47 protein-coding genes, 1 tRNA gene and 1 pseudogene are annotated in these 46,852 nt (G+C 69.9%); 26 read left to right on the top strand and 23 right to left on the bottom strand.

Annotated features, from left to right (window positions below):
• Positions 1 to 199 precede the first annotated feature (199 nt).
• Entirely contained in the window at positions 200 to 2,212 is a 2,013-nt protein-coding gene (locus ACFFJD_RS17345) for a hypothetical protein (RefSeq protein ID WP_382366461.1), read from the top strand.
• Between the two features lie 18 nt (positions 2,213 to 2,230).
• Here ACFFJD_RS17345 and ACFFJD_RS17350 read toward each other — a convergent pair whose 3' ends face one another.
• The 3 genes from ACFFJD_RS17350 to ramB are packed head-to-tail and all read right to left on the bottom strand — an operon-like array spanning position 2,231 to position 4,899.
• Complete coding sequence (locus tag ACFFJD_RS17350) at positions 2,231 to 2,878, bottom strand: class I SAM-dependent methyltransferase (protein WP_382366463.1); 648 nt, start codon at positions 2,876 to 2,878, stop codon at positions 2,231 to 2,233.
• Positions 2,879 to 2,889: 11 nt separating this feature from the next.
• Positions 2,890 to 3,423, bottom strand: coding sequence for a carboxymuconolactone decarboxylase family protein (locus ACFFJD_RS17355; RefSeq protein ID WP_382366465.1), 534 nt, complete (start codon positions 3,421 to 3,423; stop codon positions 2,890 to 2,892).
• A gap of 33 nt (positions 3,424 to 3,456) precedes the next feature.
• A complete protein-coding gene (gene ramB / locus ACFFJD_RS17360) occupies positions 3,457 to 4,899 on the bottom strand; it encodes an acetate metabolism transcriptional regulator RamB (protein WP_382366467.1) in 1,443 nt (480 codons plus the stop codon).
• A gap of 67 nt (positions 4,900 to 4,966) precedes the next feature.
• On the opposite strand from ramB, the gene ACFFJD_RS17365 reads away from it, so the two are divergent.
• The 3 genes from ACFFJD_RS17365 (at position 4,967) to ACFFJD_RS17375 (ending at position 8,342) form a co-directional block, all read left to right on the top strand.
• Positions 4,967 to 5,707, top strand: a complete 741-nt coding sequence (locus ACFFJD_RS17365) for a hypothetical protein (RefSeq protein ID WP_382366469.1) — start codon at positions 4,967 to 4,969, stop codon at positions 5,705 to 5,707.
• Between the two features lie 353 nt (positions 5,708 to 6,060).
• A complete protein-coding gene (aceA, locus tag ACFFJD_RS17370) occupies positions 6,061 to 7,356 on the top strand; it encodes an isocitrate lyase (protein ID WP_382366471.1) in 1,296 nt (431 codons plus the stop codon).
• A 104-nt stretch (positions 7,357 to 7,460) separates the two neighbouring features.
• Positions 7,461 to 8,342, top strand: a complete 882-nt coding sequence (locus tag ACFFJD_RS17375; RefSeq protein WP_382366473.1) for a 3-hydroxybutyryl-CoA dehydrogenase — start codon at positions 7,461 to 7,463, stop codon at positions 8,340 to 8,342.
• Between the two features lie 142 nt (positions 8,343 to 8,484).
• Here ACFFJD_RS17375 and ACFFJD_RS17380 read toward each other — a convergent pair whose 3' ends face one another.
• Positions 8,485 to 9,900 (bottom strand): HNH endonuclease signature motif containing protein, encoded by a 1,416-nt coding sequence (locus ACFFJD_RS17380; protein WP_382366475.1) that lies wholly within the window; start codon positions 9,898 to 9,900, stop codon positions 8,485 to 8,487.
• 589 nt (positions 9,901 to 10,489) lie between these two features.
• Here ACFFJD_RS17380 and ACFFJD_RS17385 point away from each other — a divergent pair.
• On the top strand, positions 10,490 to 11,212 hold the full coding sequence (locus tag ACFFJD_RS17385) for a heparin-binding hemagglutinin (RefSeq protein ID WP_382366477.1): 723 nt from the start codon (positions 10,490 to 10,492) through the stop codon (positions 11,210 to 11,212).
• A 92-nt stretch (positions 11,213 to 11,304) separates the two neighbouring features.
• Here ACFFJD_RS17385 and ACFFJD_RS17390 read toward each other — a convergent pair whose 3' ends face one another.
• Positions 11,305 to 12,096 (bottom strand): SDR family NAD(P)-dependent oxidoreductase, encoded by a 792-nt coding sequence (locus tag ACFFJD_RS17390; protein WP_382366479.1) that lies wholly within the window; start codon positions 12,094 to 12,096, stop codon positions 11,305 to 11,307.
• 2 nt (positions 12,097 to 12,098) lie between these two features.
• A complete protein-coding gene (locus ACFFJD_RS17395; RefSeq protein ID WP_382366481.1) occupies positions 12,099 to 12,875 on the bottom strand; it encodes a TetR/AcrR family transcriptional regulator in 777 nt (258 codons plus the stop codon).
• A gap of 22 nt (positions 12,876 to 12,897) precedes the next feature.
• On the opposite strand from ACFFJD_RS17395, the gene ACFFJD_RS17400 reads away from it, so the two are divergent.
• From ACFFJD_RS17400 to ACFFJD_RS17420, 5 genes are all read left to right on the top strand, one after another.
• Positions 12,898 to 14,226 carry a DUF445 domain-containing protein gene (locus ACFFJD_RS17400; protein ID WP_382366483.1) on the top strand — a complete coding sequence of 443 codons (1,329 nt, stop codon included), beginning with the start codon at positions 12,898 to 12,900 and terminating at the stop codon, positions 14,224 to 14,226.
• 92 nt (positions 14,227 to 14,318) lie between these two features.
• On the top strand, positions 14,319 to 14,735 hold the full coding sequence (locus tag ACFFJD_RS17405) for a helix-turn-helix domain-containing protein (RefSeq protein ID WP_382366485.1): 417 nt from the start codon (positions 14,319 to 14,321) through the stop codon (positions 14,733 to 14,735).
• 16 nt (positions 14,736 to 14,751) lie between these two features.
• Positions 14,752 to 15,114, top strand: coding sequence for a DUF2516 family protein (locus ACFFJD_RS17410; protein ID WP_382366487.1), 363 nt, complete (start codon positions 14,752 to 14,754; stop codon positions 15,112 to 15,114).
• 16 nt (positions 15,115 to 15,130) lie between these two features.
• A complete protein-coding gene (locus tag ACFFJD_RS17415; protein ID WP_382366489.1) occupies positions 15,131 to 15,871 on the top strand; it encodes a MerR family transcriptional regulator in 741 nt (246 codons plus the stop codon).
• Positions 15,858 to 16,922: an alpha/beta fold hydrolase gene (locus ACFFJD_RS17420; protein WP_382366491.1), complete on the top strand. Its 1,065-nt coding sequence runs from the start codon at positions 15,858 to 15,860 to the stop codon at positions 16,920 to 16,922. The genes ACFFJD_RS17415 and ACFFJD_RS17420 overlap by 14 nt, the downstream gene beginning before the upstream one ends.
• 12 nt (positions 16,923 to 16,934) lie before the next feature.
• Here the strand turns inward: ACFFJD_RS17420 and murB are convergent.
• Positions 16,935 to 17,189, bottom strand: a pseudogene (gene murB, locus ACFFJD_RS17425) (UDP-N-acetylmuramate dehydrogenase); the annotation flags it as partial.
• Between murB and ACFFJD_RS17430 the strand changes: the two are divergent.
• From ACFFJD_RS17430 to ACFFJD_RS17450, 5 genes are all read left to right on the top strand, one after another.
• Positions 17,169 to 17,666, top strand: coding sequence for a DUF2505 domain-containing protein (locus ACFFJD_RS17430; RefSeq protein WP_382366493.1), 498 nt, complete (start codon positions 17,169 to 17,171; stop codon positions 17,664 to 17,666). The pseudogene murB and the gene ACFFJD_RS17430 sit on opposite strands and share 21 nt — an antisense overlap.
• Before the next feature lie 15 nt (positions 17,667 to 17,681).
• A complete protein-coding gene (locus ACFFJD_RS17435) occupies positions 17,682 to 18,194 on the top strand; it encodes a DUF2505 domain-containing protein (RefSeq protein WP_382366495.1) in 513 nt (170 codons plus the stop codon).
• Positions 18,195 to 18,262: 68 nt separating this feature from the next.
• The gene (locus tag ACFFJD_RS17440; RefSeq protein ID WP_382366497.1) at positions 18,263 to 18,964 is read left to right on the top strand and encodes a class I SAM-dependent methyltransferase; all 702 of its coding nucleotides are present in this window, start codon (positions 18,263 to 18,265) and stop codon (positions 18,962 to 18,964) included.
• A 52-nt stretch (positions 18,965 to 19,016) separates the two neighbouring features.
• Positions 19,017 to 19,832 (top strand): carbon-nitrogen hydrolase family protein, encoded by an 816-nt coding sequence (locus ACFFJD_RS17445; RefSeq protein ID WP_382366499.1) that lies wholly within the window; start codon positions 19,017 to 19,019, stop codon positions 19,830 to 19,832.
• 6 nt (positions 19,833 to 19,838) lie between these two features.
• A complete protein-coding gene (locus ACFFJD_RS17450; RefSeq protein WP_382366500.1) occupies positions 19,839 to 20,969 on the top strand; it encodes an LmeA family phospholipid-binding protein in 1,131 nt (376 codons plus the stop codon).
• Positions 20,970 to 21,035: 66 nt separating this feature from the next.
• On the opposite strand, the gene purU is transcribed toward ACFFJD_RS17450, so the two are convergent.
• Positions 21,036 to 21,917: a formyltetrahydrofolate deformylase gene (gene purU / locus ACFFJD_RS17455; protein ID WP_382366544.1), complete on the bottom strand. Its 882-nt coding sequence runs from the start codon at positions 21,915 to 21,917 to the stop codon at positions 21,036 to 21,038.
• A gap of 51 nt (positions 21,918 to 21,968) precedes the next feature.
• On the opposite strand from purU, the gene deoC reads away from it, so the two are divergent.
• Positions 21,969 to 22,643, top strand: coding sequence for a deoxyribose-phosphate aldolase (gene deoC / locus ACFFJD_RS17460; protein ID WP_382366502.1), 675 nt, complete (start codon positions 21,969 to 21,971; stop codon positions 22,641 to 22,643).
• Positions 22,644 to 22,648: 5 nt separating this feature from the next.
• Here the strand turns inward: deoC and sigM are convergent, their stop codons facing one another.
• Together sigM and ACFFJD_RS17470 are read right to left on the bottom strand one after the other, a co-directional pair.
• Positions 22,649 to 23,215, bottom strand: coding sequence for an RNA polymerase sigma factor SigM (gene sigM / locus ACFFJD_RS17465; protein ID WP_382366504.1), 567 nt, complete (start codon positions 23,213 to 23,215; stop codon positions 22,649 to 22,651).
• Between the two features lie 140 nt (positions 23,216 to 23,355).
• Positions 23,356 to 24,126 (bottom strand): SDR family oxidoreductase, encoded by a 771-nt coding sequence (locus ACFFJD_RS17470; RefSeq protein ID WP_382366506.1) that lies wholly within the window; start codon positions 24,124 to 24,126, stop codon positions 23,356 to 23,358.
• A 55-nt stretch (positions 24,127 to 24,181) separates the two neighbouring features.
• On the opposite strand from ACFFJD_RS17470, the gene ACFFJD_RS17475 reads away from it, so the two are divergent.
• The gene (locus ACFFJD_RS17475) at positions 24,182 to 25,321 is read left to right on the top strand and encodes an ROK family transcriptional regulator (protein ID WP_382366508.1); all 1,140 of its coding nucleotides are present in this window, start codon (positions 24,182 to 24,184) and stop codon (positions 25,319 to 25,321) included.
• Positions 25,322 to 25,334: 13 nt separating this feature from the next.
• Here ACFFJD_RS17475 and otsB read toward each other — a convergent pair whose 3' ends face one another.
• The 5 genes from otsB to ACFFJD_RS17500 are packed head-to-tail and all read right to left on the bottom strand — an operon-like array spanning position 25,335 to position 30,026.
• The gene (gene otsB, locus ACFFJD_RS17480; protein ID WP_382366510.1) at positions 25,335 to 26,114 is read right to left on the bottom strand and encodes a trehalose-phosphatase; all 780 of its coding nucleotides are present in this window, start codon (positions 26,112 to 26,114) and stop codon (positions 25,335 to 25,337) included.
• A gap of 7 nt (positions 26,115 to 26,121) precedes the next feature.
• Positions 26,122 to 27,549, bottom strand: a complete 1,428-nt coding sequence (locus tag ACFFJD_RS17485) for an alpha,alpha-trehalose-phosphate synthase (UDP-forming) (protein WP_382366513.1) — start codon at positions 27,547 to 27,549, stop codon at positions 26,122 to 26,124.
• A 4-nt stretch (positions 27,550 to 27,553) separates the two neighbouring features.
• Positions 27,554 to 27,718, bottom strand: a complete 165-nt coding sequence (locus ACFFJD_RS17490; protein WP_382366515.1) for a hypothetical protein — start codon at positions 27,716 to 27,718, stop codon at positions 27,554 to 27,556.
• Between the two features lie 4 nt (positions 27,719 to 27,722).
• Positions 27,723 to 28,520 (bottom strand): MerR family transcriptional regulator, encoded by a 798-nt coding sequence (locus tag ACFFJD_RS17495; RefSeq protein ID WP_382366517.1) that lies wholly within the window; start codon positions 28,518 to 28,520, stop codon positions 27,723 to 27,725.
• Positions 28,521 to 28,553: 33 nt separating this feature from the next.
• Positions 28,554 to 30,026, bottom strand: coding sequence for a threonine/serine exporter family protein (locus tag ACFFJD_RS17500; RefSeq protein WP_246992435.1), 1,473 nt, complete (start codon positions 30,024 to 30,026; stop codon positions 28,554 to 28,556).
• A 6-nt stretch (positions 30,027 to 30,032) separates the two neighbouring features.
• On the opposite strand from ACFFJD_RS17500, the gene ACFFJD_RS17505 reads away from it, so the two are divergent.
• Positions 30,033 to 30,107, top strand: a tRNA-Thr gene (locus ACFFJD_RS17505).
• A gap of 131 nt (positions 30,108 to 30,238) precedes the next feature.
• Here the strand turns inward: ACFFJD_RS17505 and ACFFJD_RS17510 are convergent.
• The 5 genes from ACFFJD_RS17510 to ACFFJD_RS17530 all read right to left on the bottom strand — a co-directional run bounded on the left by ACFFJD_RS17510 (position 30,239) and on the right by ACFFJD_RS17530 (position 34,054).
• Complete coding sequence (locus tag ACFFJD_RS17510; protein WP_246992433.1) at positions 30,239 to 30,505, bottom strand: type II toxin-antitoxin system RelE family toxin; 267 nt, start codon at positions 30,503 to 30,505, stop codon at positions 30,239 to 30,241.
• 3 nt (positions 30,506 to 30,508) lie between these two features.
• Positions 30,509 to 30,754: a type II toxin-antitoxin system prevent-host-death family antitoxin gene (locus ACFFJD_RS17515; protein WP_246992431.1), complete on the bottom strand. Its 246-nt coding sequence runs from the start codon at positions 30,752 to 30,754 to the stop codon at positions 30,509 to 30,511.
• Between the two features lie 133 nt (positions 30,755 to 30,887).
• A complete protein-coding gene (locus tag ACFFJD_RS17520; protein ID WP_382366520.1) occupies positions 30,888 to 31,349 on the bottom strand; it encodes a GyrI-like domain-containing protein in 462 nt (153 codons plus the stop codon).
• Positions 31,350 to 31,436: 87 nt separating this feature from the next.
• The gene (locus ACFFJD_RS17525) at positions 31,437 to 32,780 is read right to left on the bottom strand and encodes a lipase family protein (protein WP_382366522.1); all 1,344 of its coding nucleotides are present in this window, start codon (positions 32,778 to 32,780) and stop codon (positions 31,437 to 31,439) included.
• Complete coding sequence (locus ACFFJD_RS17530) at positions 32,777 to 34,054, bottom strand: hypothetical protein (protein WP_382366524.1); 1,278 nt, start codon at positions 34,052 to 34,054, stop codon at positions 32,777 to 32,779. The genes ACFFJD_RS17525 and ACFFJD_RS17530 overlap by 4 nt, the downstream gene beginning before the upstream one ends.
• 289 nt (positions 34,055 to 34,343) lie before the next feature.
• On the opposite strand from ACFFJD_RS17530, the gene ACFFJD_RS17535 reads away from it, so the two are divergent.
• The 6 genes from ACFFJD_RS17535 to ACFFJD_RS17560 are packed head-to-tail and all read left to right on the top strand — an operon-like array spanning position 34,344 to position 40,108.
• Complete coding sequence (locus ACFFJD_RS17535) at positions 34,344 to 35,912, top strand: carboxylesterase/lipase family protein (RefSeq protein ID WP_382366526.1); 1,569 nt, start codon at positions 34,344 to 34,346, stop codon at positions 35,910 to 35,912.
• Positions 35,909 to 36,310, top strand: a complete 402-nt coding sequence (locus ACFFJD_RS17540) for a RidA family protein (protein WP_382366528.1) — start codon at positions 35,909 to 35,911, stop codon at positions 36,308 to 36,310. The genes ACFFJD_RS17535 and ACFFJD_RS17540 overlap by 4 nt, the downstream gene beginning before the upstream one ends.
• The gene (locus tag ACFFJD_RS17545) at positions 36,291 to 37,472 is read left to right on the top strand and encodes a winged helix DNA-binding domain-containing protein (RefSeq protein ID WP_345312833.1); all 1,182 of its coding nucleotides are present in this window, start codon (positions 36,291 to 36,293) and stop codon (positions 37,470 to 37,472) included. Before ACFFJD_RS17540 ends, ACFFJD_RS17545 begins: the two co-directional genes overlap by 20 nt.
• 52 nt (positions 37,473 to 37,524) lie before the next feature.
• Entirely contained in the window at positions 37,525 to 38,238 is a 714-nt protein-coding gene (locus tag ACFFJD_RS17550; RefSeq protein ID WP_382366531.1) for a response regulator transcription factor, read from the top strand.
• Positions 38,239 to 38,263: 25 nt separating this feature from the next.
• The gene (locus tag ACFFJD_RS17555) at positions 38,264 to 39,661 is read left to right on the top strand and encodes a sensor histidine kinase (RefSeq protein WP_382366533.1); all 1,398 of its coding nucleotides are present in this window, start codon (positions 38,264 to 38,266) and stop codon (positions 39,659 to 39,661) included.
• Between the two features lie 9 nt (positions 39,662 to 39,670).
• Positions 39,671 to 40,108, top strand: coding sequence for an HIT family protein (locus ACFFJD_RS17560; RefSeq protein ID WP_246992415.1), 438 nt, complete (start codon positions 39,671 to 39,673; stop codon positions 40,106 to 40,108).
• A gap of 39 nt (positions 40,109 to 40,147) precedes the next feature.
• Here ACFFJD_RS17560 and ACFFJD_RS17565 read toward each other — a convergent pair whose 3' ends face one another.
• A complete protein-coding gene (locus ACFFJD_RS17565; protein ID WP_382366535.1) occupies positions 40,148 to 40,768 on the bottom strand; it encodes a TM7S3/TM198-like domain-containing protein in 621 nt (206 codons plus the stop codon).
• A 59-nt stretch (positions 40,769 to 40,827) separates the two neighbouring features.
• Complete coding sequence (locus ACFFJD_RS17570) at positions 40,828 to 42,924, bottom strand: RecQ family ATP-dependent DNA helicase (protein ID WP_246992411.1); 2,097 nt, start codon at positions 42,922 to 42,924, stop codon at positions 40,828 to 40,830.
• A gap of 52 nt (positions 42,925 to 42,976) precedes the next feature.
• On the opposite strand from ACFFJD_RS17570, the gene ACFFJD_RS17575 reads away from it, so the two are divergent.
• Together ACFFJD_RS17575 and purD are read left to right on the top strand one after the other, a co-directional pair.
• Positions 42,977 to 44,188: a low temperature requirement protein A gene (locus tag ACFFJD_RS17575; RefSeq protein ID WP_382366538.1), complete on the top strand. Its 1,212-nt coding sequence runs from the start codon at positions 42,977 to 42,979 to the stop codon at positions 44,186 to 44,188.
• A gap of 10 nt (positions 44,189 to 44,198) precedes the next feature.
• Positions 44,199 to 45,452: a phosphoribosylamine--glycine ligase gene (gene purD, locus ACFFJD_RS17580; RefSeq protein ID WP_382366540.1), complete on the top strand. Its 1,254-nt coding sequence runs from the start codon at positions 44,199 to 44,201 to the stop codon at positions 45,450 to 45,452.
• Between the two features lie 163 nt (positions 45,453 to 45,615).
• Here purD and ACFFJD_RS17585 read toward each other — a convergent pair whose 3' ends face one another.
• Positions 45,616 to 46,593, bottom strand: coding sequence for a hypothetical protein (locus ACFFJD_RS17585; protein ID WP_382366542.1), 978 nt, complete (start codon positions 46,591 to 46,593; stop codon positions 45,616 to 45,618).
• Between the last annotated feature and the right edge of the window lie 259 nt (positions 46,594 to 46,852).

The raw sequence follows: 46,852 nt of genomic DNA on the forward strand, positions 1-46,852 counted from the left end.
TGGACGCGCAAGCCCAAATCGCATAGCGTTCACAACGACTCGTTGATCAGAACGCGTGACTCTACGCCCGATCCGAAGTCCACCACCCCAAGGGGCACTATCCGTTCGACGGCTTCGACCGGTAACGGCTGTCACAACCATCCCCGATACTCCGGCCAAGCGGATAGGGAATCCGCGGGAGGAAATGAGGGGACGACCCATGAATGGATCGAAGAACACACCGACGCGCCGATCGCTGCGACGGGCGGAGCAGCGCCGCGTCGCGCGCACGGGGTTCAACAAGCGAAAGATGGCCACCGCGGCCGGTGCCGCGTTCATCTCGGCGTCGATCGCGATGGGGCCCGCGGTGGCCCAGGCCGAGCAGATCAACGCGACGGCCAACGCGCAGAACAGCTACGACACGTGGAACAACCTGATCATCGTGTCCGACGCGCTCGGCAAGACCCAGCGCGCGCTCCTGGCGCCGCTCGGTTCGATCGCCCCCGAGGGCATGCTGCCGACCGTCAGCAACGACAAGACCAGCACGTCCAAGAACCTGAACTTCCTCGAGGGTCTCGGGGATCTCGCGGGTGCGGCCGTGAAGACCCCGGACACCTCGCACGTGCCGGGCGCGGCCGGCGTCTTCGGCCTCGGCGGCCTCGCCGCCGGACTGCCCCAGTACGCGATGGCGCTGCCCACCGCGCTCGCCGCCGTCGACACGGTCTCCCAGGTGACGCCGAAGGCTGCCGCCACCGTCGGGGCCCTGCTGGGCGTGGATGCGACAACGTTCGGGGAGAACATCGAAGCCCGCGGGTTGGCACTCCTCCCGTACACCCCGCGGGTGATCCAGGACGGCGGCTACGTCGTGGACAAGCTCGACCTCGGCGACCCGCTGGGCCTGCTCGGGCTGCCGGATGTGCAGTACGATCGCTCCGCCTGGAATCACGCCTACAACTGGCCGCTGCTGCAGATCGACGGCAAGACCTGGCTGGTGCAGGAACGCTACGCCGTCGATCCGGTCACTTCGGAGTCGCTGAAGCAGAACTTCCGCGACCAGATCGGCACCCTGGACACCCTGGACGTCCGGAAGTGCGTGGAGTTCAAGAAGGTCCCGGTTCTCGGCAACGTCGGCTGCAAGGCGTGGTCGTCGACCATCGACACCACGTACAACCCCAACCCCGGCGTGGAGAACGCGCTCAACCAGCTCAACGGCATCGACGTGCCCGGCTTCTCGCTGACCAAGCGGGAGGCGGGCGGGCAGTACAACGTCTTCGGCGACGGCTCGCTGGGCTGGCTGATGTCCACCACCCAGGTGATCATCGGCGACCAGGTGACCACCGTCCCGGTGCTGGCCAGCGGCATCGCGCTGCCGTTCGGGCTGCTGACCGTCGGCGGCCAGTACAGCCCGGGTCTGGTGAGCCAGAACGGCCAGACCGTCAGCGGGGTGCTGGGCACCCGTTCGCAGGGCTGGGCCGTGCCGCTGCTGGGGCTGGGCGTGGACTCCACGTCGGTGCTCGAATCGTTCCAGATCGGGCCGGACGGCATCGCCTACAACTCGGGCTGGACCATCGCCGCCATCAACGCGGGCCTGGGCATTCCGCTCCCGATGGTCTACTCGATGGGCTCGTTCAACGTCGGGCCCAAGGGCATCGGCTACACCAGCCCGTCGTTCTTCGGCGTCGGCCTTCCGTCGTTCCAGCTCGGTGAGGCGCCCGCCGGTGCCGCGATCGACGACGGTGTCCTCGGCGCGCTGACCGGGGCGCTCGGTTCGAGCCTCCCGACCAACATCATCACGCTGGACCCGAAGTACCTGTTCGGGCTGGCCGGTATCACCGACCCGACCGGGCTCGGCCTGCTGGACCCGTTCGGGACCGCGCAGCGCCTGCTCGACCCGGTGTTCCGCACGCTGATCACCCCGCCGGCCACCCTGGCCTTCCAGGGCATGGCCGACGTGGGCACCGCCCTGGGCAACCGGGCCTCGGCCAACAGCGTGACCCTCACCGACACCCTCGCGGAGCTGTCGCAGAAGACCGCGAAGGTGGCCGAGGACGCGCCGAAGACGCTGGACCTGGAGGTCACGGATACCGGACAGAACGAGACGGTGACGCCGCCGGCGCCGGTCATCGTCGAGACGCCGACCGAGGACCTGGTCCAGGAGAACCCGATGGTGATCACCGAGACGCCGGAGCAGGACGCCCCGACGGGCGTCGTCTCGCTGGAGCCGGCCGCGTGATCGACGGCTAGGACGACCTCACCGGCGTCGGGCCTTGCGTGCGTGCACGTACTGCCCGACGCCGGTGATCGTTTGCTCCACCTGCACCAGCTCGTGCGCGGCCAGTCGGTCGAGGATCTCGGTGCGGGAGAACAGTCGCAGGCCCACCAGGCCGGCGGCGGCCGCGGCGCCGGGCAGCCCGGCGATCGAGGCGCGCACCGAGGTGAAGACGATCAGCTCGCCGCCGGGTGCGGTCACCCGGACCATCTCGTCGAGCACCGCCAGCGGATCGTCGATCAGATACAGCGCCGCGAGGCAGGTGACGGTGTCGAACGATTCAGAGGCGAACGGCAGGCGGTGGGCGTCCCCGCGGAGGAAGGTGACGCGCTCGCTCACGTTGTCGCGGGCGGCCTGCGCCAGCATGGCGCGGGAGAAGTCCAGACCCACGTAGGCGCCGTCGCCGGTCAGGCCGCGGCTGGCGTCCTGCGCGTAATTGCCTGGGCCGCAAGCGATGTCGAGAACTCGCCGGTCGCCGGGGCGCGCGAGGTAGGCGCGCAGCGCGCGGTCGTAGTCGAGGGTCGAGGAGCCGCCGAGGCTGAAGCCGCGGGTGAACAGCGGCCGCCACAGATGCTCGTAGATCTGCGAGAAGGCGCGGTTGTGCATCAGTCGCGCGGCCGGCGAGCTCACAGCGGCCGGGCCTAGAACTCGTCGCGCTGCACGCGCAGGACGCCGATGGTGGTGGCGAGCATGTCGTACTGGCCCACCAGCAGCACGAAGGCGATGGCCTTGCGCTCGGTCAGGTGGCGGCGCAGCGCCGCCCAGGTGTCGTCGGAGACGTCCCGGCCGGTGACCAGTTCGTCGGTCGCGCGCAGCAGGGTGGCCTCGCGGTCGCCCCACCCGGCGTCGGGGCCCTCGACGATCCGGGTGTACAGCGCCGGAGTGATCCCGGCCTGCGCGCCCAGCCGACGATGATGGTCCAGTTCGTAGTCGCATTCCCGCAGGTGGGCGACGCGGATGATGATCATCTCGCTCTCCCGGCGGGACAGCTCACCCAGCGGCATCATGCGGCTGGAGAAGTGCAGCCACCCGCGGAACAGCCCCTTGCTGCGGCCCAGGGTGGCGAAGATGTGGGCGTTGTCGGTGCCGGTCGCCAGCGACATCGCGCGCACGATCGCCCAGTTGACGGGGCCCAGTTCGCGTAGCCCGCCGGGTGTGACACGTGGAGTGCTCATGCGTCTCAACGTAGTCGACGTCTGTGCGCCAGATCACCCGCGCCCGGCGTCGGGGGCGGGGACGATCATGTACGGCGAGACGGTGCTGCGGTGCTCGTCGATCGCCAGGCTGGTGCCCAGCGGCGGGAAGGCGCGTTGGGCGCAGCCGCGGCGATCGCAGACGCGGCAGCCGGCGCCGATCGGCGTGGTGCGGGCCTGGGGGCCCAGTTCGAGGCCGTCGGAGTACACCACTCGGTCGGCTTGGCGCAGCTCGCAGCCCATCCCGATGGCGAAGGTCTTGGGCGACTGGCCGTAGCGCGCCGCCCGACGTTCCACGGTCCGGGAGATCCAGAAGTACTCGCGCCCGTCGGGCATCTCGGTGATCTGGGTGAGTATCTTGCCGGGGGAGCCGAAGGTCTCGTACACGTTCCACAGCGGACAGGTGCCGCCGCTGGCGGAGAAGTGGAAGCTGGTGGCCGACTGGCGCTTGGACATGTTGCCCGCGCGGTCGATGCGCACAAAGGTCCACGGCACCCCGCGGAGGTTGGGGCGCTGCAGGGTGGACAGCCGGTGGCAGACGGTCTCGTAGGAGACGGTGTAGAACGCCGAGAGGCGTTCGATGTCGTAGCGGAAGTCTTCGGCCGCGCCGTGGAACTGGGCGTACGGCAGCACCGCGGCGCCGGCGAAGTAGTTCGCCAGCCCGTGTCGGGCCAGGGTCGCGGCGTCCTCGGTGGTGAAGGCGCCGTCGTCGACGAGCGCGTCGATCAGGTCGCCGTGTTCGAGGTAGCCGAGTTCGGCGGCGATGCGGAAGCTGCGCTGACCGATCGACAGGGAGGCGGCGAAGTCGAGGCGACGGTTCTTGGCATCGAAGCGGTGCAGCACGTTGTCGCCCAGGTCCACGCGCCGATCGATGTGGACCCCGTGTACCTGGGACATCCGGTCGGCCAGGCCGGTGCGGATGTCCACCGAGTTCATCCGCATGCGCGAGGTGAGTTCTTCGGCGGCCACGTCCAGGTCGTGAAAGTAGTTGCGGTGGTTGGAGAAGAAGTGCCGCACCTCCTCGTGGGGTGCGCTGGTGGTGCCGCGCAGGCCCGGGTCGCCGCGGCCCGCGGTCACCGCCGCCAACTGCTCGGACACCAGTCGGTAGCGCCGGTGCAGGTGGGCCATCGCCTCGGCCATCGTGCGGTGCCCCGCGACCATCGCGCTGATCTCGGCGGGATCGCTGGCCGACGGGTGGGCGTCGAGGTCCTCGTCGAGCAGGGCCTCGCGCAGCTCGGCGATCAGCCGGACGTCGTCCTGCGGATCGAAGAATCCGATGTCGATGCCGAAGACCTCGCTGATGCGGCCGAGGACGGAGGCGGTCAGCGGCCGGGAGTCGTGCTCCATCTGGTTCAGGTACGACGCCGAGATGCCGAGCGTCCGCGCCATCGTCTGCTGGGACAGGCCGCGCTCACCGCGAAGCTGACGCAGCCGCGAGCCCACGTAGGTCTTGCTCATCGCGCCGTCTTGCCCATCTCGCCCATAGTGTTCCGTCCTCCCGGTGTCCGCTCGGTACGGTGACCGCGTGTCTATTCTTGCGCGCCGCCGCCGGTTCCTGTCGATCACGGCGGTGGCCGTCGGGGCGGCGACCCTGCTGACCGCGTGTGGATCGGCGGACTCCGAGCTGCCGCTGACCGGCCTGGTGCTGTCCTCGGACAGCCTGCCCGCCGGCTACTCGGTGGTGCCCGCCGACGTCGAAGACCTGGTGGCCGGCAACCGTCGGACCCTGGAGCAGGCCGCGTCGGTGGCGTTCACGCCGGAGGGCTGCACGCCCACCGCCGACGCCGCGTTCACGCCGGAGCTGGACGCCGACAACACGGTGCTGCTGGTGGCCCAGTCCGACACCGGGACGCTGTCGGAACTGGTCACCACGGTGCGCCGAAACCTGGACGCGGACCGGCGGGCCACCACCGGGGTCTGCGCGGTGGTCACCGCCGTGCCGAGCCAGGGCACCCTGGCCGGGTCGCGCATCGTCACCACCAGCACCGAACTGCCCGCGCCGAGCGGCGCCGCCGTGGAGCAGGCGCTGGTGTTGCGCTCGGACAGCGTCACGGCGCTGACCGGCGGCCGGGTGCTGGTGCGCAGCACCCTGCTGTCCAATGTGCTGGTGCGTCGACCGAGCGGCGAGGTGGTCACCGTGCAGGTGAATGTGGGCTCGCCCGACAGCGGCGTGCTGCCCGTCGCGCCGGAGCAGATCACCCCGCCGTTGCCCCAGGAGGAGTACCTCGCACTGGTGCAGGCCGCCGTCGATCGCGCCGCCCGCTGACCGTCGCGAGATGTGAGATCACGCACGTTCGACGGCGAGTGCCGCGACCGCGGCGACGGCGACGGCGACCGAACCCGTCCGCCGCTGGTTACTCGCCGGTTCGGAGTTTTCCCAGTACGCGCGTACTTTTTGGCGATCTTGCGAATCCGATCCCCACCCTCGGGTTTGCATGATTTGCAAAACCGGACGAAAAGCTAGCCGGGGTTTGCAGTAGTCAAGGTCTGGACCTGGGAGTTTGTCCTATGGCACCCTGTTTGCAGGCAACGCCTCGAGATGTCGTTCGATTCGCAAGAGGAATGACCTCGGAACCCCCAAGCACTGCCGCTGGGCAGTGGAGCAGAAAGCGAAGGCTTATGACCAACGTCGGACAGGCCCGTACCGCAGCGGAAATCCAGAAGGATTGGGACACCAACCCGCGCTGGAAGGGCATCACTCGCGACTACACCGCCGAGCAGGTCGCCGCACTCCAGGGCACCGTGGTCGAGGAGCAGACTCTGGCTCGTCGCGGCGCTGAGATCCTGTGGGAAGGCGTCAGCAAGGGCGACGACAGCTACATCAACGCTCTCGGCGCCCTCACCGGCAACATGGCCGTGCAGCAGGTGCGCGCCGGCCTCAAGGCCATCTACCTCTCCGGCTGGCAGGTCGCCGGTGACGCGAACCTCTCGGGCCACACCTACCCGGACCAGTCCCTGTACCCGGCCAACTCGGTCCCGCAGGTCGTCCGTCGCATCAACAACGCCATGCTGCGCGCCGATGAGATCGCTCGCGTCGAGAACGACACCTCGGTGGACAACTGGGTCGTGCCGATCGTGGCCGACGGCGAAGCCGGCTTCGGTGGCGCGCTGAACGTCTACGAGCTCCAGAAGGCCATGATCGCCGCAGGCGTCGCCGGCTCGCACTGGGAGGACCAGCTCGCTTCGGAGAAGAAGTGCGGCCACCTCGGTGGCAAGGTGCTGATCCCGACCCAGCAGCACATCCGCACCCTGACCTCGGCTCGCCTGGCTGCTGACGTCGCCAACGTGCCGACCGTCGTCATCGCCCGCACCGACGCTGAGGCAGCCACGCTGATCACCTCGGACGTCGACGAGCGCGACCGCCCGTTCCTGGACGGCACCCGCACCTCCGAGGGCTTCTACGGTGTGAAGAACGGCATCGAGCCGTCGATCGCCCGCGCCAAGGCCTACGCTCCGTACTCCGACCTCATCTGGATGGAGACCGGTGTGCCGGACCTGGAGGTCGCCAAGAAGTTCGCCGAGGCTGTCAAGGCCGACTTCCCGGACCAGCTGCTGGCCTACAACTGCAGCCCGTCCTTCAACTGGAAGGCTCACCTGGACGACGCGACCATCGCGAAGTTCCAGAAGGAGCTCGGCGCGATGGGCTTCAAGTTCCAGTTCATCACCCTGGCCGGCTTCCACTCGCTCAACTACGGCATGTTCGACCTGGCCTACGGCTACGCTCGCGAGGGCATGACCGCCTTCGTCGACCTGCAGGAGCGCGAGTTCAAGGCTGCCGAGGAGCGCGGCTTCACCGCCATCAAGCACCAGCGTGAGGTCGGTGCCGGGTACTTCGACCAGGTGGCCACCACCGTCGACCCGAACACCTCCACCGCTGCCCTGAAGGGCTCGACCGAAGAGGGCCAGTTCCACTAGGAACAGCTCCTCTCACTGAGGTACATGATGATCCCGGGGCTGGCAGGGAGCGATCCACGTCGGCCCCGGGATCATTGCATTCAAGGGCCGATTCAGGAATGGGCATGTCAACGGAAATGATCTCGCGCGTCGGCATCGTCGGCGCGGGGCAGATGGGTGCGGGCATCGCCGAGGTTTGTGCGCGCGCCGGCGTGGACGTGCTCGTGTGTGAACCGACCCGCGAACTGGCCAATGCCGGGCGGACCCGGATTCTGCGGTCCCTCGATCGCGGGGTGTCCTCCGGCAAGCTCACCGAGCGCGAGCGCGAGCAGGCCGCCTGGAAGCTGCGCTTCACCGACGACCTCGCCGACTTCGCCGACCGCCAGCTGGTGGTCGAGGCCGTGGTGGAGGAGGTCGACGTCAAGACCGCCGTCTTCGCCCGGCTCGACGAGGTGGTCACCGAACCGGAAGCGGTCCTGGCCTCCAACACCTCGTCGATCCCGATCATGACGCTCGCCGCGGCCACCGCGAAGCCGGAGCGCGTGATCGGCCTGCACTTCTTCAATCCGGTGCCGGTGCTGCCGCTGGTCGAGCTGGTCACCACGTCGGTGACCGCCGAGTCGGCCTCGGCCCGCGCCGAGTCGTTCGCCAACGACGTCCTGGGCAAACAGGTGGTCCGCTCGGGCGATCGCTCCGGTTTCGTGGTGAACGCGCTGCTCGTGCCCTACCTCCTGTCCGGGATCCGGATGGTGGAGAGCGGTTTCGCCACCGCCGCCGACATCGACAAGGCGATGGTGCTGGGCTGCGCGCACCCGATGGGGCCGCTCAAGCTGGCCGATCTGGTGGGCCTGGACACCGTGAAGGCCATCGCCGAGACCATGTTCGACGAGTTCGCCGAACCCCTCTATTCACCGCCGCCGCTGCTGGTGCAGATGGTCGACGCCGGACGCGTCGGCAAGAAGGCCGGTCAGGGCTTCTACCGGTACGACGAAGCGTCGGCCTCCTAGCCGCGCTCCTTTTCGGCGACTGATGGCCCGGGGCCCGGGCGACCCCCTTGGCCGCCCGGGCCCGCCTCATGGCAGGCACAGTATGAAATTTTCAAACAACACATCGCGTCGGGAACCGTTCCCGGCACTGGTTTCACGCGCCTCACGCGGCGCTGGCTGACAAGGTCAATGTTCGTCGCGCATTCGATCGGATCGGTTCGCGTCGATGTTTCGGATGGTCGGGATCGGCCGGCGGGATGAACCACGGCTGCCGATCGTGACCGATGAACACTTCCCATCCACCGTGGTGGATGAGGGTGTGGTGTCGGCGGCAGAGCAGGACACCGTTGTCTAGGCTCGTCTCTCCGCCGTGCTCCCAATGCTCCACGTGGTGGCCGTCGCACCAGGACGGAGGCGCCCCGCAACCGGGGAAGGCGCAACCGCGGTCCCGAAGCACCAGCGCCTTACGGATGCCCGGCGTGAAGAGCCGCTTCTCGCGACCGACGTTCAGCGGCACTCCGTTGTCGTCGAGCAGCGCCAGGGCGACGGACGCTTCGCACATGATCAGCTCCGCGGTCCGCGCTGAGATGGGTCCGCCGAACCCGAGCCACGGCACGGCGGTCTCGTCCTCTGCGGTCTCGTCCTCAGACATCGGGATTGAGATCGTCTGCCGCGCACCAAGTCCCGCGCCTGAATCGAGTACTTGCCCGTTGATGACGACCGCTGCGGGCACCGACAACGTCACGTGCGGCAGCACTCCGCCGGATTCGGGTCGTTCGGAATGCGACAGATACGTGCGGATCACCTGGGCCATCGCATCCGCTCGCCGCCGCTTGGCCGACCGCCGATCCTGCGAACCGTCCGGCTCGGGCACCGGCCGCGTGAGCGGATCCAGCGCCGCGCTGAGTTCCTCGGCTGCCACGATGTCGAAGTCGATCGTCACCGCCACCCGACCGTCGTCCGTGCGGTTCAGGGTCATCTCGTTCAGGTCGTCACGCTCGGCGACCGGAACCTCCCCGTCCGCCGGAACCTCCGGTGCCAGCTTGATCGCCCACGCCCGAGCCTTCTCCTTCACCCGCGCGGGCGAGGTCTGCACCATCAACGAATGCACCACCCGCGCACGATCCGCCTCGGTCAGTTCCACCCGACCGGCCACGTGCCCGAGACCGGACGCCACGGCATCGCCGTGCTCCGCCGACACCGCACCATCACGCAATCCGCGAATGGCCGACACAAGGTGCTCGTCGGCGATCGCCTGTCCGAGCCGCGCGGCTCGGTAGGCCACCGCCGGTGCCGCCCCGAGTTCGGCGAGGATCGCCGCGGCGGACCGCACATGCTTCCGGGCGGGTAGTCCGACGCGTTCGATCGCCGCGCACGTCGCGGCGACCGAGTAGTCGGCCACATTGCGTAACCGCAGAACCGCCGCGGCTACGGCCAGCAGTTCACGGTCGTCGTCAACCGCCCGCGCCCGAGCCAGGAACTGCCCGAGATTCGCCGGCGTATCGATGTCGGTACCGACGGGGATAGTGAGGTCATCGCTCAGCAGATCGGTGAAGGCGGTGAGAGTTGTTGCGTCCATGACGCTCACTCCTCAAGGTCATGAGAAGCCGATAGCGAAGGAACCGGTCGAGCCGCGTGACGATCGGTCACCCGGCCACTCATGTTCCGAGAGTCTGCTCCGCGAGTCCGGGACGGTTCATCCCTCTCGCTTATTCTTATGATACACCCCACTATCACACCGCACAATAGTGCGAGCATGTTCTTGAGGCGGCGACGAGAGTGTCGGGACCGGGGCGCGGCGACGCCGACGGGCACTGGGGTGCGACGACGGCGCGGGGTAGAACAACGGCACCGGGTAGAACAACGGCAGTGGGGCGCGCCACGATGGGTATATGACGCCGTAGATCGCTGAGCTGCCGTCGTCGAACCGGCAATGAGGCGAGCCGGCGATGTGCCGACCCAGCGGGCGCAAAAGCGGTGAACAGTTAGCAGCCTGGATGCGTCTTCCTGCATCTATCCGGTGAAATGGGCCACAACTGCTAGCACGTCGCTAGCTTTTGCTAGCACTCCGGTGCATACTTAGGGAGTCCAATTCACGGGATCCGGAACTTGGAAGACATCCGAGAGGTGTCTGCAGGAGAGAAGCGGATCGAATCGAAGGAGTTGCCATGAGCACCACCGAACGCACCCTCCCCACGCCCCTCTACGCCGTTGTCGGCGCCGGTGACGTCGTGGTCCAGGAGGCCAAGGAGGTCTACGACCGTCTGCGCACCCGCGCCGAGGCCGCACAGACCCGCCTGACCGAGACCCGCACCCGTCTCGCCGACCTGCCGTCCGACGTCAACGTCGACGACATCAAGGCCAAGCTCAAGCGCGACGAACTCCGCGAGGAGCTGCGCAAGGTCACCGCTCCCTACGTGGAGACCGCGACCGACTTCTACAAGGACCTCGCCGAGCGCGGCGAAGGTGCTGTGGAGCGTCTGCGCACCCAGCCCACCGTCCAGGAGAACCTGGAGCGCGTCGGCAAGGTGTACAACGAGGCCGTCGACCTGACCGAGGACGCCCTGGGCGTCGTGTCGTCGCAGACCCGCGCCGTCGGTGAGCGCGCTGCCGCTCTCGCCGGTCGCGCCGCCGACAAGGTCGAGGATGCCGCCGCTGACATCGAAGAGGCCGGCGCCAAGGTCGTCGACAAGGTCGCGGACGCTGCTGCTGACATCGAAGAGGCCGGCGTCAAGGTTGCGGCCGAGGCCAAGACCGCCGCCGCGAAGATCGACGAAGCCGCCGACACCGCCAAGGCCCGCGCTGCCAAGGCTGCTCCGGCCAAGAAGGCTCCGGCTCGCAAGGCTCCGGCCAAGCCCGCTGCCAAGGCTGCGCCGAACACCGCTAAGTGATCGTTCCGGTCTGACCGGTCACGCAGAACTGCCCCCGCACCCGATGGTGCGGGGGCAGTTTTCTGTTTGTGGACCTGGTCGGGCAGGCCGAGTCAGGCGGGCGGGAACAGGCCGCCGCCACCGAACGGGCCGCGGTGCGACGACGGCGCGGTGCCGTCGTCGTTGGTGATCCCGTACTCGGCACCGAGTTCGGCGGTGATCAGCGTGTGGCCGCTGACCTCGGCGAGATCCGGCGACGTGGCGAGCCGCTCGATCACCCGGCCGATGAACGTCGGGTCCTCGGCCTCGGAGATCGGGAACCCGGCGAACTCGGTGATCCCGACCGAGAGCAGCAGCTCGGTACGGACCAGGCCGGGCCACAGCGAGACGGTGCTGACGCCGGTGCCGCGCAGCTCGTGGGCCATGTCGAAGGTCATCTTGTCCAGGGCAGTCTTGCTCATGCCGTACAGCACCGAATGCAGTTGTCCGCGCGAGCCGAACGACGAGATGGACGCGATCAGGCCGGAACCGCGTGCGGTCATCATCTTGGCCGCGTGCACCGATGCCACGTAGTGGGCGCGCAGCCCCACGGTGATCAGGGTGTCCCAGTCGCTGAGCGGCCGCTCGTAGAACTTCTCGGTGAAGCCGGCGAAGCCGGGCGGGGAGGCCCACACGTTGTTCACCAGCAGGTCCAGTCGTCCGGCGCTGGACTCGATGCGTTCAAAGACGGAGGCGACGGCCTCGTCGTCGGTGTGATCGCAGGTCAGGTTGGTCACGCCGTCGGGGCCGCGGCCGCGACGGGAGGTGCCGAAAACGGTCCAGCCGGCATCGCGCAGGGCGGTGGCGACGCCCTTGCCGACCCCGCGACTGGTCCCGGTGACCAGGGCGACGGGCTTGGTACTCATGGTTACTCCTCGTTCAGGATGGGGGAGATGCGCGGCGGCGCGGCGACGAAATCGGAGGCGGAGCCGCCGGCCTGGATCACTCCGGCCACACCGCCCCACAGCAGCATGGTGAGTTCGTCGGTCAGCTGGTCGGCGTCCACCCACGGCGCATCCAGCCAGCGTCCGACGGTCAGCTCCACGCCGCCGATCATCACCAACGCCCAGGTCGCGGCTCCGCTGGTTTCGGCCTCGCGGTCGGTGAGGCGGCTGTGCAGCGTCGACTCGATGGCGCCGGCGAAGACGCGGACCGCGGCCGCCAGCATGCCCGGATCGGAATGCTCGGTGGTCACGCTGTAGCGATACAGGTTGGGGTTCTGCGCCACGGTGCGTACGTACACGCCGATCACGGCGCGGACCAGCTCGAAGTCGTCGAGCTCCTCGGTGAGTGCCTCGGTGAGCCCGGGCAGCAGCGTCGTCTGGATGAACGCCTCACTGACCGCGGCGGCGAGGTCGTTCTTATCGGTGAAGTATCGGTAGAGCACCGTTTTGGACACGCCTACGTGCGCGGCGATCTCGTCCATGCCCGCCTCGGGCCCCAGCGCGCGCACCGCCTCCATGGTGCCGAGAATCAACTCGGTGCGGCGTGCCTGCTTGTGTCGGGCCCAGCGCTGTTTGCGCCCGTCAGAGGCGACGGCATCGACGGCGGGCGCGAGCAGGCGCTGTTCGATCTCACGCGTCAGAATCGCGGCAGCATTCACCGCGGCGCGCGCGGCACCGGCCGGTCGGGGTGGGGTAGCCATCACCTGGCCACCCTAATCGTTCATGGGTGACACTGGTCTGATGTCGACCACGTTGCCCGCACCGCCCGCCGCCCGGACCGCGCCCAGCGGTCTCGCCGAGCCGGACGCGGAACGTATCCGCAGTCTGCGCAAGATGAAACTGCTCGCCGTCTCGTTCCTGATCTTCGCCGCCATGGTGTACCTGGCCATGCGTTGGCTCGAGCATCGGGACGGCGCCGACGTGGCCGGATGGGTGGGCTACGTGCGCGCGGCCTCGGAGGCCGGCATGGTCGGCGCGCTCGCCGACTGGTTCGCGGTGACCGCCCTGTTCAAACATCCGCTGCGCCTGCCGATCCCGCACACCGCGCTGATTCCGCGGAAGAAGGACGAGATCGGCGAGCAGCTCGGCGGCTTCATCGAAGAGAACTTCATGATTCCGGACGTGATCGCCGAGCGGGCGCGCACGCTGGACCTGCCCGGCCGGGTGTCGGGCTGGGTGGCCGACCCGGCCAACGCGAGCCGGGTCAACGACGAGGTCTCGCGCGCGTTCGGACTGCTGTCTGAGATGCTGCGCGACGAGGACGTCGAGAAGTTCATCCAGGCCGTCCTCAAGTGGGCGGCCGAGCCGGTGTGGGCGCCCCCGGTGGGTCGGGTGCTGCAGCAGCTCGTCGACGAGGATCGGCTGGAGCCGGTGATCCAGCTCCTGTGCGATCGCGCGCACGACTGGGCGCTGGGCAGCCAGGATCTCGTCGACCGGGTGATCGACCGGGACGGCCCGGCGTGGACGCCCCGCTTCGTCAACAATCTGGTCGGCGACAAGATCTACCGCGAGCTCACCGAGTTCACCTACAAGGTGCGGGCCGACCCCGACCACGACCTGCGGCTGGCGATGGCCGAGTTCGTCCGCAACTTCGCCGACGATCTGCAGCACGACGACGCCATGATCGCCAAGTTCGAGGGCATCAAGGAGGAACTGCTCGGACGCGACGAGGTGACCGGTGCCGCCTCGACCGCGTGGCAGGCCGGCAAGGCCGTCATCGAGCAGATGCTCGACGACCCCAAGTCCACGCTGCGCACCTCGCTCTCGGAGTCGGTGATCCGGCTGGCGGTGCGGGTCCGCGACGACGCGCCGCTGCTGGACAAGATGAACACCTGGGTGGCGCGGGCCGGGCAGCACGTCGCCGAGAACTACTCCACCGAGATCATCTCGGTGATCACCGAGACCGTGCGCGGCTGGGACGCACAGGAGACCAGCCGCAAACTGGAACTGCAGGTGGGCCGCGACCTTCAGTTCATTCGTATCAACGGCACCGTGGTGGGCGCGCTCGCCGGGCTCGCGATCTACACGTTCTCGGAACTGCTTTTCGGCTGACGGGTGGGCTGTTCCGTTCCTCTCACCCCGACACCTCCGCTTGCATTTGTTAGCGCCGGTTCGGGATACTCGAAGGTGAGAGGACGGCACCGGTGAGCAGCGACGACGACAAGCAGATCGACACCCCCAGCCCCGCGCACGACATCGGGGGGTTCATCCGTACGCAGCGGATGGCGGCCCAGGTCTCGCTGCGACAGTTGGCCGAGCGCGCCGGGGTGAGCAACCCCTACCTGTCGCAGATCGAGCGCGGCCTGCGGAAGCCGTCGGCCGACGTGCTGGCGCAGATCGCCAAGGGGCTGCGTGTCTCCGCCGAGGTGCTCTACGTGCGCGCCGGGATTCTGGAGGAGCGCCCGGCCAGCCCGGTCCGCGATGCGCTCCTGGTGGACACCACGATCAACGAGCGGCAGAAGCAGATGCTGCTGGAGATCTACGACACTTTCCGCAACGAGAACTCCGCGCAGGCCGCGGCCGAGCCCGCCGCCGAGCCCGACTCGGAATCACGCGGTTAGAGTGGTCGATGTGAGTGTGGGCTGGATCGTAAACCTGATCATCTTCGTCTTGATGCTCGCCCTGACCGGCCTGACCTTGGTCGGCGCGGTGGCGGGGCTGGTGCATGCGGTGGTGACCCGCCCCGACGCCTACCCGGCGATCGACACCAAGAGCAAGGGCTTCTGGGTGGCGATCATGGCGGTCTGCGCCGCCGTGGCCGCCCTGTTCGGTGTGCTCCGCGTCCTGACCCTGCCGATCATGGCCGCCGGCGCGGTCCTGACCTCGTTCGCCGGGCTGTTCCTGTTGGCGTCGATGGTGGGCACCAGCGTCTACCTGGTCGACATCCGGCCGCGCATCGACGAGATCCAGGGTCGTTCGTGGTTCCGCAAGGCCGCCTGAACCTCCGGGGCACACGGTGACCGAATACCGCATCGCCGAGCTGGCCGAAGTCTCCGGCGTCAGCGTCCGAAACATCCGCGTCTACCAGGATCGCGGCCTGCTGCCGCCGCCCGAGCTGCGCGGCCGCAGCGGCTGGTACTCCGAGGAGCACCTGGTCCGGCTGAACCTGATCTCCAGCCTGCTCAACCGCGGGTACACCTTCGCCACCATCAGCGAGCTGCTGATCGCCGCCAGCCGCGGCATGAAGGTGGAGCACGTGCTGCGGGGCAAGCCGCGGCCCAGCGGTCGCCTGCGCAACCTCAAACGGGCCGCCACCATCACCATCACCGAGCTGCGCAAGACGCTCGGCGCCAGCGACCGCGCGATCTCGCTGAGCCAGAAGCTCGGGCTGCTGGCCAAGGACGGCACCAACTTCGCGGTGCGCAACCCCGAACTGCTGGAGGGGGCCGAGGTCCTGGTCAAGGGCGGCATCGACATCGACACGCTGCTCGACCGGTGGTTGCGCGTGGAATCGGACCTGGCCGACGTGGCCGCGAGCTTCGTCTCGATCATCACCGACAAGTATTTCGACGAGAACCTGCCCACACTCAGCGAGAAGTCGGTGTCCGACCTCGCCGAGCTGATCAACACCGTCCGACCGATGGCGCACGACATCGTGGAGACCGCGTTCAGCAAGGCGCTCGACGCGGAGATCTCCAAGGCCATCGGCACGGCCACCAAGTACTTCGACGAGGAGCCCGGGGATGAGCAGAACTGACCGATCGCGCTGGCTGCGCGGGCTGGCCTGGGCCGGCGGCACCGCCGCGGCACTGCTGGCCGCCGATCTGGCGCTGGTGGTCGGCGGTATCGCCAAGGCCGCGTGGGAGTTCCCCGATCCTATTGACGACGGCCCGGATCCGCGGCTGACCAATCCGCACGGCGTCACGCGTTCGTCGGCGGTGCCCACCTCCGACGGCACGCTGCTTCACGTGGAGACCTCCCTGGACCTGGAGGACCATCCCAGCGACGAGGTGGTGGTGCTGGTCCACGGCTGGACTTGCAGCACCCGGTTCTGGAACGCGCAGGTCAACCACCTGGCGGGCGACCGACCGATCATCGCCTACGACCATCGCGGACACGGGCTGTCGGAGCTGGGCACCACACCACCGAGCATCGAACTGCTGGGCCAGGATCTGCAGACGGTGCTGGAGGCGACGCTGCCGGAGGGCAAGCGCGCGGTGCTGGTGGGGCACAGCATGGGCGGCATGACCATCGTGTCGTGGGCCAAGCAGTTCTCCTCGGGCATGGGCGATCGCGTGGCCGCGGTGGTGCTCGCCTCCACGACGCCGCGCCACGTGGTGCAGGAGCAGCGCCTCACCGCCGATTCGCTGCCCTGGTTCGCCGAGATGGTCAAGCCGCTGGTGGCGCGGGCCTTCGTGTCGTCGCCGATGCCGCTGCCGAACAATGCGCTGACCAGCAAACTGGCCCACTACATCTCGCTCGGCCCCAAGGCCCGGCAGGCGCACGTGGACTTCTCCGACGACCTGATCGCGCGCGGCTCGCCCGTCGCCCGCGCCGCGTGGGGATCGGCGATGTACCACCTCGACATCATCGGCGGCCTGGAAGCCATCTCGGTGCCGACCATCGTGGTGGTCGGGACCGAGGACAGGCTGACCCCGCCGCTGCACGCCGAGTTCATGGCGCAGGTGCTCGAGGACAACGGGGTCCTGCTCGAGTACGTGACCTACGACGGCGCCGGGCACATGGTGCCGATCGAGCGGGCCGACGAGTTCAACCGTCTCCTCGACGACCTGCTGCTGTCCCTCTGAGCGACCTCAGCCGAGGGCGCAGCCGACGAAACCGTCGTCGCTGATCACCAGGTTGGATCCGCCGCCGATCAGCAGCACCGGCTCACCGGCACGATCGCAGGCGGTGACAGCCTCGACGAGCGAATCGGTGTCCGGGCAGCGACGTAATGCGCGGGCCGGGCCGCCCAGACGCAGCGTGGTGAAATCGGCCAGGCGAGGACCGGTCGGTTGCGGATTGCTCACCCGGCTAACGGTAGCCTGAACGCCATGGCGAGCAACTTCGAGCATTCGGTCAGCTACCCGTTCTCGGTGGAGGCACTGTGGGCGCGGCTCAGCGACGAACAGTACTGGCACGACCTGATCGAAGCGACCAACGCCGAACACGGCAGTCTGGTCTCGTTCTCCCACGACGGCAACCGCGTCACCGTCGCCACCAAGCAGGGTGTCGGCGAGGAGAACCTGCCGTCGGTGGTCACCGCGGTGCGGCCCGGCGACGTCGTGATTCCCCGCACCATCGAGTTCGTGAACTCCGGCGCGACCGTCATCGGCCAGATGGAGGCATCCGTCGAGGGCGCCCCGGCCAAGATCCACGGCGACATCATGATCATGGGTGATCCGGCGACGGCCGAGTACCACGGCAACTGCGCGGTGAGCATTCCTTTCGTGGGCGGCAAGATCGAGCGCGCCATCATCGACCAGGTGAAACACCTGCTCAATGCCGAGCGGGATGCCACCGTCGAGTTTGTGCAGGGCGCGGGTCAGTAATTACGCTGAATCCCCATGGCACGACGGCTCAGCTATTCGGCGCGTTTCAACTTCCCCGCGGAGAAGTTCTACGAGGCGCAGATGGAACGGCAGTACTGGCAGGATCTGGTTGACGGCTTCCGCATGTTGACCCCGGTCTCCGAGCTGGACGAGTTCACCGCGGGGCCCGACGGCATGCGCGTGGTGCTCAAGCAGGCCATCCCCCGGGACATGCTGCCGCCGGTGGCGCAGACCGTGATGCGCAAGGACATGATGATCACCCGCGTCGAGACGCTGGGTGCGTGGAATCCCGAGGCCACCGAGGGCACCTACACCGCGTCGATCCCGGCCGGTCCGGGGTCGCTCAACGGCGAACAGGTGCTGACCGACACCGAAACCGGCAGCACGCTCCGCAAGACCACCGAGGTGAAGGTGTTTCTGCCCTTCATCAACGGCACGCTGGAGCAGCTGATGCTGGTCAACCTGGTGGACCTGTTCCGTGCGGAGGCTGAGTACTCGCAGCACTGGGTGAGCAAGCACCTGGCCTGATCGTGCCGATCGGCCGAATCACCCGCGGCACGACCAACCTGAACCGTCTCCGGCGGGTGGATCGGTGGATGTGCACCGACCCCCGCATCCGGGCCGCGCTGGATCGTGCGGACGCTCCGCTCGCCGTCGACCTCGGTTACGGTGCGCGCCCCGACACCGCCCTGGAGTTGGCGGGCCGACTGCGCGCGGTGGATCCGCGCGTGCAATTGGTGGGCTTGGAGATCGACCCGGACCGGCTGGCGCCGCCGTCGCCCGGTGTCCGGTTCGCGCTCGGCGGTTTCGAGTTGGCCGGGCTGCGACCGCACCTGGTGCGGGCCTTCAACGTGTTGCGGCAGTACGACGAGGACGAGGTGGCCGCGGCCTGGGCGCAGCTCTGCGGCGGCCTGGCCCCGGGCGGCTACCTGGTGGAGGGCACCTGCGACGAGATCGGGCGCCGGCACTGCTGGGTGCTGCTCGACGCGGACGGGCCGGTGGAGTTCACCATGTCGTGGGCGCCGACGCACAGCGAACGCCCGTCCGATCTGGCGCCGCGGCTGCCCAAGGCGCTCATCCACCGCAATGTGCCGGGCGAGCCGGTGCACGCCCTGCTGGAGGCGGCCGACCGCTGCTGGGATCGGGCCGCCGGGCACGCGCCCTTCGGTCCCCGCGAACGTTGGCGGGTGGCGCTGGAGATGCTCCGGGACGAGGGCTTCCCGGTGCGGGTACGCCGCGGCCGGTCCGTAGACAACCTCCTCACCGTCCCCTGGTCGGCGGTGCGGCCCGTTTCCTGAGCCGGCGGCGGATGTGTGCAACGCTGGGAGGGGAGCGAAGGAGGAGCCGGCGATGCGCATCGCGATGGCACAGTGCAGTTCGGGGACCGACCCGCGGGCCAACCTCGACCTGCTGACGCAGTGGACCCGGGACGCGGCCGCGCAGCGCGCCGACCTGGTGATCTTCCCGGAAGCCATGATGTGCCGGTTCGGCGTGCCGCTGACCGACGTGGCCGAGCCGCTCGACGGTCCGTGGGCGCGCGGGGTCGCGGCGGCGGCGGCCGAGACCGGGGTGGCGGTGATCGCCGGGATGTTCACACCCGCCGACGACGGCCGGGTGGCCAACACCCTGGTGATCGCGGTGCCCGGCGAGCCGGTGCGCGGCTACGACAAAATCCACCTGTACGACGCCTTCGGCTTCGCCGAGTCGGCGACCGTGGCGCCCGGCACCGAGCCGGTGGTGGTGGACGTCGCCGGCCACCGGGTGGGCGTGGCCACCTGCTACGACATCCGCTTTCCCGCGCTGTTCGTGGAGCTGGCCCGGCGCGGCGCCGAACTGATCGCGGTGCCGACGTCGTGGGGCTCCGGCCCGGGGAAACTAGAACAGTGGCAGCTGCTGGCCGCGGCGCGCGCGCTGGACAGCGCGAGCTTCGTCGCCGCCGTCGGGCAGGCCCTGCCAGAGGACCCGGAACTGCGGAAAACTAAGGCTCCGACGGGGATCGGGCATAGCCGCCTCACAGATCCGTTCGGTAGCGTGATCGCAGATCATGGCGCGCAGCAGCAGCTGAGCGTCCACGAGGTAGACCTGTCCACCGCCGGGAAGGCGCGCAGCGTGCTGGCAGTGCTGGCCAACCAGCGCGAGATTCCCCGGTCCCACCCGAACGACTAGAGGTCCATGAGCGACGAGAAGCCGGACGCTGAGCAGCCCGACGCCCAGGTCCCCGAGATTCCGGAGATTCCCGCGGTGCCCGAGGTGCCGGAGAGGTCGGCGGACGTCGAGACTCCCGCCGTCGAGACCGAGGGCGCTGAGACAGAGAGTGCCGAGACCGAGGCCGCCGAGACCACGGAGATCGCGGAGCCGACCACCGACTCCCTGCCCGTCGTCGCCCCGAGCCCGCAGCCCGCGGCCGACGACCCGGGCACCCGGCCGGTGACGCGCCGCATGCCGGTCCCGGACCTGTCCGCCGAGGATCCTGCGGCCGGACGGTTCGCGCCGATTCCCGGTCAGACCGGCGCGGCACCGCGGCCCACCGTGGTGCGCACCCGACCGCGCGGCGGCGCACTGACCAAGAGCCGCGGCCGCACCATCGGGTTGATCGCGACGGCCGTGGTGCTGCTGCTGGTCATCGCCGGGGTCAGCACCGAGCTGTACGTGCGCAACAAGGTGACAGGCTGCATCGAGGATGCGTTCACCAACATGACCGGGACCTCCACCACGGTGTCGGTACCGCGCGGGCCGCTGATCGGGGCGTGGTTCACCGGCTCGGTGCCGTGGGTGCAGGTGGACACCAACGACTCGCCGTCGGGCACGGCCATGCGTCTGCACGCGCGGGCCGACGAGGTGGCGCGCGACGGCCGTTCGGTGCAGAGCCTGCGCGGCACCGCCTTCATCCCGTACGAGCGGGTGCAGGAGATGGCCGGCGACGGTTCGGGCGGTCAGCAGATGAGCGGCGCCGAGATCAGTTCGATCACCGGCAACGCCGACGGTTCCATGACCATCGAGGCGTCGTATCCGGTGGCCTTCTTCTCCGTGCCGGCGACCGTGGTGATCAAGCCGACCCAGGTGGACGGCAAGGTGGAGTTCCGCGTCGAGGAGGCCAAGGCCTTCGGGATCGGGCTGCCCAACGACTTCGCCCAGCAGATGGTGGACCAGGTGACCGACGCGATGCTCGGCCCGTTGTTCGCGGAGATCTCCGTGGACAAGCTGGAAGCCTCCGACCGCGGCATCGACGTCGCCTTCACCGGCCAGGACGTGAACCTGCAGGCCGCCTCCACGGCGACCGGCACCGGCACGCAGTGCACTTAGATTCGGGCACTTAGATTCGGGGCACCTGGAGCTGGGGCACTCGAATCTGGGGCACCTGGATTCGGGTCAGGCGAAGACGACGGTCTTGCGGCCGTGCACCAGGACGCGGTCTTCCAGGTGCCAGCGCACGCCGCGCGAGAGCACCAGGGTCTCGATGTCGCGGCCCTGACGGACCATGTCGGCCGGCGTCTGGTCGTGGTTGATGCGGCCCACGTCCTGCTCGATGATCGGGCCGGCGTCCAGGTCGGCGGTCACGTAGTGGCAGGTGGCGCCGATCAGTTTGACGCCGCGGTCGAAGGCCTGGTGGTACGGGCGGGCGCCGATGAAGCTGGGCAGGAAGCTGTGGTGGATGTTGATGGCGCGTCCGGCCCACGCCTCGCAGAGGTCGGCGGGCAGGATCTGCATGAAGCGCGCCAGCACGATCGCGTCCGGGTTGTAGGAGTCCACCAGGGCGCGCACCTGGGCGAAGGCAGCAGCCTTGCCCCCCGGATCGCCGGCCGGGAACGGCACGTGATGGAACGGGATCCCGAAGCGGGTGGTCAACGACTCCAGGTCGCGATGGTTGCCGATCACCGCTGGGATCCGGGCCGGCAGCTCGCCGCGCTCGACGCGCGCCAGCAGATCGGTGAGGCAGTGGCTGTCCTTGCTCACCAGCAGCACCGCGGTCTTGGGCGCGCTGGTGTCGCTCAGCTGCCATTCGCTCTCCGGGCCGAGCTGATCGTCGACCACCCGGGCGAAGCGCTCGCGGACCTCTTCGATGGACAACTCCACGCTGTCGGCGCGCACGGCCTGGCGGGTGAAGAACCAGCCGGAGGTCTGATCGGAGTGGTAGGCCGCCTCGGTGATCCAGCCGCCGATGTCGGCGATGAAACCGGAGATGGCGGCGACGATGCCGGTGCGGTCGGGGCAGCCGAGGGTCAGCACAAAGCTGCGGCCGTCGTCGGGCATGCGGGAGGTGTCTGACTCGGTCACAGGCTCCAGTGTGCCAAGCTCGTAGGTGTGACTGAAACCAACCTGCGCCGGGCCGACGTCGCGGCCCTCGTCGACCACACGCTCCTCAAGCCGGAGGCCACCCGCGAGGACGCGGCGGCCGCCCTGGCCGAAGCCGCTGAGCTGGGCACTTACGCGGTGTGCCTGTCGCCGTCGATGCTGCCGGTGAACTCCGGTGCGCAGAAGACGTGCGTGGTGGTCGGCTTCCCGTCGGGCAAGCACCACTCCCTGGTGAAGGCCGCCGAGGCTCGGCTCGCGGTGGATTCCGGCGCCGACGAGGTGGACATGGTGATCGACGTGGGCGCGGCCGTGGCCGGACGCTACGACGAGATCTTCGCCGACGTGATCACCGTGCGCGAGGGGGCCGCGGACGCGGTGCTCAAGGTGATCGTGGAGTCGGCGGTGCTGCTGGAGACGATCGGGGCGGAGGGGCTGGCCCAGGTGTGCCGTCGTGCGGTGGACGCCGGCGCCGACTTCGTGAAGACCTCCACCGGGTTCCATCCGGCGGGCGGTGCCAGCGTCGAGGCGGTGCGGGTGATGCGCGAGGCCGTCGGCACCCGCGCCGGGGTCAAGGCTTCCGGCGGTATTCGGACCGCGGAGTTCGCGGCCGAACTGATCGCCGCCGGCGCCAACCGGCTGGGCCTGTCCGGCACGGCCGCGGTGCTCGCCGGTTTCGACGAGTAGCCGCGTCACTCGTCGTCGAGCAGGTGCCCGAGCACGAGGGCGAGCTTGTTGCGTCCGCGGGCGCAGCGACTCTTGACGGTGCCGGGTGCCACGCCGAGGGCCCGCGCGGTCTCGCAGACCGAGCGGCCCTCGAAGTCGACGGCGATGATTGCCTCGCGTTGCGCGGCGGGCAGGACGTCCAAGGCCCGGCCGATGGACAGGCGCAGATCCACGGTGTCGGTGAAGTCGTTCTCGGTGCGGACGGGCAGGGTGTCGTCGGCGTCGGGCAGCGGCCGGGCGTCGTGGTGCCGCCGACGCCGAATGCGATCGAAGGCGGCGTTGACCACGATGCGGTGCATCCAGCATTGGACCGACGAGTCGGCGCGAAAACCGACCGCGGTGCGCATGATCGACACGTACGCATCCTGCAGCGCATCCTCGGCGTCTTCCGGGTCGCGCGTGGTGCGCAGCGCGACGGACGCCAGGTATCTCTCGTGCCGCGCGAAGAGCGCTCCGAAAGCCGTCTTGTCGCCCCTCGCCCCCGCGAGCAACAGGTCGGTATCGCTGACCAGTTCCAACATCCCCCATGTCATGGGAGAAACAATAAATACGGGTGGCGGGCCGGAATTCGGAAAATTTCAGGTCTGTGGACAGCTCGTTGCATGTGCGCGGAACCGTTGACAATTCACCGGAGAATCCACGGGCGCCTGTTCACACATCGCGGTGTGCGGGGCTAGCCGGTGCGGATGTTGCGGCGGGCGTCCACCTGGTCGCGCGGCATCAGCACGATGCGGTCCAGGTTCACGTGCGGGGGCCGGGAGGCGGCGAAGGCGATGACCTCGGCGACGTCGTCGGCGGTCAGCGGGGTCAGGCCGTTGTAGACACTGCCGGCGCGGTCGGTGTCGCCGTTGAACCGGACCAGGGAGAACTCGGTCTCCACCATGCCGGGGCAGATCTCGGTGAGCCGGACCGGCTGGCCGAGCAGCTCCGGGCGCAGGGTGCGGTGCAGCACGCTCTGGGCGTGCTTGGCCGCGGTGTACCCGGCGCCGTTGTCGTAGGTGTCCAGCGCGGCGATCGAGGTGATGGTGACGATCAGGCCGTCGCCGGAGGCGATGAGCGCGGGCAGCAGGGCCTTGGTCACGCGCAGCGTGCCGACCACGTTGGTCTCCCACATCCAGCGCCAGTCGTCCAGGTTGGCTTCGGCGATCGGGGCCAGGCCCTTGGCGCCACCGGCGTTGTTCACCAGCACGTCGACGCGGTCGAGGGTGGCGGCGAAACGTTCCACCGACGCGGCGTCGGTCACGTCCAGATACATTGCGCGGCCGCCGATCTCGGTGGCCAGCGCGTCGATGCGGTCCACCCGGCGGGCGCCGATCACCACCGTGTAACCGGCGGCGGCGAGAGCGCGGGCGCTCGCAGCGCCGATGCCGGAGCTGGCGCCGGTCACCACGGCGACCTTTCCGTTGCCCTGAACTGTTGCTTCCGTGCTGTCCGAGGTCGTCATGTCCACCAGTCTAAGGCGCGCGTCGACGGCTCGGACGGCTGCTAGATTCGACGCCATGAGCGGCAGCGGAGTGGTGGCGGCACAGCTGCGGGTGGGGACGGCGCCGTCGAGTCTGGTGCTCAACGCGGTTCGGATGGGCGGGCCGTCGGTGCGCGACCAGGTCGCCGCCCGCACCGGACTGTCGGTGGCGACGGTCAATCGGCAGGTGGTGGCGCTGGCCGCGACCGGACTGGTGAACGAACGACCCGACCTGCACGAGGGTCGCGGCGTGGGGCGGCCCAAGGTGCCGATCACGCTGGACCGGGACCGTTTCTGCGTGGCCGGCATGCACGTCGGCGCGCGCCGCACCACGCTGGTGATCGCCGACCTGGGCGGGCGCACCCTCTACAGCCACGCCATCGCGACGCAGGACCTCGCGGGTGTGAGCGCCGACGCGGCGGTGGAGCGGTTGTGCGAGCAACTGGCCGAACTGGCCGCGCGCTTCTCCGGCCGTCGTCTGCTCTGGGTGGGCGCGGCGCTGGGCGGTGCGGTGGACCCGGAGACCGGCGTCGTGGACCACCCGATCCTGGGCTGGCGCGATCAGAAGCTCGGCCCCACTCTGTATGCGGCACTGGGGGTTCCGGTGTCGGTCTCCGAGCACGTGCAGGCGATGGCCGCCGCCGAACTGCTGCTCGGCGGCGAGGTGGTGCCGCACGGCGCCGCCCTGTTCTTCTACGCGCGCGAGACGGTCGGCATGGCGATGATCATCAACGATCAGGTGCACCAGCCGACGCGGGGTGCGGGGTCGATCGCGGCGCTGCCGGTGGTGCCGGGCCCGCTGCACTCCGAGCCGGTGGCGCCGCTGCAATCGGTGATCGGCTCGGCCGCGCTCAAGGCCGCGGCCGAGCGTCGCGGGACGGCTCCCGACGACCGGGCGCTGGTGGACGCGCGGGCCGGTGCGCTCGGGCAGGCGGTGGCGGCGATGCGGGACGTGATCAATCCGGATTCGATCATCGTCGCCGGTCAGGCCTTCACCGATCACCCGCGCGGACTGGCGCCGGTGCAGGCGCGCTTCGATGCGGCCACCACCACGCACTGGCCGTTGGAGATCGCGCCGACGCGGTTCGGGCTGCACGTGACCGAGGCGGCACCGGTGGCGGTGGCCTTGGCTGCGGTCTACGCCGACCCGCTCACGGTGGTCGGCGCCGCCGATTAGTTCTGGTGCCCGACTAGTTGCGGTGCCCCGCCACGTACGCCAGGACGGCGGCGACGTGGTCGGTGGTCGGGACGCGGAACTGTGCGCCGGTGACCCCGGTGCCCACCTTGATCCCGACGTCGGTGCCGCGGTGCAGGTGCGCGAATGCCTTTTCGTCGGTCACGTCGTCGCCGAGGTACAGCACGGCGTCGGCGCCGAACTGGTCCCGAAGTCGGTCCAGCGCAAGGCCTTTGCTGGTTTCGATCACGGCCAGCTCCACCACGGCCTTGCCCTCGGTGACGTGCACGCCGGACCAGGCGGCCGGCCCGTCGGCGGCCAGGGCGAGGGCGGCGGTCGCGTCGGCGGGGGAGGCATTGCGCACGTGGAGGGTGGTGCTCGCGGGTTTGGTCTCGACGCTGGTGCCGTCGAATCGGCGTGCGATGGAACCGAATTCGTCGATGATCCGGTTCAGAAGATCCTGCTGCTCGGCGGTGATCGGCTGATCGAAGCCGGTGTCGAATTCGGCGCCGTGGCTGCCGACGAGGACCAGGTCGCTCGCCGGAGCCGACGTCAGGCCGGACATGGCGGCCAGGTCGTCGCGCGCCCGGCCCGAGACCATCGCCGCCAGCGTGTGCGAGCGTTCGGCGCACTCGCGCAGTGCCGCAAGCGATTCCGGGTTCGGCACGGCCAGGTCGGGGCGCGGCTGGATCGGCGCGATGCAGCCGTCGTAGTCGGAGGCCACGAGCACGCGGTCGCGGCCGCAGAACTCGTCGAGGGCGTGCCGCAGGTCGGCGTCGAGCTCCGGTGCGCTCACCGCGTACTCACTTTCCGGTCAGGGTGTCCAGGAAGCTGCGGGCCCACTGGTCCACGTCGTTGTGCATCACCTGATCGCGCAGGATGCCCATCCGGCGGCGGCGCTCGGCGTCGTCGTCGGTGACGGCGGCCAGCACGGCGTCGTCGGTGGCCGCCTCGTCGTACGGGTTCATCAGGTATGCGGCCTCGAGTTCCATTGCGGCGCCGGTGAACTCACTGAGCACCAGCGCGCCGCCGAGGTCCGAGCGGCACGCGATGTACTCCTTGGTCACCAGGTTCATGCCGTCGCGCAGCGGGGTCACCAGCGCCACATCGGCGGCCACGAAGTAGGCGAGGAGTTCGGCGCGCGGCACCGGCTGCAGGAGATAGCGGATCGGCGGCGCGTCGACGGTCCCGTAGGTGCCGTTGATGTGCGCCACCGTGCGTTCGACCTTGTCGCGCAGCGCGACGTAGCTGTCCACGTTCTCCCGGCTCGGGCTGGCCAGCTGCACCAGGACGGTGTCTGCCGGGTCGAGCCGGCCGGAGGCGAACAGGCGCTCCAAGGACTCGACGCGCACGTCGATGCCCTTGGTGTAGTCGAGGCGGTCGACGCCGAGCAGCAGCGTCTTCGGGTTGCCGAGGCTCTCGCGGATCTCGACGGCGCGCTCGCGCACGGCCTGGCTGTCGGCCTGCGCGGCCACGCCGGCCGAGTCGATGGAGATCGGGAACGAGCCGACCTGCACGGTGCGGCCGTCGACGTCGACGGTGCCGAAATCGGTGCGGACGCCGACCGGTGCCGACGAGACGGGACGTCCGGTGAGGCGGGCGGTGAGGGCCAGGAAGTTCTGGGCGCCGCCGGGCAGGTGGAAGCCGATCAGGTCGGCGCCCAGCAGGCCGTCGAGGATCTCCCGGCGCCACGGCAACTGGTTGAACAGCTCCAGCGGCGGCCACGGGATGTGCAGGAAGAAACCGATCTTCAGGTCGGGCCGCAATTCACGGAGCATGGCGGGCACCAACTGGAGTTGGTAGTCCTGCACCCAGACGGTCGCGCCCTCGGCGGCCGCGGCCGAGGCGGCCTCGGCGAAGCGTCGGTTCACGGTGACGTAGGTGTCCCACCAGTCGGCGCGATAGACCGGCTTGACCAGCACGTCGTGGTACAGCGGCCACAGCGTCGAGTTGGCGAAGCCCTCGTAGTAGTCCTCCACCTCCGCCGAGCTCAGCGGCACGGCGTGGATGTCGATGCCGTCGACGTGCGGGTCGTCGGTGGTATCGGGCTGCCCGGTCCATCCGACCCAGGCGCCCGGCTGGCTGTCGAAGACTGGAGCCAGGGCGGTCACCAGGCCGCCCGGCGCACGCGTCCAGGAGACGGTGCCGTCGGCGGTTACCTGCTTGTTGACCGGCAGGCGGTTGGCCACGACGACGAAGTCGGACCCCGCGGGCGAGGTGGCAGGCCGCATGGAGTTAGTCGTCTTCTCCCGGGGCGATACCCAGCATGGAGAACAACATCACGCATTCTTCGGCGTCGGTGGCGTAGGCGGCCACCACGCGACGGGCTGCTGCCGCGGTCTCGTCGGCAAGGGTGTCCAGCTCTTCGTCTTCAACAATGTCAGTGGTCTTCGGCGGCATGGGGCTATTCTACCTGGTCGCGCGCCCGAATGTCTTTTCGACTCTGGGCGTGATCGGCGTTGGCGACTATCGCGTCGCGGACGAATCGGGCCAGGCCCGACGCCAACTCGTCGTAGGTTGCGGTGAATCGGGGATCGGAGATGTACATCTCGCCGAGGCGGCGGTGGAACTCGGGCGGGCAGTCGTAGAAGCGGTCGTCGATCTGCCGTCGGGCGCGTTCGGCGATCTCCATCGCCGCCACGCTGTCGGGGGTGAGCCCGGCGCGCAGGGCCGCCACATAGGCGGCGTTGATCTCGTCGGTCTCGGCCTTCACCTCGAGCCAGTCGTCCTTGGTGTAGCGCTTGGTGCGCGCCGCGGACTGCCGCCAGGCGTCGGTCTGGCCCCACCGGTCCTCGGCTTCGGCCTGGTATTCGTCGCGGAAGCCGTCGCCGAAGATCTCGGCCGTCTCGGCGGCGGTGGCGGGTCGGTGGTTCACGGTTCTCTCCAATGCTCGGTCGACGGCGGCGACGAGCTCGTCGAGTTCGTCGCGTCGTGCTTCCAGGGCGCGCCGCTGGCGGCGCAGGTGTTCGGCGGCGTCGTCCGGGCCGGCCAGCAGGGTCGCGATCTGCTCCAGCGGCATCTCCAGCCGCCGGTACAGCACGATCTGCTGCAGCCGCTCCAGGTCGGCGGCGTCGTAGAGCCGATAGTCCGACGGCGACCGGTCACTCGGGGTGAGCAGCCCGATCGCGTCGTAGTGGTGCAGGGTGCGCACCGTGACTCCGGTGAGGTCGGCCAGCTGCCCGACGGTCCAGCGTTCTGTCATGCCTCCAGGGTGCGCCCTGACGTCGGGTGAGGGTCAAGCGCCGCCGGGCGGTCGCGGTCGGCGCAGGGGGCGGAGCGGGCGCGCCGAGGCACGCGCCTTGAGGACCTGGCGGCGGGACCGCTCCTGCAGGGTCGACAGTATGGCGGGCTGGTGCAGGGAACGGGCGATGAACTCGCCGAGGGTGACTCCGGCGGCCAGGGAACACCCGATGCCGAAGGCGAAGGCGGTCTCGCCCAGGCCGTCGGCGATCCGCCCGCTCATCAACCCGTAGAGGCCGCGGTAGATCGCCAGGCCGGGCAGCAGCGGGGTGATGCCGGCGACGGCGATGACCAGGGGCGGGGTGAGGGCGCGGCGGGCGGCGAGGCCGCCGACCAGGCCGACGAGCACGGCAGCGAAACCGTAGCCGAGCATGTTGCCGAGCGTGGTCAGCGTGAGCGAGGCGGCCACACCGGCGCCCAGGATGCCGGCCAGGAAGGCGGCCGGCAGGGCGCGTCGTTCCGCGTAGGAGGCGAAGGCGAAGGCGACGGCCGCCAGCGCGCCGCCGGTGATGCGCGCGGGGATCTCGGAGGCGCCGAAGGGCGTCACGGTAGTGAGTTCGGGCAGGTCCACGCCGACGGCGGCCAGCAGCCGGATCGCCAGCGCCACGCCCACCAGGATGCCGCCGGTCATCACCACCACCTCGGTGAACCGCGCGGTGCCGGTGATCGGAGCGCCGGTGATCGCGTCCTGCACGGCGCCGACCAGGGACAATCCGGACAGCAGGACGACGATGCCCGCCGCGATGATCTGCGACGGCAGGAAGGCGAAGCTGGTGTCGGCGGCCCATCGGAAGATCACCGCCGCCGGGATCACCGCGATGAAACCGCCGGCCAGCTGCTGAAAGAACGGGGGCGTGCCGATGCGGGCCAGCCTGCGGTTCACCGCGACGATCACGACGGAGGTGACGAATGCGGTGAGCGACACCAGCCAGGCGCCGCCCAGGTAGATGGCGACGCCGAAGGCCAGCAGGCCCCACGCGAGGTTCGCCGCCCAGTACGGATAGGGGTGCTTGGCGGCCAGGATGTCGTCGACGATGCGGTGCGCCGTCGCGGGATTGATCGCCAGCTGCCGGATGCGTCGGATCAGCCGGTCGATCTGGGCGAGGCGGGTGAAGTCGTGCGAGCGGTAGTGCACCGTGCGGACGGTGGTGATCGGCGGGAGCGTGTTGCCGCGGCGTGCGCTGACCAGGATCGTGTTGAAGGTGACGTCCACGTCGACGTCGTCGAGCCCGTAGATGCTGGCGACGAAGGCCACCTGGTCGCGGGTGTCGATGGCGCCGGTACCCGAATCCAGGAGCACCGCGCCCACCTTGGTGGCGAGGTCGAGGACCTCGGTGATCGCGGCTTCGTCGGTCCATTCGATCGGCCGACGCGGTGCGACGACGATGCTGCCCGGCTCGATGGTGTCGATCGTGGCTTGGGTGGAGCCGAGAATCTTCCTCACGCTGCGGCGGATATACTCACGCACGCACATGCCTCCTTAGCTCAGTGGTAGAGCAACGCTCTTGTAAAGCGTAGGTCGTCGGTTCAAGTCCGACAGGGGGCTCCACAACGGCCCAGGTCGCAGCGCTCCCGCGCCCCGAGACCCCGCGTGTCGCGACCCATCCTTCGTGTCGACGGGTTGCAGCGCGGGCGACACGAGGCACGGGGCGCGACATAGGGGGCATGGGCTCGGCGGAGTCAGGACTTCGCTCGGTACACGTCGCGCCGGTGGCCCAAGCGCAGGACGAGCACGATCAGTTCGTCGTCTTCAACGTCGTACACCACTCGGTGGTCGCCGACTCGGATCCGCAGCTCCCCGTGTCCGCCCTGCAGGGTGATGCAACCTGGTGGGCGCGGATCGTCCGCGAGCTTCTCGATCGCCTGGAGAATGCGCCGGGCGGTCTGCTTATCGAGCTTGCGGAGCGCCTTAGCCGCCGAGGCGACGTAGGTGATCCGGTACGTCACGGGTCAGAAGCCGAGCTCGGCGGTGAGGTCCTCGTGTGAAATGCGTTCGGTCTCCGCTCTGGCTGCTGCAGCGGCACGAATGTCCGCCTCGTTCTCGAGTGCCTGGACTGCACGATCGTAGAACTCTGGCGAAACGACCACCGCGCGTCTACCTGCGCCGCGCGAAGTGATCTCGACAGGCTCCCGCTGCGCGACGGCGATGAGATCGGCCTGCCGGGCACGGAAATCGGACAAGGTCACGGTGGTCATACCTAGAGCGTACAACTTGTACAAGTTGTACGCCATCTCGTGTCGCGACCCGTCCTTCGTGTCGACGGCTTGCAGCGCGGGCGACACGAGGCACGGGTCGCGACACGGGGGTCGGGGGTCGGCGGGGTCCGGGTCAGTAGATGACGAACAGGTCGGTGCGCAGGTCCGCGGCCGGGGTTACCGACGGGTCGGTGGTGTAGACCTCGGCGATGAACTTCACCTCGCCCAGTTCCGACGCGCCGAAGTGCTCCATCAGGCGGCCCCAGGAGGCGCCGAGGCTTTCGTAGCCGCCGAGATGACTGAACGCCAGCGCGCGGCCCACCGGGAAGGTGCCCGCGTCGAAGCCGTCGGGGACGACGGCGACGGGGAAGCCGATCTCCAGATCGAAGGTGCCCAGGGGCGGGCCCGAGTACAGCGCGTAACCGGGGCCGATCGGGGCGGCGGCGGCCAGTTCGGTGTAGCCGGCGTCGAAGATCGACGGCAGGTCGGCGAGCGTCACCGATTCGGCGAACTCGGCGACGGTGAGCGTTTCGGGCAGTTCCACCGGGGTCGGTTCGGTGAAGGGTTCGTCGCGCAGAATCAGTGGCACGTTCATGCCTTTCACGGTAGACCCCGCCTACGACGATCCGCACGCCCCGAAAAGGTCGGGGCGTGCGGATCGGTGGGGTCGGTCGGACCGGTGTCAGTCCTTCAGGTTCGCGGCCAGCCAGTCGATGGTCTGCATGCCGAACAGGTCGGTGCCCCAGCCGTACATGTCGGTGAGGAAGCGGACCATGCTGCAGTCGGTGGGCTGGTAGTCCACCTTGGCCCCGCGGCTACGCCACTGCTTGGCCAGCGTGCGGGAGTCGGCCGCCGGCACCAGCGACATCGGGGAGTCGTCGGCCGCGCACGAGGCGATCAGCGTCCGGTTGCCGGTGGCCGGGGTGCCCTTGCCGAGCCGATTGTCCTTGAACGCCCGCTGGAAGTCCGGGATGTCGGCCGGGTTCTGGCCGTTGAACAGCGTGCTCAGCGGCACCATCGGCAGCGTGAAGTACGCCGGGGTCTGGCACTGCGTCCGGTAGTAGTCGGCCACCGCGCGACCGACGCCGTTGACCTTGGCGTTGATCTTCATGTCCGGGTAGTGCGGCTCCAGGCCCAGCAGGGTGGCCATCGCGAAACCGGAGCCGACGGAGCCGTCGGCGGTGCGGATGAAGTTGCGGTAGTCCACCACCATGCCCTCGAGGACCGTCGCCTTGATGTTCAGCTCCGGCGCGTACTGCTCGTGCAGTTCGGAGGCGAAGCCGATGCCCACGCCGCCGCCGGCGACGCCGAACAGGCCGATCGGCGCGTCCGCGGCCAGGCCGATCTTCTCGTCGCCGAGGGTGGCGCGCAGGCCGTCGAGCGTCGACATCGCGTTGTAGCGGCCGGCGAAGACGCCGTGCGGGCTCATATCGCCGTTGTTGCCGACGTCGGAGATCACCACGGCGTAGCCCTTGTCGAACATCAGCGCCAGCGGGCCGAGGGCGGACATGGATGCGCCGTCCATCGGGTCGGCGCCGGTCCACATGGCCGACGGGTGGCAGTTGCCGCCGACGCTGTCGTTGGCCATCTGGAAGCCGACCACCTTGCGCTCGGCGTTCTTCTTGCCGTCGCGCGGAATCATCACGATGCCGGTGCTGATGTCGCGGCGACCCTGCAGATCGGTGGTGACGAACATCGTCTTGTACGCGTCCAGGTGGGCCGGCCGCACGCCGGTGTACTGCACGGCCACCTTCTGGGCCTTGAGCAGCGTGCCGGGGACGTCGGCGTCGGTCAGCTTGGGTTCGGCGTAGAACGGGTCGCCGGGCCGCATCGGCTCGACGAGCTGGTCCGGGGTGGCGACGGTCGCGTCGCGGAGCGTGCCGACCACGTAGCCGTTGAAGACCTCGCCGAGGCCGGGGGTGCGGTTGGGCGTGCGGCCGGGGTCGGCCGATGCCGGGGCCGCGAGGCCGAGCGTCACCGCGGCGGCGCCGACCACGGCCAGGCCGGTCAGAAGTGAGCGTTTCACTGGTAGGTCACCTTCATCGTCTCCAGGGCCGACTGCAGGGTCGGCAGGATGTTCCAGATCGGTCGGTGCGACTCGAACTGCTGCTCGTACGGCACCCGCAGCTGGGCGCGCAGCGTGCCCCAGTGGTGGTCGACGAGGTTCTTGTACTTGGGCAGGAGCTGCTCGGTGATGTAGTCCCAGCGCTCGGGGTACACCGACCAGTTCCAGGTGGCCAGCGGCAGCGTCAGCGTGGCGGTGCGGCCGTCCGGCGCGGTGCCGGTGACCTGCAGCGGTCGGTACGAACGCGGCGGCACGACGCCGGCGACCGACGGCGACCCGGCGACGGTGGTGGCGTAGGTCAGGGCCTGGCCCACGTCGCCCTTGTAGGCGCGCACGGCATCCCACTGGTCCTTGATCACCTCGCCCTGCTCGCGCTGGAGCAGTCGGGCGTTGCCCGCGGCGACGGCGGCCGGCTCCTTGGAGGCGATGCTCTTCCAGGCCTGCAGGATCTCGTCGTCGATCAGGTCGGCGGCGTGCAGCTCGGCGATCGCGGGCATGCCGGCCTCGGTGTAGGCGCGGTGGGCGGGCATCAGGTCGGTGAAGATGTTCTTCTGCATCACCAGGATGTCGCCCTGCACTTTGCGCAGGTCGGCGGCCGAGATCACGGCGCCCACGCGGGCCAGTGCGCGCAGCCCGGTGGGCAGCTTGTCGACGAAGACCGGGCCCAGAGTGCGGTTGGTCTCGCTGACGATGGCGTTGGCCACCGGCTGCAGTCGGGCGAAGTCGTAGATGTCGGTGGCCATCTCGAAGTCGGCCAGGCCGCCGCCGAAGTCGGCGCCCACCATGCCGGCCATGCCCGCCCACTGCAGTTCGCGATGGGCCAGCTGCAGGTTCTCGTAGTAGCGGTACGACTTGATGAGGTTCTGCCGGTTGGCGCTCACCCCGGCGCGCGGGTTCCACGACTTCAAGTCGATGCCTGCGGCGCGGGTGGTGTCGGCCAGCCAGTACTGCAGCAGCAGTGCGCGGTACGACGTCGGCGCCACCCCGCTCCGGCGTGCCTGGTCGACCAGCTTGCCGAGCGTCGGCACGTCGGTGGGCAGCTTCGGGTGGATGCCGCCGGGGCCGTGCGCCGCGTCGCGGTTCACGGTCGGCAGATTCAGGTACTGCGCCAGCGGGCCGGCCGCCTGGGCGGGCGCCGCGGTGGCGACGGCCCCGCTGATGCTGAGTGCGGCGACCAGACCGATTGCTACCCCGCGAAGCAATCCGGTGCGGCCGCTGATCCTCTGATGAGTCATGGAAGTCCTTTACCGCGATGAAGAGGCGCAGCGATTGAGACGAATGGGCTGTCGAGTCTCAATCGCGCTGCGGGTGTCAGTGGATCACACTCGGCGGGCGGATGGCGATTCGCACTTACCGCACAGTAAGTACTTTTCCGACGCGCAAACCCGCAGCGTGCGGGATTATTGAGCCCTGAAATGCGGCTTTTCCGTGCGGCGCGTCCGTGATCTTCTCGTCGGCGGACGCGGACTGTGGCGGGTGTCATCCCACCGTCGTCGACGGCCCTCATCCGGCACACTGGTGCAGGTGAGCATCGAGGAAGTGACCGTCGAAACCACCTTCGGTCCCCTGCGGGGAGTCGCCGACGACGACGTCCACGTCTGGCGCGGCATCCCCTACGCGCAGGCGCCGGTGGGCGAGCTGCGCTGGCGTCGCGCCCGGGACCCGCAGCCGTGGACGACGGTGCGCGCGGCCACCTCGTTCGGGGACGTCTGCCCGCAACCGGTGATGCCGGTGATCGACCTCGGCGCGGGCGCTTCCCAGGACGAGGACTGCCTGTACCTGAACATCTGGGCCCCGGCCGGAGCCGCCGTCGGCCAGGCACGGCGGCCGGTGCTCGTCTGGCTGCACGGCGGGGCGTACATCTGCGGCTCCGGCAGTCAGCCGCTGTACGACGGCGCGGCGCTGGTGCGGGCCTCGGTGCGCGAGGACCAGCCCGCGCTGGTGGTCACCCTCAACTACCGGATGGGTGCGCTGGGCTTCGCCGAGTGGGGCGAGGAGATCGGCGACAGCAACTGCGGCCTGTCCGACGTGCTGCAGGCGCTCCGGTGGGTGCGCGCGAACATCGAACGCTTCGGCGGCGACCCCGAGCAGGTGACGGTCTTCGGCGAGTCCGCCGGCGGCGGACTGGTGACGACGCTGCTCGCGGTGCCCGCGGCCGAGGGGCTGTTCGCGCGGGCCATCTCGCAGAGTTCCCCGGCCACCAGCGTCTATCACCTCGAGCGCGGGCTTCGGCACACCGACATGCTGCTCACCGAGCTGGGTGCCCCGGCCGACGTCACCCCCGCGCAGCTGCGTGAACTCCCGGTGCAGGCCCTCGTGGACGCCAGCGTCCGGGTGTTCAACGAGGTGCCGGTCCGTTACGCGGGCACCATCGCCTACACGCCGGTGGTCGACGGCGACCTGGTGCCCGAGCATCCGCTGCAGGCGATCCGCGAGGGCCGGGCCCTGGACGTCCCGCTGCTGATCGGCACCAACCGCGACGAGACCTCGCTGTTCAAATGGATGAAGACGCCGCTGATGCCGGTGACCGGGGCGCAGGTGGACGCCATGTTCGAGCTGATCGCGCAGGAGCGGCCGGAACTGGCGATCCCCGCCGACGACGTCGTCGCCGAGGCGTACCCGGGGCGCGTGCGCGACCCGGAGAAGAGCAGTGCCCGGTCGATGGGCGTCTCCCGCGACCTCGCCTTCCGCATGCCCGCGGTGTGGATCGCCGAGGCGCACAGCCATCGCGCCCCCGTCTACCTGTACCGATACGACTGGGCCACACCGCTTTTCCGGGCGCTGGGCATCGGCGCCACCCACGCCACCGAGCTGCCGTACGTCTGGGGCAACCCGGCCTCCAGCAAGGCCGACATCAGCTATCGGCTCGGCGGCCGCAAGACCGGCCTCGCCGTGACCACCCGCATGCAGCAGCGCTGGCTGGGCTTCGCGGCCACCGGGAACCCGACCTCGGCGGATTCGACGGCCCGGTGGCAGCCGTACGACCCCGCCGACCAGCACTCGCTGCTGATCGGGGCCACCGACACCCCGGTCACCAGCCTGGACCGAAACCTGTTGCGCGCCTGGGGCGATGAAGTGCTGAGCTTCCGGTGAGCGGGCCCGGGGTCCGCCCGTTTCGGGCCGCATCCCTGCACGACGGCGGGTTCGTCCACGGCGCGGTGGTCGACGCCGGCGCCACCCTGTTCACGGCGGGCATCTCGCCCCTCGACGACGCCGGTGAGCTCGTCGCGCCCGACGACGCCGAGGCCCAGACGCGGTGCGCCCTGGCGCAGCTGGACGCCGTGCTCGCCGCCGGCGGCGCCGCCGCCGAGACGGTCGCGTCGCTGACCGTGTACGTGGCCAGCGACCGCCGCGAGCTGCTCGGTCGGGTCTGGCAGATCGTCGATCGGTGGTGGCGGGCGACGCCCCCGGCGATCGTGGTGGGGGTGACGGTGTTGCCCTACCCGGGCCAACTGGTGGAGGTGCAAGCCGTTGCGGCCGTTCGTCTCTGACGCCCAGCGTCGCGCGCGCCTGCAGCACCGGCAACTCCTCGCCGGGGACACGGGAGCCTCGCCGGAACAGCTGGCCGACGCCGTCGTCGGGCTGCACGCGACCACACCGTCCACCGTGCACCTGTCGGCGTGGGCGCGCGAGGCGAGCATGCGCCCGGAACGCCTCGAGGCCGCGCTTTACGAGGACCGGTCGCTGGTCAAGCACCTGGTGATGCGCCGGACACTGTTCGTCATGACGCGGCCGCTGCTGGCCGCGGCCGTCGGCGCCGTGGGCGCGCGGGTGGCCGCCTCCGAACGCACCAATCTGCTGCGCGACATGCGGCGCAACGACTTTCCCGATCCCGACGGCTGGATCGATGCGGCCTGCGACGCGGTGGTCGAGGCCCTCACCGACCGGGGCCTGAGCACTCCGGAGCTGCGGGGTGCGCTCGCGGAGTTCGACGTGTCGGTGCAGGTCTCGCCCGGCAAGTCGTACGGGGGACCGTCGCCGCTCCTGCCGCGCGTGGTGAACCTGCTGACCGCGCGCGGCGACGTGGTGCGCGGGGTGAGCACCGCGCCCTGGCATCAGGCGCGCAACACGTGGACGTCGATGACCTCGTGGCTCGGCGCCGAACTGGAGCCCCTGGACGCCCACCGCGGGCACGTCGAACTGGTGCGCCGCTGGCTGCACGCCTACGGGCCGGGCACCGAGACCGATCTGGTGTGGTGGCTGGGTTCCACCAAGACCGCGGTCCGCAAGGCGCTGGCCGAGCTCGACGGACTCGAGGTGGACCTCGAGTCCGGCGACGTGGGGTACCTGCTGCCCGACGACCTGGCCGACCTGGACGAGGTGCCCCCGCGGGCGCTCCTGCTGCCCGCGCTCGATCCCACCACGATGGGTTACAAGCAGCGCGGCTTCTACCTCGGGGCGCATGCCGCGGACCTGTTCGACAGCACCGGCAACGGAGGCCAGACGGCCTGGTGGGACGGGCGCATCGTGGGCGGCTGGATGCAGCGGCCGGACGGCCCGGACATCGAGATCCTGCTGCTGGAGGACGTCCCGGCGTCGGCGCAGCGGGCGCTGCGGGCGCGCGCCGACGAACTCGCCGAGTGGCTCGGGGATCAGCGGCCGGTGGCCGGCTTCCCGTCGCCGCTGATGCGGCGACACCGCGACTCACAGTGACCTGACAGGAAACCGGCAGGTATCGGCCAGCGCCGCGGTACAGAATGGGCACATGGCTACCGCTGCTCCCGACCGTCCGGCGAAGGTGCTCGTGGTCGACGACGAGGAGAACATCCGCGAACTGCTGTCGGTCTCGCTCAAGTTCCAGGGCTACGACGTGACCACCGCGGTGGACGGGCCCAACGCGATCGACCTCGCGCGGTCGGTGCGCCCGGACGTGGTGATCCTGGACGTGATGATGCCCGGCATGGACGGCTTCGGCGTGCTCCGGCGGCTACGGGCCGACGGGATCGACGCCCCCGCCCTGTTCCTGTCCGCGCGAGACTCGGTGCAGGACAAGGTGACCGGCCTGACCATCGGCGGCGACGACTACGTGACCAAGCCGTTCAGTCTGGAAGAAGTGATCGCACGACTGCAGGTGCTGTTGCGGCGCAGCGGTTTCGGCGACGCCGAGGCGGAGCCCTCGCGCATCCGGTTCGCCGATCTGGAACTCGACGACCAGACCCACGAGGTGTTCAAGGCCGGTGTGCCGGTGGCGTTGTCGCCCACCGAGTTCACCCTGCTGCGCTACTTCATGGTCAACGCCGGCACGGTGCTGTCCAAGCCGCGCATCCTCGATCACGTGTGGAACTACGACTTCGGCGGGGACGTGAACGTGGTGGAGTCGTACGTCTCGTACCTGCGCCGCAAGATCGACACCGGCGAGAAACGGTTGATCCACACGCTGCGCGGCGTGGGCTACGTGATGCGCGAGCCGCGGGACTGACATGCGACTTCGGCCCAGACGCGGTGTGCCGCTTCGGATCTCGCTGGTCCTGTCGACCCTGGCCCTGGTGATCCTGGGCCTGCTGGCCTCGGGCGTCGCGGTCACCTCGGCGATGCACGACGACCTGCTCAACCGCATCGACACCGGCCTCACCGAGGCCACCGACACCTGGGCGCGGCCCGGGCGCGGGGGCTTCGAGGGCGGACCCCACGGCGGTCCGGGGCCCCGGCGCCCGCCGTCGAACTACTACGTCCAGGTGTCCGACGCCCCGTACGGCACCTCGATCACCAGCGACTACGGGTGGTCGCCGGAGCTGTCCGGGCTGCCGGCCGGCGACGTGGGGCCCACCACCGTCGACTCGACGGGCAAGGGGCCGCAGTGGCGGGTGATCCAGCGGACGTCGGGCACCGCCACCGTGGTGGTGGCCACGCCGCTGCGCGACCTCGACCGCACCCTCAGCCGCCTGGTGTGGCTGCAGCTGGGGATCGGTGCCGTGGTGGTCGCGGTGGTCGGCGCGGCCGGGTATCTGCTGGTCCGGTCGGCGCTGCGGCCGCTGCGCCGGGTGGAGGAGACGGCGCACGCGATCGCCGCCGGCGACCTGCACCAGCGCATTCCCGAGATGGCGCCCGGCACCGAGGTGGACAGCCTGGCGACCTCGCTGAACACCATGCTCGGCCAGATCCAGCAGGCCTTCGACGCCACCGAGGCCTCCGAGCAGCAGGCGCGGGCCTCGGAGGAACGCATGCGCCGCTTCGTCGCCGACGCCTCGCACGAGCTGCGGACGCCGCTCACCTCGATCAAGGGCTTCGCCGACCTCATCCGCAACGGGATGACCCCGGACCCGGCCGACGGCATCGCCCGCCTGTCCGCCGAGGCCGACCGGATGAGCCTGCTGGTGGAGGACCTGCTGATGCTGGCGCACCTGGATGCGCAGCGGCCGCTGGCGATGGCCCCGGTGGAGTTGCCGGTGCTCATCGACGACGCGGTGGCCGCCGCCCGGGTGGCCGCGGACGGCCGCGAGATCGTCGTGGAACACCGGAGCGCGGACAGCGGGCCGGTGGTGGAGGCCGACGCGGCGCGGCTCACCCAGGTGGTGCGCAACCTGATCGGCAATGCGGTGGCGCACGCGCCGTCGCAGACCCCGATCCGCGTGGTGGTGGCCGCCGTCGGTGATCAGGCGCGGGTGGAGGTGATCGACGCCGGTCCGGGCCTGTCCGAACAGGACGCCGAGCACGTCTTCGACCGCTTCTATCGCGGGGACGCCTCCCGGCATCGGACGGGCGGCGCGGGCGGCAGCGGACTGGGCCTGTCGATCGTCGCGGCCCTGATCGCCGCGCACCACGGCACGGTGGGAGTGACGTCGGTCGCGGGGGAGGGCGCGCGGTTCTGGTTCATGCTGCCGCGCCTGGACGCCCCGGACTAAGGTTGAGGCATGGCATCGATTTTCACGCAGATCATCAATGGGGAACTGCCCGGCCGGTTCATCTGGAAGGACGGCCAGACGGTCGGTTTCCTGACCATCAACCCGGTGACGCCCGGCCACGTGCTGGTGGTGCCGCGCAAGGAGATCGATCACTGGGAGCAGATCGACACCCCCACCTTCACGCACCTCACCAGCGTCTCGCAGATGGTCGGCCGCGCCATTCAGAAGGCCTACGACGCGCCGCGGATGGGCCTGCTGATCGCCGGTCTGGAAGTGCCGCATCTGCACATCCACGTGTTCCCGGCCTGGTCGGAGGAGCTCTTCGACCTGCGGGCCGCCGAGCAGAACCCGGACCCGGCCGTGCTCGACGAGTCGGCCCGCCGCATCCGCGCCTCGCTGCGCGCCATGGGCTACCAGGAGAACGTGCCCGACGAGCCGACCGCCTAGTTTCGCCTCAGCGGTGGTGTGCGGGGCCGCGGCCCCGGCTCACCACCGCTGTCGTGCGTCGTCGCCCGATCCCATCAGGCGCGACTGCGCGACGACCCCGGCCAGCGCGAGTGCCGCGTAGATCAGCCACCACCACCAGTGCGCGCCGATGGTCGCGGTCACGGTGCCGCGGCTCACCTCGGCGGTGGTCAGACTGCTGGTGAGGAACATCAGCCCGGCGACGAAGACGGTCGCGCCGCCGAGTGCGCTGAGCACGACGAGCACCACCGCCGGCAGGTCGACGGCCAGCGCCAGCCAGGCCAGCAGCACACCGGCGACGACGCCGATCAGGATGATCAGCCAGTTCCAGTCGATGCCCAAGGCCACCATGACGGCGGTGCCGAGGGTGAAGCCGATCGAGGCCATCGCCAGGGTGATCGCCACCGCGTAGTACAGGTACGCGAGCAACGCGAACAGCAGCGCGACGACGATGCCGACGATCCAGCCGACCGCGGTGCCGAGGTACCCGTCGTTGCTCACCGCCGACACCAGGCCGGCGCCCACGTTGAACCCGACGAACGCGCCCCACGCCGCGATGACCACGCGCATGGCCACGATCCCGTAGAAGCAGAACAGTGCTCCGGCCACGAGCGCCAGAATTCCGATGAGGATGGTCGACATCGTTTGATCGTACGAGTACGCGGGGCCTGCGCGGACGGAGTTGCCCGCAGGGGACTCGGTTACACGGTCTGGTGCACCAGCAGCGGGAGCACCGGACCCGAGCCGGCCTCGCGCAGGGCGGCGACGGCCAGGGTGATCGGCCACGTCGACGACGTCTCGTCGATCACCAGCAGCACGCTCGCGCCGTCGAGCTGCGGCGGCGCACCCAGCCGGTCGCGCCAGTGGGCCGCGTCGGCGGCGCCGTTGGCATCGCGGCCCGGTCCGGGCCCGGGCGTCACCGGGAAGTCGGCGCTGTCCGCGCGCTTTCCGATGTCGCGGAGACGACGCGCCAGGTCGGTGGCCAGCCCGGTCCCCAGGTCGAGCGCGCAGATGAGTTCGGGCCTGACCCCGGCGCGACCCCACTCGGCCAGCACCGCGACGGCGGCGCGGGTCAGTTCGGTCCGTGCGGTCTCGGCCGCCTCGCCCGACTGGCGGGCGGCGGCGAGGGTGTCGGTCCACTGCGGCGCGTCCGCGAAGGCCAGCACCCGGCCGGCCTCGGCCATCTGCCCGGCCGGGATCCGGCCGCGGCTGCCGAACACCCCGCCCGGCCACATCTTGCGCGGCTCCAGCAGCTGCGCCTGACCGCGCAGCGCGGCGGAGATGATGCCGAGCGTCTCGGTGGGCACCTGCGCGGACAGGCCCGGCGTGAGATGGCCGAGGCACACGCTGCAGCGGCCGCAGTCCTGCGCCAGCGGATCGTCGAGCGCCTGCGTGAGCAGCTTCATCAGGCAGTCGCGCCCGCCGATGTAGGCGCGCATGATCTCGGCCTCGCGGCGGCGCACGGCGAGGACGCCGGCGTAGTGCTCGGCGTCGTACGTCCACGGGGCGCCGGTGAGCACCCAGCCGTCGGGGGTGCGTTCGGTGGCGCCGTCCACTGCCAGCTGTTTGCACGCCAGCTCCACGCGGGTGCGGCGCATGCCGGTGCGCGCCTCCAGCTGCGGGACGCTGGCCGGGCCGTCGGATTCGGCGAGGGCGGCCAGCAGTCGGTCCATCCGCTGCGGGTCGGGGATGGTGGCGGTGGCGAAGTAGTCCCACACCGCCTCGTCCATGCGCGAGGCCAGCAGTACCACCACCGCCTCGTCGAGCGCGCGCCCGGCACGACCGACCTGCTGGTAGTACGACACCGGGGACGGCGGCGCGCCCACGTGCACCACGAAACCGAGGTCGGGCTTGTCGAAGCCCATGCCGAGCGCGGAGGTGGCCACCAGTGCCTTGACGCGGTTGCCCAGCAGGTCGTCCTCGAGCCCGTGGCGCTGGTCGGCGGGCAGCTGGCCGGTGTAGGCGGCCACCGGGTAGTCGTCGCCGTGCCGGGCCTTGATGGCGGTGACCAGTCGGTCGGCGTCGGCCACGGTGAGCACGTAGACGATGCCGGAACCGGGCAGCGTGGCGATCTGATCGGCCACCCAGCCGTACCGCTCGATCGGCGACAGGCCGTCGATCACGTTGAGGTGCAGGGACTTTCGCGCCAGCGGCCCGCGCAGCACCAGGGTGGCCGCGCCTAGCTGCGCGGCGACGTCGGCGGTGACGCGCTCGTTGGCGGTGGCGGTGGTGGCCAGCACCGAGGTCTGCGGGTTGAGCTGCTGCAGGACGTCGGCCACCCGCCGGTAGTCGGGCCGGAAGTCGTGACCCCAGTCGGAGATGGCGTGCGCTTCGTCGATCACCACCAGACCCAGGCGGCCGGCCAGGGCGTCCAGGACGCGGCGGCCGAAACCGGGATTGGCGAGCCGCTCGGGGGACACCAGCAGCACGTCCAACGCGCCGGAGGTGAGGTCGTCCTCGATCGCCGACCACTCGTCGACGTTCGACGAGTTCAGCGTCGCCGCGCGCAGGCCGCCGCGGGTGGCCGCGGACACCTGGTCGCGCATCAGCGACAGCAGCGGCGACACGATCAGTGTGGGCCCGCCGCCGTTGGCGCGGATCACCGCGGTCGCGGCCCAGTACACGGCCGACTTGCCCCACCCGGTGGCCTGCACCACCAGTGCCCGGGAGCCGGGCGTGGCCAGCGTGGCGACGGCGGTCTCCTGATCCGGTCGCAGGCGGGCGTCGGGGCCGGCCAGCGCGGTGATCACCGCGTCGGCGGTGGGACGGTCCCGGCTGGACAAGCTGCGCGTCTGCATGTCGTCGAGATTATCCGCAGGGTACGACGAACACCGGTCTACGCTTTTCCGAGTGAGCATTCCGACGAGTCTGCGGCGGATGAGCGGCCGTGATCCGATGCAGGAGCAGCGCGCCGCGAGCGGACTCGAGGTGTTCTACGACCTCGTCTTCGTGGTCGCCTTCTCCATCGCCGGCGTCCAACTGGCCGAGTACCTGGCGCACGGGCACTACCGGGCCGCGATCCTCGGCTACGGCATCGCCACGTTCGCGGCGGTCTGGGCGTGGATCAACTTCGCGTGGTTCTCGTCGGCCTTCGACACCGACGACTGGCTGTACCGCCTGCTCACGTTGGTGCAGATGATCGGGGTGGCGATCATCGCGATCGGCATGCCGCCGGTGTTCGCGTCCATCGACGCCGACGCGCACGTCGACCTCGTGGTGGTGATCGTCGGCTACCTGGTGATGCGCGCGGCGATGATCGCGCAGTGGCTGCGGGCGGCCGCGCAGGCGCCGGACTACCGGGCCACCTGCCTCACCTACGCGGGCATGACCGCGCTCGCGCAGCTCGGATGGATCGTGGTGGCGGCGGTGCCGTTGACGCTCGGTCCCACCCTGATCGGCATCGCGGTCTGCATGGCCGTGGAACTGCTGGGCCCGGGTCTGGCGGAGACCCGATTCACCCCGACGCCGTGGCATGCCGGGCACATCGTCGAACGCTATTCGACGCTGGTGGTGATCACCCTCGGCGAGGGCGTGGTAGGCACCGTCGCGGTGCTGCAGGCGCTGATCGGCCGCACCGGCTGGAGCCTGCAGACGGCGGTCCTCGGGCTCACCGCGATGGGCGTGACGTTCGCGATGTGGTGGCTGTACTTCCGGCTCGACGTGGGGCGGCCGCTGGAGCGCAACAAGCACCGCTCGTTCGTGTTCGGCTACGGCAGCATGGTGATCGTGGTGGCGTGCGCGGCGGTGGGCTCGGGCATTCACCTGATCGCGCTTTGGTTCGAGGGCGAGACCGCCATCTCTGATCTCGCCGTGTACGGCTCGGTCGCGATCCCGCTGGCGCTGTTCTGTTTCGGGACCGTCGCCATGTACTACTTCCTGGCCGGGCTCGACCACCGGCTGGTTCCGCTGCTGCTGGCCGCGGCCGTGCCGCTGCTCGTCGGCGCGGTGATCGCTGCGGTCGGCGGCGGGCTGCTCGTGGCGACGGTGGTCGGCTGCCTGGCGCCGGTGCTGGCCGTGCTGGTGGTGGAGTTCGGTTCCCGGCTCCGGTACCGAACGCACTAGGCTGAACGACGTGCGAGTACTCGTGATCGGCTCGGGCGGCCGCGAACATGCCCTGCTTCTTGGACTTCAGCGTGACCCGTCGGTGACGGAGCTGCACGCCGCTCCCGGCAATGCGGGCACCGCGTCGGTGGCCACCAACCACGCCGTCGACGTCGCCTCCGCCGAGGCGGTGGTCGCGTTGGCGCAGCAGCTCGCCGCCGATCTGGTGGTGATCGGTCCCGAGGTGCCGCTGGTGCTGGGCGTGGCCGACGCGCTGCGTGCGGCCGGGATCGCCACCTTCGGGCCGGGCGCCGCCGCCGCGCAGATCGAGGGCTCCAAGGCCTTCGCCAAGGACGTCATGGCCGCCGCCGGCGTGCGCACCGCGCGCGCCGAGATCGTCGACAATCCGGCCGAGCTGGATGCCGCCCTGGACCGTTTCGGTCCCACCTGGGTGGTCAAGGACGACGGCCTGGCCGCGGGCAAGGGCGTCGTGGTGACCCCGGACCGCGCCACCGCCCGAGCGCACGCCGCCGACTGCCTGGAGAACGGGCACCCGGTGCTGCTGGAGAGCTTCCTGTCCGGACCCGAGGTCTCGCTGTTCTGTCTGGTCGACGGCGACACCGTGGTGCCGCTGCTGCCCGCGCAGGACCACAAGCGCGTCGGCGACGGCGATAGCGGACCCAACACCGGCGGCATGGGCGCCTACACGCCGCTGCCGTGGCTGCCGCAGGCGATGGTCGACCGGATCGTCGACGAGGTGTGCAAGCCCGTCGCTGCCGAGCTGAGCAAGCGCGGCACGCCGTTCAACGGCCTGCTGTACGCGGGCCTGGCCGTCGACGACGAGGGCCCGGCCGTGGTGGAGTTCAACTGCCGCTTCGGCGACCCGGAGACGCAGGCGGTCCTGGAACTGCTGGAGTCCCCGCTTGGTGAGGCGCTCAACGCGACCGCCACCGGCACCCTGGCGCAGCTGCCGCCCCTGCGGTGGCATTCCGGTGCCGCCGTCGTGGTGGTGCTGGCCGCCGAGAACTACCCGAGCACCCCGCGCACCGGCGACGTGATCGTCGGCGCCGGCGGCGACGGCGTGCTGCACGCTGGCACCAAGCTCAACGCCGACGGCCGCGTCGTGTCCGCAGGTGGCCGCGTGCTGTCGGTGGTCGGCCGCGGCGACGACCTCCGCGCGGCGCGCGCCCAGGCCTACGAGCGCCTCGCGGCGGTCAAGCTCCCCGGTTCCCACTTCCGCACCGACATCGGCCAAGCCGCCGAACAGGGCCGCATCTCCCTCTAGTTCCCGTCGTGCACCCCCGAATCCCCGTCGCGCACACCCGAATTCCGCGTGTCGCGACCCTGCTGCCGCCTCGCGCTCGGAGCTCGGAGCGCGAGGCGCGATTAGGGTCGCGACTCGCGGGCCTGGCGGGGTGGGGTGCCGTCGACGTCGACGACGGGCGGACTCAGCAGAGGCCGAGCTGGAAGAGGGCGCGCTCGATCGGGTCGACGGCCTGGCCGCGCTCCATCAGGTCCCAGTACGTTCGGACGACGAAGACGCCGAGTGAGCGCAGTGCGTCCTCGCGCTTCTTCTCGCGCCAGTATGCGTCGGCCGGGGCCTCGCCCTCGGCGAGGTACCGCTGGTACTTGCCGCGGCCGTCGAACTCCCAGACGAGTCTGCGCTCCCAGTCGCCGTCGACGCGGTGGGTCTTGCCGCCGATGTGGTACTCCACCTGGAGTTCCGGGGCCGGCAGCCCGCGCTGGATCATCTGCGCGCGACCCCACGATTCGCCGACCGACTCCGCCCGCCGATCAGCCCACGGCAGTGCCGCCTTCGCGACGCGGGTGCCGCGGCGTCGTCGTCGATCCAGTTGCGCCGCCAACTCATCCCGGTCGACCCCGGCCCGCAGCGCGGCGTCGAACACGGTCATGGCCTGGGAGAAGGCGAGTGGATCGTGCGCCGGTGCGAGCTGGGCGACGTCGGCTGCGGTGCGCGCGAGGCTGGTGATCCACACGCCGTTGACCTTCACCACATCTCCGGGCGGTAGATCGCCGGCGTGCAGGAGGGAGTTCTTGCGTGCTCGTCCGCCGCCGATCTCACCGTTGGTGAGGTGCACCAGCTCCAGCTCCGGTTTCAGGAGCGACAGCCCGTGCACGATCGCCGCCGACGTGTGGCTCAGGGCAGTGTTGCCGCCGTGGTCCCGGCCCGTCGCGATCGCGAGGCTCTTCAGCCGGAACGCCTCGATCTGCGCTTCGGCCACCGCGGTGCGGTCCTTGGGGTCGACGTCGATCCGCGCGCGATAGACGCCGCTGGTGAGGCGGATCAGCTGCTTGGTCTTGACCGAGTGCGCGAGGTCGTGGTCGGAGAACCCGGCCTCGACGGTGAGGTCGCGTCGGATCAGGCCGTGGCGGTCGACGGGATAGTCGAGCTTCGTCGGTGTCATACCAGGCAGCAGACACCGGCTCGACGACCCTCACCTCGGCCCTGTCCACAGGTCCGCACCGCGCCCCCGGGGTTGTCCACAGCTCCGTCGCCCACCCCGCCGCCCCGCCTCCCCGGGCGAGTCGCGACCCTGCTGCCGGGTCGCTCGCCGGGCCCGCGCTTTGCCACCCTGTTGGTGAGACTTCTGGGGGGCTGCGTGTGGGGAGGGAGTGACGATGATTTTTAGTGTTCGTACCGAGCAGGAGCGTGCGGAGGAGATC

This window comes from Gordonia phosphorivorans, from assembly GCF_042432625.1.
Lineage (GTDB): Bacteria > Actinomycetota > Actinomycetes > Mycobacteriales > Mycobacteriaceae > Gordonia > Gordonia phosphorivorans.

Excerpts from the sequence above, each read along its gene's own strand:
- ACFFJD_RS17345 (WP_382366461.1), top strand. The coding sequence starts at position 200 with ATGAATGGATCGAAGAACACACCGACGCGCCGATCGCTGCGACGGGCG.
- ACFFJD_RS17355 (WP_382366465.1), bottom strand. The coding sequence starts at position 3,423 with ATGAGCACTCCACGTGTCACACCCGGCGGGCTACGCGAACTGGGCCCC.
- ramB (WP_382366467.1), bottom strand. The coding sequence starts at position 4,899 with ATGAGCAAGACCTACGTGGGCTCGCGGCTGCGTCAGCTTCGCGGTGAG.
- aceA (WP_382366471.1), top strand. The coding sequence starts at position 6,061 with ATGACCAACGTCGGACAGGCCCGTACCGCAGCGGAAATCCAGAAGGAT.
- ACFFJD_RS17375 (WP_382366473.1), top strand. The coding sequence starts at position 7,461 with ATGTCAACGGAAATGATCTCGCGCGTCGGCATCGTCGGCGCGGGGCAG.
- ACFFJD_RS17380 (WP_382366475.1), bottom strand. The coding sequence starts at position 9,900 with ATGGACGCAACAACTCTCACCGCCTTCACCGATCTGCTGAGCGATGAC.
- ACFFJD_RS17385 (WP_382366477.1), top strand. The coding sequence starts at position 10,490 with ATGAGCACCACCGAACGCACCCTCCCCACGCCCCTCTACGCCGTTGTC.
- ACFFJD_RS17390 (WP_382366479.1), bottom strand. The coding sequence starts at position 12,096 with ATGAGTACCAAGCCCGTCGCCCTGGTCACCGGGACCAGTCGCGGGGTC.
- ACFFJD_RS17395 (WP_382366481.1), bottom strand. The coding sequence starts at position 12,875 with ATGGCTACCCCACCCCGACCGGCCGGTGCCGCGCGCGCCGCGGTGAAT.
- ACFFJD_RS17400 (WP_382366483.1), top strand. The coding sequence starts at position 12,898 with ATGGGTGACACTGGTCTGATGTCGACCACGTTGCCCGCACCGCCCGCC.
- ACFFJD_RS17420 (WP_382366491.1), top strand. The coding sequence starts at position 15,858 with ATGAGCAGAACTGACCGATCGCGCTGGCTGCGCGGGCTGGCCTGGGCC.
- ACFFJD_RS17430 (WP_382366493.1), top strand. The coding sequence starts at position 17,169 with ATGGCGAGCAACTTCGAGCATTCGGTCAGCTACCCGTTCTCGGTGGAG.
- ACFFJD_RS17435 (WP_382366495.1), top strand. The coding sequence starts at position 17,682 with ATGGCACGACGGCTCAGCTATTCGGCGCGTTTCAACTTCCCCGCGGAG.
- ACFFJD_RS17440 (WP_382366497.1), top strand. The coding sequence starts at position 18,263 with ATGTGCACCGACCCCCGCATCCGGGCCGCGCTGGATCGTGCGGACGCT.
- ACFFJD_RS17445 (WP_382366499.1), top strand. The coding sequence starts at position 19,017 with ATGCGCATCGCGATGGCACAGTGCAGTTCGGGGACCGACCCGCGGGCC.
- ACFFJD_RS17450 (WP_382366500.1), top strand. The coding sequence starts at position 19,839 with ATGAGCGACGAGAAGCCGGACGCTGAGCAGCCCGACGCCCAGGTCCCC.
- purU (WP_382366544.1), bottom strand. The coding sequence starts at position 21,917 with ATGCCCGACGACGGCCGCAGCTTTGTGCTGACCCTCGGCTGCCCCGAC.
- sigM (WP_382366504.1), bottom strand. The coding sequence starts at position 23,215 with ATGACATGGGGGATGTTGGAACTGGTCAGCGATACCGACCTGTTGCTC.
- ACFFJD_RS17470 (WP_382366506.1), bottom strand. The coding sequence starts at position 24,126 with ATGACGACCTCGGACAGCACGGAAGCAACAGTTCAGGGCAACGGAAAG.
- ACFFJD_RS17475 (WP_382366508.1), top strand. The coding sequence starts at position 24,182 with ATGAGCGGCAGCGGAGTGGTGGCGGCACAGCTGCGGGTGGGGACGGCG.
- ACFFJD_RS17485 (WP_382366513.1), bottom strand. The coding sequence starts at position 27,549 with ATGCGGCCTGCCACCTCGCCCGCGGGGTCCGACTTCGTCGTCGTGGCC.
- ACFFJD_RS17490 (WP_382366515.1), bottom strand. The coding sequence starts at position 27,718 with ATGCCGCCGAAGACCACTGACATTGTTGAAGACGAAGAGCTGGACACC.
- ACFFJD_RS17495 (WP_382366517.1), bottom strand. The coding sequence starts at position 28,520 with ATGACAGAACGCTGGACCGTCGGGCAGCTGGCCGACCTCACCGGAGTC.
- ACFFJD_RS17515 (WP_246992431.1), bottom strand. The coding sequence starts at position 30,754 with ATGACCACCGTGACCTTGTCCGATTTCCGTGCCCGGCAGGCCGATCTC.
- ACFFJD_RS17520 (WP_382366520.1), bottom strand. The coding sequence starts at position 31,349 with ATGAACGTGCCACTGATTCTGCGCGACGAACCCTTCACCGAACCGACC.
- ACFFJD_RS17530 (WP_382366524.1), bottom strand. The coding sequence starts at position 34,054 with ATGACTCATCAGAGGATCAGCGGCCGCACCGGATTGCTTCGCGGGGTA.
- ACFFJD_RS17550 (WP_382366531.1), top strand. The coding sequence starts at position 37,525 with ATGGCTACCGCTGCTCCCGACCGTCCGGCGAAGGTGCTCGTGGTCGAC.
- ACFFJD_RS17560 (WP_246992415.1), top strand. The coding sequence starts at position 39,671 with ATGGCATCGATTTTCACGCAGATCATCAATGGGGAACTGCCCGGCCGG.
- ACFFJD_RS17565 (WP_382366535.1), bottom strand. The coding sequence starts at position 40,768 with ATGTCGACCATCCTCATCGGAATTCTGGCGCTCGTGGCCGGAGCACTG.
- ACFFJD_RS17570 (WP_246992411.1), bottom strand. The coding sequence starts at position 42,924 with ATGCAGACGCGCAGCTTGTCCAGCCGGGACCGTCCCACCGCCGACGCG.
- ACFFJD_RS17585 (WP_382366542.1), bottom strand. The coding sequence starts at position 46,593 with ATGACACCGACGAAGCTCGACTATCCCGTCGACCGCCACGGCCTGATC.